40 protein-coding genes and 1 tRNA gene (2 of these 41 cut by a window edge) are annotated in these 57,671 nt (G+C 36.8%); 13 read left to right on the top strand and 28 right to left on the bottom strand.

The features are described 5' to 3' along the window. The 15 genes from frr to ACU8DI_RS12645 form a co-directional block, all read right to left on the bottom strand. Nucleotides 1-199: the 5' portion of a ribosome recycling factor gene (gene frr, locus ACU8DI_RS12715; RefSeq protein WP_447113161.1), read on the bottom strand. It extends 359 nt beyond the left edge of the window; 199 of the gene's 558 nt are visible here — the first part of the coding sequence; the start codon lies at nucleotides 197-199; its stop codon lies off the left edge, out of view. A 49-nt stretch (nucleotides 200-248) separates the two neighbouring features. Beyond that, complete coding sequence (pyrH, locus tag ACU8DI_RS12710) at nucleotides 249-956, bottom strand: UMP kinase (RefSeq protein WP_447113160.1); 708 nt, start codon at nucleotides 954-956, stop codon at nucleotides 249-251. A 119-nt stretch (nucleotides 957-1,075) separates the two neighbouring features. After that, nucleotides 1,076-2,041: a translation elongation factor Ts gene (gene tsf, locus ACU8DI_RS12705; protein ID WP_447113159.1), complete on the bottom strand. Its 966-nt coding sequence runs from the start codon at nucleotides 2,039-2,041 to the stop codon at nucleotides 1,076-1,078. Nucleotides 2,042-2,136: 95 nt separating this feature from the next. Next, nucleotides 2,137-2,928, bottom strand: coding sequence for a 30S ribosomal protein S2 (gene rpsB / locus ACU8DI_RS12700; RefSeq protein ID WP_447113158.1), 792 nt, complete (start codon nucleotides 2,926-2,928; stop codon nucleotides 2,137-2,139). Between the two features lie 216 nt (nucleotides 2,929-3,144). Further along, nucleotides 3,145-3,531, bottom strand: coding sequence for a 30S ribosomal protein S9 (rpsI, locus tag ACU8DI_RS12695; RefSeq protein ID WP_447113157.1), 387 nt, complete (start codon nucleotides 3,529-3,531; stop codon nucleotides 3,145-3,147). Beyond that, nucleotides 3,531-3,986 (bottom strand): 50S ribosomal protein L13, encoded by a 456-nt coding sequence (rplM, locus tag ACU8DI_RS12690; protein WP_447113156.1) that lies wholly within the window; start codon nucleotides 3,984-3,986, stop codon nucleotides 3,531-3,533. Before rplM ends, rpsI begins: the two co-directional genes overlap by 1 nt. Before the next feature lie 239 nt (nucleotides 3,987-4,225). After that, nucleotides 4,226-4,378 carry a hypothetical protein gene (locus tag ACU8DI_RS12685; protein WP_447113155.1) on the bottom strand — a complete coding sequence of 51 codons (153 nt, stop codon included), beginning with the start codon at nucleotides 4,376-4,378 and terminating at the stop codon, nucleotides 4,226-4,228. A gap of 110 nt (nucleotides 4,379-4,488) precedes the next feature. Beyond that, nucleotides 4,489-5,181 carry an FISUMP domain-containing protein gene (locus tag ACU8DI_RS12680; RefSeq protein ID WP_447113154.1) on the bottom strand — a complete coding sequence of 231 codons (693 nt, stop codon included), beginning with the start codon at nucleotides 5,179-5,181 and terminating at the stop codon, nucleotides 4,489-4,491. Between the two features lie 209 nt (nucleotides 5,182-5,390). Continuing rightward, complete coding sequence (gene polA / locus ACU8DI_RS12675) at nucleotides 5,391-8,243, bottom strand: DNA polymerase I (protein ID WP_447113153.1); 2,853 nt, start codon at nucleotides 8,241-8,243, stop codon at nucleotides 5,391-5,393. Between the two features lie 126 nt (nucleotides 8,244-8,369). Next, nucleotides 8,370-10,817, bottom strand: coding sequence for a tail fiber domain-containing protein (locus ACU8DI_RS12670; RefSeq protein WP_447113152.1), 2,448 nt, complete (start codon nucleotides 10,815-10,817; stop codon nucleotides 8,370-8,372). 133 nt (nucleotides 10,818-10,950) lie between these two features. Beyond that, on the bottom strand, nucleotides 10,951-12,738 hold the full coding sequence (locus ACU8DI_RS12665) for a tetratricopeptide repeat protein (RefSeq protein ID WP_447113151.1): 1,788 nt from the start codon (nucleotides 12,736-12,738) through the stop codon (nucleotides 10,951-10,953). A 511-nt stretch (nucleotides 12,739-13,249) separates the two neighbouring features. Next, nucleotides 13,250-13,789, bottom strand: a complete 540-nt coding sequence (locus tag ACU8DI_RS12660; protein WP_447113150.1) for a cupin domain-containing protein — start codon at nucleotides 13,787-13,789, stop codon at nucleotides 13,250-13,252. 12 nt (nucleotides 13,790-13,801) lie between these two features. Further along, nucleotides 13,802-16,924 carry a hypothetical protein gene (locus ACU8DI_RS12655; RefSeq protein WP_447113149.1) on the bottom strand — a complete coding sequence of 1,041 codons (3,123 nt, stop codon included), beginning with the start codon at nucleotides 16,922-16,924 and terminating at the stop codon, nucleotides 13,802-13,804. Nucleotides 16,925-16,952: 28 nt separating this feature from the next. After that, nucleotides 16,953-17,150 (bottom strand): hypothetical protein, encoded by a 198-nt coding sequence (locus ACU8DI_RS12650; RefSeq protein WP_447113148.1) that lies wholly within the window; start codon nucleotides 17,148-17,150, stop codon nucleotides 16,953-16,955. Between the two features lie 155 nt (nucleotides 17,151-17,305). Next, nucleotides 17,306-21,295 carry an ATP-binding protein gene (locus ACU8DI_RS12645; protein ID WP_447113147.1) on the bottom strand — a complete coding sequence of 1,330 codons (3,990 nt, stop codon included), beginning with the start codon at nucleotides 21,293-21,295 and terminating at the stop codon, nucleotides 17,306-17,308. A 101-nt stretch (nucleotides 21,296-21,396) separates the two neighbouring features. Here ACU8DI_RS12645 and ACU8DI_RS12640 point away from each other — a divergent pair, with 101 nt between their 5' ends. Further along, nucleotides 21,397-22,326, top strand: coding sequence for an isoaspartyl peptidase/L-asparaginase family protein (locus ACU8DI_RS12640; protein ID WP_447113146.1), 930 nt, complete (start codon nucleotides 21,397-21,399; stop codon nucleotides 22,324-22,326). On the opposite strand, the gene ACU8DI_RS12635 is transcribed toward ACU8DI_RS12640, so the two are convergent. Genes ACU8DI_RS12635 through ACU8DI_RS12625 form a run of 3 tightly spaced genes read right to left on the bottom strand, consistent with a single transcriptional unit; the run spans nucleotide 22,317 to nucleotide 24,669 of the window. Continuing rightward, entirely contained in the window at nucleotides 22,317-23,432 is a 1,116-nt protein-coding gene (locus ACU8DI_RS12635; RefSeq protein WP_447113145.1) for a hypothetical protein, read from the bottom strand. The genes ACU8DI_RS12640 and ACU8DI_RS12635 overlap by 10 nt on opposite strands. Then, the gene (locus ACU8DI_RS12630; RefSeq protein ID WP_447113144.1) at nucleotides 23,419-23,766 is read right to left on the bottom strand and encodes a hypothetical protein; all 348 of its coding nucleotides are present in this window, start codon (nucleotides 23,764-23,766) and stop codon (nucleotides 23,419-23,421) included. Before ACU8DI_RS12630 ends, ACU8DI_RS12635 begins: the two co-directional genes overlap by 14 nt. Before the next feature lie 42 nt (nucleotides 23,767-23,808). Next, nucleotides 23,809-24,669, bottom strand: coding sequence for a cyanophycinase (locus tag ACU8DI_RS12625; protein WP_447113143.1), 861 nt, complete (start codon nucleotides 24,667-24,669; stop codon nucleotides 23,809-23,811). Nucleotides 24,670-24,764: 95 nt separating this feature from the next. Between ACU8DI_RS12625 and cphA the strand changes: the two genes are divergently transcribed. Next, the gene (gene cphA / locus ACU8DI_RS12620; RefSeq protein WP_447113142.1) at nucleotides 24,765-27,404 is read left to right on the top strand and encodes a cyanophycin synthetase; all 2,640 of its coding nucleotides are present in this window, start codon (nucleotides 24,765-24,767) and stop codon (nucleotides 27,402-27,404) included. 59 nt (nucleotides 27,405-27,463) lie between these two features. On the opposite strand, the gene ACU8DI_RS12615 is transcribed toward cphA, so the two are convergent. Then, a complete protein-coding gene (locus tag ACU8DI_RS12615; RefSeq protein ID WP_447113141.1) occupies nucleotides 27,464-27,733 on the bottom strand; it encodes a hypothetical protein in 270 nt (89 codons plus the stop codon). Nucleotides 27,734-27,907: 174 nt separating this feature from the next. On the opposite strand from ACU8DI_RS12615, the gene ACU8DI_RS12610 reads away from it, so the two are divergent. After that, nucleotides 27,908-29,320, top strand: coding sequence for an aldehyde dehydrogenase family protein (locus ACU8DI_RS12610; protein WP_447113140.1), 1,413 nt, complete (start codon nucleotides 27,908-27,910; stop codon nucleotides 29,318-29,320). Between the two features lie 80 nt (nucleotides 29,321-29,400). Here ACU8DI_RS12610 and ACU8DI_RS12605 read toward each other — a convergent pair whose 3' ends face one another. From ACU8DI_RS12605 to ACU8DI_RS12585, 5 genes are all read right to left on the bottom strand, one after another. After that, nucleotides 29,401-33,420 carry a tail fiber domain-containing protein gene (locus ACU8DI_RS12605; protein WP_447113139.1) on the bottom strand — a complete coding sequence of 1,340 codons (4,020 nt, stop codon included), beginning with the start codon at nucleotides 33,418-33,420 and terminating at the stop codon, nucleotides 29,401-29,403. 179 nt (nucleotides 33,421-33,599) lie between these two features. Next, on the bottom strand, nucleotides 33,600-34,289 hold the full coding sequence (locus ACU8DI_RS12600) for a LytR/AlgR family response regulator transcription factor (RefSeq protein WP_447113138.1): 690 nt from the start codon (nucleotides 34,287-34,289) through the stop codon (nucleotides 33,600-33,602). Between the two features lie 85 nt (nucleotides 34,290-34,374). Further along, nucleotides 34,375-36,327 (bottom strand): histidine kinase dimerization/phosphoacceptor domain -containing protein, encoded by a 1,953-nt coding sequence (locus ACU8DI_RS12595; protein WP_447113137.1) that lies wholly within the window; start codon nucleotides 36,325-36,327, stop codon nucleotides 34,375-34,377. Between the two features lie 43 nt (nucleotides 36,328-36,370). Then, on the bottom strand, nucleotides 36,371-37,384 hold the full coding sequence (locus ACU8DI_RS12590; RefSeq protein ID WP_447113136.1) for an isoaspartyl peptidase/L-asparaginase family protein: 1,014 nt from the start codon (nucleotides 37,382-37,384) through the stop codon (nucleotides 36,371-36,373). A gap of 12 nt (nucleotides 37,385-37,396) precedes the next feature. Beyond that, nucleotides 37,397-40,342 (bottom strand): GH92 family glycosyl hydrolase, encoded by a 2,946-nt coding sequence (locus ACU8DI_RS12585; protein ID WP_447113135.1) that lies wholly within the window; start codon nucleotides 40,340-40,342, stop codon nucleotides 37,397-37,399. Between the two features lie 110 nt (nucleotides 40,343-40,452). Between ACU8DI_RS12585 and ACU8DI_RS12580 the strand changes: the two genes are divergently transcribed. Together ACU8DI_RS12580 and ACU8DI_RS12575 are read left to right on the top strand one after the other, a co-directional pair. Continuing rightward, nucleotides 40,453-41,682 carry a metallophosphoesterase gene (locus ACU8DI_RS12580; RefSeq protein ID WP_447113134.1) on the top strand — a complete coding sequence of 410 codons (1,230 nt, stop codon included), beginning with the start codon at nucleotides 40,453-40,455 and terminating at the stop codon, nucleotides 41,680-41,682. A 53-nt stretch (nucleotides 41,683-41,735) separates the two neighbouring features. After that, nucleotides 41,736-42,032: a thioredoxin family protein gene (locus ACU8DI_RS12575; RefSeq protein WP_047548241.1), complete on the top strand. Its 297-nt coding sequence runs from the start codon at nucleotides 41,736-41,738 to the stop codon at nucleotides 42,030-42,032. Here the strand turns inward: ACU8DI_RS12575 and ACU8DI_RS12570 are convergent. Both ACU8DI_RS12570 and ACU8DI_RS12565 read right to left on the bottom strand, forming a co-directional pair. Next, the gene (locus tag ACU8DI_RS12570; protein ID WP_447113133.1) at nucleotides 42,029-42,688 is read right to left on the bottom strand and encodes a polysaccharide deacetylase family protein; all 660 of its coding nucleotides are present in this window, start codon (nucleotides 42,686-42,688) and stop codon (nucleotides 42,029-42,031) included. The two genes, ACU8DI_RS12575 and ACU8DI_RS12570, sit on opposite strands and share 4 nt — an antisense overlap. An 8-nt stretch (nucleotides 42,689-42,696) precedes the next feature. Further along, nucleotides 42,697-46,041: a glycosyltransferase family 117 protein gene (locus ACU8DI_RS12565; RefSeq protein WP_447113132.1), complete on the bottom strand. Its 3,345-nt coding sequence runs from the start codon at nucleotides 46,039-46,041 to the stop codon at nucleotides 42,697-42,699. Between the two features lie 150 nt (nucleotides 46,042-46,191). Between ACU8DI_RS12565 and ACU8DI_RS12560 the strand changes: the two genes are divergently transcribed. From ACU8DI_RS12560 to ACU8DI_RS12550, 3 genes are all read left to right on the top strand, one after another. Then, nucleotides 46,192-46,264: transfer RNA gene (locus ACU8DI_RS12560), tRNA-Gln, on the top strand. A gap of 194 nt (nucleotides 46,265-46,458) precedes the next feature. Beyond that, on the top strand, nucleotides 46,459-47,244 hold the full coding sequence (locus tag ACU8DI_RS12555) for a GLPGLI family protein (protein WP_447113131.1): 786 nt from the start codon (nucleotides 46,459-46,461) through the stop codon (nucleotides 47,242-47,244). Next, the gene (locus ACU8DI_RS12550; RefSeq protein ID WP_447113130.1) at nucleotides 47,241-49,892 is read left to right on the top strand and encodes a hypothetical protein; all 2,652 of its coding nucleotides are present in this window, start codon (nucleotides 47,241-47,243) and stop codon (nucleotides 49,890-49,892) included. The genes ACU8DI_RS12555 and ACU8DI_RS12550 overlap by 4 nt, the downstream gene beginning before the upstream one ends. Before the next feature lie 25 nt (nucleotides 49,893-49,917). On the opposite strand, the gene ACU8DI_RS12545 is transcribed toward ACU8DI_RS12550, so the two are convergent. Then, nucleotides 49,918-50,742 (bottom strand): universal stress protein, encoded by an 825-nt coding sequence (locus tag ACU8DI_RS12545; RefSeq protein ID WP_447113129.1) that lies wholly within the window; start codon nucleotides 50,740-50,742, stop codon nucleotides 49,918-49,920. 154 nt (nucleotides 50,743-50,896) lie between these two features. Between ACU8DI_RS12545 and rimP the strand changes: the two genes are divergently transcribed. The 3 genes from rimP (at nucleotide 50,897) to infB (ending at nucleotide 55,387) form a co-directional block, all read left to right on the top strand. After that, complete coding sequence (rimP, locus tag ACU8DI_RS12540) at nucleotides 50,897-51,361, top strand: ribosome assembly cofactor RimP (RefSeq protein ID WP_447113128.1); 465 nt, start codon at nucleotides 50,897-50,899, stop codon at nucleotides 51,359-51,361. 9 nt (nucleotides 51,362-51,370) lie between these two features. Continuing rightward, a complete protein-coding gene (gene nusA, locus ACU8DI_RS12535) occupies nucleotides 51,371-52,603 on the top strand; it encodes a transcription termination factor NusA (protein ID WP_447113127.1) in 1,233 nt (410 codons plus the stop codon). A gap of 66 nt (nucleotides 52,604-52,669) precedes the next feature. Next, nucleotides 52,670-55,387: a translation initiation factor IF-2 gene (infB, locus tag ACU8DI_RS12530; RefSeq protein ID WP_447113126.1), complete on the top strand. Its 2,718-nt coding sequence runs from the start codon at nucleotides 52,670-52,672 to the stop codon at nucleotides 55,385-55,387. Nucleotides 55,388-55,464: 77 nt separating this feature from the next. Here infB and ACU8DI_RS12525 read toward each other — a convergent pair whose 3' ends face one another. Next, nucleotides 55,465-55,845, bottom strand: a complete 381-nt coding sequence (locus tag ACU8DI_RS12525; protein ID WP_447113125.1) for an SPOR domain-containing protein — start codon at nucleotides 55,843-55,845, stop codon at nucleotides 55,465-55,467. Between the two features lie 246 nt (nucleotides 55,846-56,091). Here ACU8DI_RS12525 and ACU8DI_RS12520 point away from each other — a divergent pair, with 246 nt between their 5' ends. After that, nucleotides 56,092-57,387, top strand: a complete 1,296-nt coding sequence (locus ACU8DI_RS12520) for a c-type cytochrome (protein WP_447113248.1) — start codon at nucleotides 56,092-56,094, stop codon at nucleotides 57,385-57,387. 35 nt (nucleotides 57,388-57,422) lie between these two features. Continuing rightward, nucleotides 57,423-57,671, top strand: the 5' end (the start) of a protein-coding gene (locus tag ACU8DI_RS12515) for a TAT-variant-translocated molybdopterin oxidoreductase (RefSeq protein ID WP_447113124.1). Its footprint extends 2,892 nt past the window's final position; 249 of the gene's 3,141 nt are visible here — the first part of the coding sequence; it begins with the start codon at nucleotides 57,423-57,425; its stop codon lies off the right edge, out of view.

Raw genomic sequence — 57,671 nt, 5'->3', positions numbered from 1 at the left:
TACGACCGTCGGGTGTATTGACATTAGCTACTTGGTTTAAAGGTGTTTGAGTACCGTAATAATCAACCATGACACTACCTAACATGGCAGGACTTGCTTTTCCAGCTCTGATATTTACAAATTGTTTTTCAAGATGCTTAAGGGCAGCATCCATAGCTTCCTTTGTAGAGTCTAATATAAATTTTATGTCTTCGTTCATTGTTTTAAAACTTTAATTCGTAAAAAGCTTACCAAAAAATAAGCCAAAGTTATAAATTGACTTTAGTCCCGATATTTTCTCCTGATACGACTTTAAGAAGGTTTCCTTTTTTGTTCATATCGAAAACAATTATCGGAAGTTTGTTTTCTTGACTTAATGTAAATGCTGTGGTGTCCATAACCTTGAGTCCTTTTCTTAGGACATCATCAAACGTGATATGATCAAATTTTACAGCGTTTAAATCTTTTTCTGGGTCTGCTGTATATATGCCATCAACTCGCGTTCCTTTTAAAATCACATCCGCTTCAATTTCGATAGCCCTTAGGACTGCAGCAGAATCTGTCGTAAAATAAGGGTTTCCAGTACCACCTCCAAAAATAACGACACGACCTTTACTCAAATGACTCATGGCCTTACGTCTGATAAAAGGTTCAGCGACCTCATTAATCTTGATTGCCGTTTGTAATCGGGTTTTTACACCAGCATCTTCCAAGGCGTTTTGTAATGCCAAACCATTAATAACGGTTGCTAACATGCCCATATGATCACCTTGTACACGATCCATACCATTCATAGCTCCAGCGACACCTCTAAAAATGTTGCCACCTCCAATAACGATGGCTACTTCAACACCTAAATCAGTAATTTCTTTAATGTCTTTGGCATATTCTGAAAGGCGTTCAGGGTCAATTCCATATTGACGAGAACCCATCAGAGCTTCACCAGATAATTTCAGTAGGATTCTTTTGTACTTCATCAGTTCTTTTGAAAGTTTAGCAAATATAATGATTATTGTAATTTACAAAAGTAGAAATTGGATATAAAAAAACCTCTCAAAGTGATGAGAGGTTTTTTTGTAATGATTTCAATAGAGAATTACCCTACTGTCGCACGTTTAAATCCGGTCACTTCAACATCACCAAATGTTTTTACGTATTCTGCAACGGTTTTCTTCTCATCTTTGATAAATTTTTGATCCAATAAACATTGTTCTTGGTCTAAAGAGGTATTATCTGAAATGAAACGCTCCATTTTTCCAGGAAGAATTCTATCCCAAATTTGTTCAGGTTTTCCTTCTGCTTGTAATTCAGCTTTTGCATCAGCTTCCGCTTGAGCCAAAACCTCTGGCGTTAGTTGAGCCATTGAAATGTATTTAGGTACATTTTTCAATGTTTTACCTAAACGTGCCAATTCTTCATTGTCTTTTTCAATGACTGCAATTCTAGCTTCTGTTTCTGAAGCGATATATGCTGGATCAAAATCTTTATAAGATAGCGTAGTTGCTCCCATAGAAGCTACTTGCATCGCCAAGTCTTTTACCAAAGTCTCAGCATTGTCTACTTGAGCAGAAAGTCCAACTAAAGCAGCAATTTTATTGATGTGAACATATTGTCCAACGTAAGGTGCGTCTAATTTTTCAAAGGCAGTGATGTCTAGTTTTTCACCGATAACACCCGTTTGCTCTGTTAATTTTTCAGCAACGGTCATACCTCCAAAATCAGCCTCTAAAAATGCTTCTTTTGTATTACAATTTAAGGCAACTTCTGCCAATTCGTTAGCCAATGCAACGAAGTTTTCGTTTTTTCCAACGAAATCAGTTTCGCAACCTAAAACGATAGCAACACCAGATGTGTTATCATCATTTATTTTAGCAATTGCAGCACCTTCAGAAGAATCTCTGTCGGCTCTTTTTTCTGCAACTTTTTGACCTTTTTTTCGAAGCACTTCGATAGCTTTGTCGAAATCTCCTTCAGCTTCAACTAAAGCTTTCTTGCAGTCCATCATTCCTGCACCTGTGGCTTGTCTTAATTTATTTACTTCTGCGGCTGTTACTTTAACCATGATTTAAATATGTTTTAAAATTTAAAAAAGTCGTTTAATTTATATTTCGCGAAGAAAGCAATTAAACGACTCATCTATATTGTGTAAATGTTAATTTATTCTTCTTCGTTAGCGGCAACTTTTGCTGCTGCTTTTTCTTTTACTTCTTTTTTAGCTGCTGGAGATTTTGCGCTTTTTGCATCCTTATCAGCCTTGTCTGATTTTCTTTCTGCTAATCCATCAGCAACAGCAGATGTTACAACAGATAAGATTTTATCAATAGACTTTGAGGCATCATCATTCGCAGGAATTAAGTAATCAACTTCACGTGGATCAGAATTCGTATCTACCATTGCAAAGATTGGAATGTTTAATTTTTGTGCTTCTTTGATAGCGATGTGCTCTCGCTTGATATCAACAACGAATAAAGCGCCAGGTAAACGTGTCATATCTGAAATAGAACCTAAGTTCTTTTCTAATTTTGCTCTCTGACGATCTACTTGTAAACGTTCTTTCTTAGATAAAGAATTGAATGTTCCATCTTTCTTCATACGATCAATCATCGCCATTTTCTTAACGGCTTTTCTGATAGTTACGAAGTTAGTCAACATGCCACCAGGCCATCTTTCTGTGATGTAAGGCATGTTTACAGCACCTGCTTTTTCAGCAACAATATCTTTTGCTTGTTTCTTGGTAGCTACAAATAAAATTTTCTTTCCAGAGGCTGCAATCTTGTGAAGTGCATCTCCAGTTTCTTGAATTTTTGCTGCTGTTTTGTAAAGGTTGATAATATGGATACCGTTACGTTCCATATAAATGTAAGGAGCCATGTTTGGATCCCATTTTCTAGTCAAGTGACCAAAGTGTACACCTGCTTCAAGTAAGTCTTTTACTTCTACTTTTTCCATTTTGTAATAGTTTACGTTCTGTTGAATTAGCAATGATTAAGTGGTTGCTTTCGCTCGCCTTAACCATTTAGATGCTAAACTAAATCCTGATACGAAGGTATCATGGACAACAATAACTGGTTTTTAATTTGCTGAAATATCAGCGATTTTGATGTTAAAAATTGAATGGGATTCAGGATTCTTAAATAGAGATCCTGAATCACCTTCAGAATAATCTTAACGTTTAGAGAACTGGAATTTCTTACGCGCTTTCTTCTGTCCGAATTTTTTACGCTCAACCATTCTTGGGTCTCTTGTTAATAATCCTTCTGGCTTTAATATTAATCTGTTTTCTGCATCAAGCTCGCACATTGCACGAGATAATGCTAAACGGATCGCTTCGGCTTGGCCTGTAATGCCTCCACCAAAAACGTTTACTGTAATATCAAAGTTGCCATCATTGTTAGTCATGGCTAAAGGTTGGTTTACTTTGTACTGCAATGTTGCAGTAGGAAAATAAACCGCCATGTCTTTTTTGTTCACCGTGATGTTACCTTTTCCTTCGGCAACGTACACACGAGCAACAGCCGTCTTTCTACGGCCGATTTTGTGAATTACTTCCATTAATTGAATTCGTTTAAGTTAATTGCTTTAGGTTTTTGAGCCTCATGTTTGTGCTCAGAACCTGCAACAACGGTTAGATTACGGAATAAATCGGCACCTAATTTGTTTTTAGGTAACATTCCTTTAACTGATTTTTCTACGATTCTTGCTGGATTTTTTCCAAACAATTCATTCGCAGATAAACTTCTTTGACCACCTGGATAACCTGTGTGACGAATGTACGTTTTGTCATTCCACTTGTTTCCTGATAAGTTGATTTTTTCTGCATTGATAACAATAACGTTATCTCCACAGTCAACATGTGGTGTGAAGTTAGGTTTGTGTTTACCTCTTAAAAGTATTGCTACTTTAGAAGCTAAACGACCTAGCGTTTGATTTTCAGCATCAACCAAAACCCACTCCTTATTAACGGTAGCTTTGTTTGCTGAAATCGTTTTGTAGCTTAATGTGTCCACACTTATTGATTTTGTTATTAAACATTCCTCTCTCAAAAAGAGTTTGCAAATTTACGATTATATATTTGATTACCAAATCCTAAATGGGCAATATTTAAGCATCTATTGAAAAAAATGGTTTTTTTACTGAAGAGATTCCTCAAATTCAATATTTGACGTCCGTATTGAAGCTAATCATAAGCTTCTTGCAATAAGAAAAGTCAGTATTGCTACGTATTTAGCTGGAACAAATTTGATTTTTAAGATTGAAGTCGTTTCGGCGCTTTATTTTGAGCTTTTTGTTTGGCAATAGCATAAACTAATACAGCCATTTCTAAACCAAGTATGGCAAGTTTGGCTTTCTTACTTTTTGTTAATGCACTTGTAATTCCTAAAACTTTGGTCGCAATCATGATATGATGGTTTAAAATGAGACCGAAATTTAAGTATCATGAAACGATTGTTTTAGCTGAAACACATAAAAAAGTGTTTCGTTTCAATATGAAGCCTAAACTACAAGTAGTTAATCAAGGACACATCGACAAGGAAGCCCGTCTTTTTTCAAGGCTGTACCAGTGTCTGTGTTAGATTCACTAGTCACTTTTAACCATAGCGCTCTTTCTGGATCATTCGTGTCTTCTGAGGCGGTAAAGAACCATACATTCTCACCTAATCCTAAGAAACCACCAAAATAGTCTCTGTTTCCTGAAGGTAATACCGATAAACCACTGCTATTTGTAGCATTGTCTGGGGAGTTATTCCAACCCATAGTCGTTTTCATTTTTTCGCCTGCAATGGCAGAGCCACCTAATGAACTTACTAATTGATTGTATTCTCCAGCGGTTGGTACATGCCAGCCCTCTGGACATAAGTTACCATTTTCAATGGCATACCAGTTGTAAAGTTTGCCATGTAGTTGTCCTGTTACTACATCATTATCGTAATAAGCCCAAGCACCCGTTTCTAGTTGGGTCCAGTCTGTTTGATCCGTGACATTAGGTATAGCAGTGCCATCATTATAACTTGCCGTATTGAGATTTTGTTGAATCCAACAATCACTTCCAATAGCAACGGTTGTGTACACATGACCATCCACATCTGTTATGGTGTCACCACAGGCCCAACCGGATGAGGTATTATCATCATCGCCATTACAAGACACAAGGCATACTGATAGGGTCGCAAAAAGACTTAAAAATAGGGAATTGAATTTCATGTTGAGCAGATTAAGTATTAGAGTTTTTATTATCTAGTTAGTTCAATACCAACCATGTTTGGGTTTAAATAGACTACAAATTTAATAAATTCCTAGATATAACCGATAAAATTATTCCTAAGAAAAGTTGTGGTGAATATATGGTAATTCATCACCCACAATTAACTTTATCATGGAAAAGATTAACAAAATTGAGAATTCATAACCATTTAATGCGCCTCCAACCAGTTATCACCAATATCTAGATCAACATCTAATGGGACTTCTAATTTGTAAGCATTTTCCATTTCAGATTTGATGAGTGCTTTCATCGTTTCTAATTCTGGCTTGTAGATGTCAAACACCAATTCATCATGAACTTGCAAGAGCATTTTAGATTTGTAGTCTTCTTTTTGAAGCTTCTCGTAAATACGGATCATGGCGATTTTAATAATATCCGCAGCACTTCCTTGAATAGGCGCATTCACAGCATTTCGTTCTGCAGCACCTCTTACCACAGCATTCCTCGAATTGATATCTTTTAAGTAGCGTCTTCTACCAAGTACAGTTTGCACGTATCCATTGTCTCTGGCAAAATCAACTTGCTCGTGGATATAGCTTCGCAGTTTAGGGTACGTGGCGTAATAGGTATCAATGAGTTCTTTAGATTCACTCCTTGATAGATTAGTTTGATTACTCAACCCGAATGCAGATACACCATAAATTATCCCAAAATTGACCGTTTTAGCATTGCTACGTTGTTCTCTCGTTACTTCGGAAATAGGAACATTGAACACCTTAGATGCCGTTGAGGCGTGAATATCTTCACCATTTTTAAAGGCTTCAATCATCGTTTCCTCTTGACTCAATGCGGCTATAATGCGTAATTCAATTTGAGAGTAATCGGCAGCGAGAAGTGTATAGTCCTCATTTTTTGGAACAAAGGCTTTTCGAACTTGTCTTCCGCGTTCTGTCCGAATAGGAATATTTTGTAAGTTAGGATTATTACTACTTAATCTTCCAGTGGCTGCGACCGTTTGCATATAATCGGTATGCACACGTCCTGTGGTTTCGTCTACTTGAAGTGGTAGAGCATCGACGTAAGTGCTTTTTAATTTTGCAAGTCCACGATAGTCTAAAATATCTTGAATAATGGCATGGTCTTTTGCTAAATAACTCAAGACATCCTCTGCCGTAGAGTATTGACCGGTTTTCGTCTTTTTGGGTTTATCGACCAATTTCATTTTATCAAACAAAACCTCTCCTAATTGCTTTGGCGATGCAATGTTGAATTCTTCACCAGCCGCATCATAAATATTTTTTTCTAGTGTCGCAATGTCATTATTTAATTGTTCTGATAAAGAATTCAGAAAATTCTTGTCCAAGTTGATGCCTTCTAATTCCATGGCGGCAAGCACACGAAGCAAAGGAATTTCAATATCATCAAACAATTGTTGCGTATTCGCTTCACCTAATTCTTTTTCAAAATGTTCTTTTAATTGAAGCGTAATATCGGCATCCTCAACAGCATATTCTGTTTGCTTATCAAGAGGAACTTCACGCATCGATAATTGATTTTTACCTTTTTTGCCAATCAATTCAGTGATAGAAATGGGCGTGTAGTTAAGATAAGTTTCTGCCAACACATCCATATTGTGACGCATATCTGGATTGATCAAATAATGCGCTAACATCGTATCAAATAGTTTGCCTTTTACGTCAAGATGGTATTTCGCTAGGACTTTGATGTCATATTTGAGATTTTGTCCGATTTTTTCAATGGCCTCATTTTCAAAAAATGGTCTAAGTACTTCAATAAGCTCATGTGCTTTCTCTTTTTCCTCTGGAAATGGCACATAAAACCCTTTACCAGCTTCCCACGAAAATGATATCCCTACCAATTCTGCTGTTAACGGATTAAGTCCAGTGGTTTCCGTATCAAAGCATACCGAAGTTTGATTCATCAAATTCTTTACGAAAAGTGTTGTCGCCATACCAGGAGCAACACTTTGATAAAAATGTGAGGTCGTCTTTATAGTGTTTCTCGTATATTCTGAAGTGGTTTCCGAAGCCTCTTGCGTATTCCCTCCAAACAATGAAAACTGGCCATAACCTGCTGATTTTTGAGGTTTTGATGTGGCTTTAGGTGAATTGTTTGATGGTTTTGTATCTGTGGTAACTTTCGCATCTGAGGTTGACTCTGCTGCAAATGTTTTAACAAAGTTATCTGTAAGTCTTCTAAATTCTAGTTCTTGAAAAATAGCCTTCACTTTTTCTATATCTGGATGCGACATCTCGAAGTCTTCCGCATGAAAGGTGACAGGTACATCCAACATGATAGTCGCTAACTTTTTGGATAATAGCCCAAGTTCTCCATTGGCTTCCACTTTTTCTTTCATTTTACCTTTCAACTGATCTGTATTCGCTAAAAGACCTTCCATGCTGCCAAATTGTTTAATGAATTTTTTAGCAGTTTTTTCTCCAACGCCTGGTAAACCAGGAATGTTATCACTGGAATCACCCATCATTCCTAAAAAGTCAATCACCTGCATCGGATTCTCAACTTCAAACTTTTTTTGCACCTCAGGAATGCCCCAAGTTTCATATCCACCTCCAAAAACTGGACGGTACATAAAGATGTTTTCTGTGACCAGTTGCGCAAAATCTTTATCTGGAGTGACCATATAGGTTTTGTAGCCTTCCTTTTCAGCTTGACGTGACAAAGTGCCAATCACATCATCCGCTTCAAACCCTTCCTTAACCATAATTGGAATATGCATCGCTTCCAAGATATTACAAATATGAGGTATAGCGGTTCTGATCCCTTCAGGTGTTTCATCACGGTTAGCCTTGTATTCTTCATACATTTCGATGCGATCGGTACTGCCACCTTTATCAAAACAAACCGCTAAATGGTCAGGGCGTTCGCGTTTTATAACATCTAGTAACGAGTTCATAAAACCCATGATGGCTGAAGTATCTTCACCTTTGGAGTTGATTCTCGGATTTTTAATGAAGGCGTAATACCCTCTAAAAATTAGCGCATAGGCATCGACTAAAAAAAGTCGTTTTTGATCTGACATTCCTTTACATTTTAAGAAGTCTATAAAACTACGAAAGTTAAAAAGGATTCTAAAATCTTAGGGTATTAAAAAACACCCAAACATATAATGTCAAGATGTTTTCATGAGAAAAGTTATTGCTAGCAATTAATTATTGGTTTTTGCGTTAGCTTCCACGGCTGAAAGTCTTGCTTCTAACTCTTTGTATTTTTCTAATTGAGATTTGAGTGTTTTGTTTTCTTCTTCTAATTGTTCAACTTTTTTATTTAACTCTTTTAAACCCGCTGTTAATAAAGGGGTTAATTTTGAATAATCTACCATCATCGGATCCGTTTCTAAATCTGAATCTGGAGAACCACTCACTGCCTGTGGATAAACGTTTTGTAGTTCTTGTGCGATAAATCCATACTCTTTTACCTGTTTTTTGGAAAGGTAATTGTATTCTCTTGGTTTAATGGTTTTAATAATTGTCAAGGCATTGGAAATGTCAACAATATTTTCCTTGAGTCTGCCATCAGAGGTAGTGTAAAAATTTGTTCCTGTAGAGGTAGTATTACCCGATATTCTTCCTCTGAGAGAACCATTCCCGTAAAAGCCTATGAAATAATTATTCACACCTGGTGTAGCATAGGCTAATTCAATCCTTAAACCATCTGCCGATGCATTGGTTGATTGGTTGTTCACATAGGCAATATAATCTGAAGCTTGCGTATCTCTTACTTCAAGTTTATAAGCAGATGTACCTGTGCCTGCACCAATACCCACTTTATCTACAAACAAGTTGCTTGCACCTCCAAATCCCCAACTAAAAATACTACCATTATACCATAAAGCTTCACTGCCATTTACTTTTAATGCAATGCCAGAAGCAATACCTTCGTTTAGGTTAGCCAAGCCATTAACTGATAATTTTTCTGATGGTGTTGTAGTGCCAATACCAACGTTAGTTCCTGAGTCATAAATTTGGGAGTTACCCAAAGCAGTTGTTCCTGTGAATTTTGGAATATAATTGGTGGTTCCTGTAATAGTTGGCGACGATAAAGTACTCCAAGACAATGCACCATTACCATCGGTTTGTAGAACTTGATTGGCTGAGCCATCAGTCGAAGGAAATATATATCCATTGCTACTATCGGTTCCAACGTATACATCTCCTAAAAAATAGCCTGAGTAACTGTTTGTTCCCAAAGCCTCTGACCTCACACCATAATGAACACCTCCAGAAGTAGGTGAGATATAGCTGCTCAAACCATATTTTGCTGAAGTTCCTGAACCACTTATTAATGCTCTAAAACCATAAACATTTGCATTGCTTACGTTATAAGTTATATCTGAAAGAGATCCAATCACTTGGTGAAAAGTAGCAAATCCAGTATTAAAATTATTCAATTCAGCTAAAAAGCCAATATCGTTAGAGTTAATATTATTTGATAATATATGTACACCTGTTTTTAGTCCTGAGACGTTATTAAATTTATTTACATCTACAGAAAAGTTGGTTAAAGCATTGGAGGAAGATATGGCTGAATGAGTTCGGAGGTTATAAGTTGATAAGCTTTCTGCTAAAATAGCTGAGCCATCTTCGTAATCTGAATCGTTTTGTACAATTAAGGTATAATCACCAGAGGTATTTATTATTTCACCTTGACCACTTATATCAAGAGAAACATCTGGGTTATTAACTCCTATACCTACATTTCCTTCAGTAAAGATATCATCACTATTATTTATTGGCACATTTGTGGTTCCGGCTTGATACCAATCTGCATCATTGTTTGAAGCTGCATCCTGAAAGCTTACATTCCCAGCACCATCTGTTGTCATAACTTGACCTGACGCGCCATCTGTTAATGGAAAAGCATAACCTGTAGTTGTAGGACTTCCTATTTGGAATTCACCATTAATTCGCAAAATGTCATTATCAAATTCACCATAAACCAAAGGACTTATATTTGATGAATTTTCAATGTATAATTTGTTTTGTAAGTTTCCAATGTTGTATCCAGCCCTATAACCTATAAGTATATTTCCAGTAGAGTAATGTCCAATAGGATACCAACCAGCTTCAGTACCTATAAATACATTATTTGGTCCTGTCATAGATGATGCGCTATTATAACCTATTATTGTGTTGTTTTCACTTATGGAGTTTAAAGCAAGAGCATTGTAGCCAATACCTATATTTTTATTGTCTGTACTATCATCATTCGCACCAGCATTAACACCTAAAAAAATAGAAGAACCATCTTGAGTACCATCACTATCACTTTTGCCATCCAATAGATCATCTATTTTTTCTATGCCTTTTATGTTAACCCAAGATGTAGAAGCGTTGTCCCAATAATAAAACCCTTTGTTTGGCGTACTGTTACCTGTTATAAAAATAAGCATACCATCTTGTGCGGCAGTTGGGTTTGCTGCTGGGAAAACATCCATTCTTGGGATTAAGATACCATCGGTGTTACTTGGTGTTGTAACATTGGAAGCAGAAATATCTAACTGTGCTTGCGGATTAGTATTTCCTATACCTACTTGGGCATTAAGGCTAAAGCTTAATAAGATGCCTATTGAGGCTAAAATGAATTTTTGTTTCATGGCTCATAGATTTATGGAATATAAATCTAATACATGTGAGACCTTTTAGAAAAAATACCACAGGACAAAAACGGGACAAAAAAGACATGACTGCCTATTTAAAAAGGATTTTAAAAACTCAAATGCGGGACAATTATAGTTTAAGTAATAATTTTTTTAGGATTTTATTGCTGTTTAATTTTAGTTTGGAACGCAGTCTGTAAATGTTTTTTCTAACACTTTCACTAGAAATTCCAAGTACAGAAGCAATTTCGGTATTGGATAAATTAAGTTTTAGCAGTGTTGCTATTCTTAAATCACCAGAAGATAGATTAGAATATTGAGTTTCTAATTTATTTATGAAGTCTGGGTATGCCTGTTCAAAAAGATTTTTAAACGTGTCCCAATCATCTTGTGTTAGAATCGTGCTACTGTAAAGCTTACTCAGATTATCATTATTTGAAGGCGTTGTTTTTGAAGCTTGTTCAAGGTTACTTTGTAGTTGAGAGATTTTAGCATTTTTTGTAATAAGCAATTGGGTGTACTCTTTTAATTCTTCTTCAAAATGTTGTAGTTTTATTTCTTTGTTTTTAAGATCAAGAGCCGTTATTTGGTTTTCTTTCTCTTTTAATTTCAGTTTTTGCTTTAGTGCTAATCGCCGTCTCTTATAAATTATAGTAAGCAAAGAAATTAGCAATAAAGCTCCAAAGACAATAGCGTATATAAGTAGTGTTTTAAACCGTTCCTGCTGCAAGATGATTTCTTGCTCTTGTTTTAAGCTTTGTATTTCCTGCTCTTTTTTTTGGGTGTTGTAAATACCCTCCAATTCAGCAATAGATGTTAAGGTTTCTTGGTTAATAATACTGTCTTTAAGAGCTGTATATTTTTGGAAGTAGGCAAAGGCATCACTAAAATTATCCTTTTGTGAGGCCAAATCAGATAGTATTTTATAACTATCTCGTTGTAAATCCCTGTGAGCACTTTGTGTTGAGTACTCCAGTGCTTGTAATGCATAAGTGGTTGCCTCATTATTGTTGTTTTTTTTCTGACTTATTATTGCCAAGTTGTTTAGAGCATTGGCTTTGTGATAATACCTTTTGATAGAATCGGCATGTTTTACAGCTTTAAAGAGTAGCTTTTCGGCTTTATCTAAACTATCCATCACTATATAATTTTGTGCAATGCCGTTGTAACAATCAGACAAGTGATGGTGTAACACCTCTTGATTTAATCTAATTTTTAATGCTTTATCATAATACTCAAGTGATTTGCCGTATTGCTTTAGTTTATAGTAAACTGAAGCAATATTTTGGTAAGAATGTCCAATATCTCCATATTTTTTTTCCTTTTCTCTTTCGTTTAGAGCTTTAAAATGAAATTCTAAACTTTTTTCTAATTGTCCTTGTAACTCAAGTGTTTTACCAATTAGATTGTAAGTAAACCCTAATCTCATCGGATTGTTTAATGGTATTTTATAATCTAGTGATTTAAAATAATTGTCCAATGCAGTGCGGTAATACCCTTTACGTTGGTTCATGAAACCTAAAAACGTATATGCTGAACCAATTCTAACTGTGTCTTTTAAGATTAATCCTAATTTTAGAGCTGTTTCCAAATAAGGTTTGGCACTATTTGGCTCTTCTTTTTCCTCAATGTAACACCAACCAATTTGAGAATTGGTCAGACATATTTTTGCGCTGTCTTTTAGTTTGATATTTATTTTTAAATTTTCGAAAAGATGGTATAGTGAAGAGTCTGGATTGTGACGTCTATTCAAGCCATAAAGCTTGAAGTGAATAGCAGCTTTGAGAGGTAAAGAATCTGTTCGTTCTAACACGTTTAGTAAGCTATCCTTTGTTTTATGCCTTTCAAGACTTTGACTGCTACTTAGAAGGGGCAATTGTAATAGTAAAATAAAAAGAAGAAAATTTAATTTTTTCACGTAAATCAAATAATCATAAAACTACAAAAGTTAATTGGAGCATTAAAATGCAAGTTGTAATTTTCCAAAGTAAAGTAAAAACAAATGAAAAATTATTCAAATACCATTCATGGTGGCGTAGAGACTTTAGTTAAACGAATGATGTCTCCTGACTTCAAAAGCGATACAAACAAGACTTGATTTTAGCTTTAGAGGCTGGTTATAGGGTCAAAAAAAATATCGGAGCCACTATTGAAGCTGTTGAACAAGCTTGAATTAATTAAGAAGATTCCCCTTTGTAGTTGATTCTCAGATTTTTAATGAAGGCGTATACCCTCTAAAAATTAGCGCATAGGCATCGACCAAAAAAAGGGGTTTTTGATCTGACATTGGATTGAATTTGTAAGAAACTCAAAGCTACGGAACTTAAGCTTTGAAAAGAAACAAAGCAATTTTAAAAATTCAATAAAAAAGAAAAGCCGCTCCCTACAAACGACTTTTCTACTCAAAACATAGCGATTACTAAATCTAACTATACGATAAATGAGATGCCATAGCGACCGCAGATTTCGGACACTTGTTTTAGGTCTGGCGGACCTTGTGGTAATTTGTCTAATTCGGTAAACATATGTTCCAGTCCGGAAGGAAAAATACTCAAGACCGTTTTGGCATTGGTTTGACCAGTGACCTCAAAGCAATGTGGAATTTCTCTTGGTAAAAAAATGGTATCACCTTCGGTTAAATCATGGGTTTTTTCACCTACTGTAAATCGAATACTGCCTTCCAAGACCTTAAAGACTTCGTCTTCATTGGTGTGCATATGCAATGGAATTTTAGTGCCTGGTGGGTTATTTTGTTCAATCATGGTATATTGATTATTCGTATCCTCACCCGTGAGCTTCACAGTTTGCTGATCACCTAAAACATTTAATTGTTTCCCTTCCTGCTGCTTGATAATCTTCGATTTTTTAAAGGTAGAAAGTTTCGATTGCAGACTTGCAAAAGACAAGCTCGGTAACATGGTGAATAATCCTAGTCCTCCAAGGGATTTTAAAAACTGGTGTCGTTTCATGGTTATTGATTTTTAATTTAATTGTTCTATTTCGAAAAAAGTGGCTCTTGCATTTTGATCAATAGTTGCACCAATAGCAGGTCTTAAAAAAGAAACATCTAAGGTCTGACCAGCCGTAAGGTTTAATATTGAAGTCACTTGTCTTACAAGTTCGCCATTGCCGTGATGATTATACTCAGAACGTCGTTCTTGTGAACCATTAACTCGAACGCGCACACCAAAAACACCGGTTCCTGTATTTGATGCTAATGTAATTTGTGCGGTAACACGATATAACCCTGTTACAGGTACTTCAAACACATCAGTTGTAGTGTTAAAATCATTATTAACGTCAAAATCTACGGTATCAAAGTTCACTTTAGCAACACCACCACCTGTTTCAGTCTGGGCAACACTCATATAAATTCTCGCAATTGATTTTGAAGGGTTGAGACTTGACAAATCTACAGTTTGAGGTGCTTGACCATCAGCTTCCATTTCAAGAGTTAAAATGTTTGTTGAGCTATTAAAACTGAAATTATCTATTTGTTGGTCGTCAGTGTTTGCTGTTGGATTTTGAAAGGTCACATTCCCAGCACCATCTGTGGTCATTACTTGGCCTGAAGTACCATCTACTGTTGGAAGTATATATCTGTTTGCGGTTGGGTCGTTTCCAATAGAAACCCTCCCAATAAACATACCAGAAAAACTGTTTGCTTTTTGAACATCGGACACCAGACCAAAATGAACCCCAGGAATACTTGAATCAATAAAAGCTCTATGCCCATATTTATATCCTGTATTAGTTACTCCAGAAAAAAAGTTCACATTAGTTCCAAATAAATTCCCTGTTCCAGAAGTGTTAAAATAATTGCCATTGTAATGGACGTTAAAAGTATTTACACTGCCATCGTTTAATGCTGCATAATTATAACTAAAAGGACCCATAGTACCAGCAAGTTGACTGTAGTATCCTACTAAATAATCATTATTAGAGGCAGCACTTTCTAAAAAACTAGTCAAACCACGACGGGTAATTGAAGTATTATTTGAGAACGTTCTATAGGAACGAATTCCAGCTGTATAAGGGCCATCAGTATCCAGAACATTTAATGTGGCTGTTGGAGCGGCATTTCCTCCAATAGTAATAGTACCTAAGGTTGCTTTGTCATCATTAATATTATTAGGTGGTGTTGAGGTTCCTAATTCATAAAAATCAACATCTGAGTTAGCATTTTGAAACGTTACATTTCCAGCACCATCGGTTGTCATCACTTGCCCTGCAGTGCCATCGCTAGGCGGCATGTTGTATCTGTTCGTTGTGCTTGTGCCCAACTGAACTGTTCCTCTGAAGTATCCAGCATAGTTTGATGGTGATATAGCATGAACGGCATAATTGGCACCTGAAGTATTATATGCTAATCGAACTTCATTACTACCAATATTGTTATGAGCATAAACAGCTGAATGACTAAAACCGGAATTTCCTGATAACACCTCAAATTCGGCTATATCATCGTTAGCATCATTTTGAATAAAACCATAAAGGAGTGGAGAATTGGAGTTGGATGTTCCCATTAAAACACCAGCATTTTCATAGACGTTATAACTACTGAAATCATATAAGCTAGGACTACTTCCTCTAAAAGTGATTTCACCATCTGAAAAAATATTAAATGTTAATGTACCATTCCCCGAATGTGCTATTTCCCCTGGTGATATAGAATAGAATCCGGTATTATTATCACCAATGGTCAAAGCTGGAAGTGAGGAAATACCAGAATCAAGTTCTAAACGTGCCAGATTACTTGTGGCATTTAAATCTATATTATAGATAGTATTATCCCAGTCTATAATACTTCCACTTACATACAGTGAATTATTAGTGGTGTTGGTATCTCCAATGTAAACATCGCCACTTTGTCTTTCAATATTGGCTCCTACAGTTACCCAGTCGTTATCGTCGGTTAAACTCGCTAAATTTACTGAAGTTCCTGTACCATTTTGAATGCCTAAGTTTAGGGTTGTGCCTGTTAATGTCGCAGTGGTTAAGTTTTGGTTATCTGTATCTGTAAAAACACTTGAAGCATCTACAAAGTTGAGATGGCCGAAACCATCTGTAGTGATTAGCTGATTTGTTGTTCCGTCTTGCGTTGGCATGAAATATCGATTAATACCATTGCTTCCAAAAGACACTCGACCTCTGAAATAAGCGGCATATCCTGATGTGTTTCTTACATCACTGTATATCCCGTAATGAGTTCCTCCAGCAGTACTGCTTATATCGACAAAATATCCAAATTTACTGCCTGATCCTAAACCTGCAAGTTCTGTTTTTACACCATAGTGTTGACCATTTCCACCAGATCTTATATTGTTATTTATGCCATAAATATTACCAACAACAGTCCAAGCACCAGGCATACTATTATCTATACCAAAGATCTCATTATTACCACCTTCAAACCTATTAAAAACTCCTTTTTTATTACCGTTAGGTGCGCTTAAATCAAACTCATTGTATAAACCTACTTTTTCTCCTGAACCATTATTAATGAAGAAATTTTCAAAACCGTAATGTGTGCTATTATGAGTGCCACTATTAGCATTATAAAAGTTTGTAAAACGAATAGCATCTGTTATAGTAGATTGGTTATAAATTCCATAGCCTATTTCTCCAGAATCACTTCCTGAATGTAAAAGCTGAAGACCTGAAAAGTTAGAAGTTAAATCACTTGTTATTTTAAGATTGGAGGTATTAACAACATTAGCACTTCCAATTTGAACTTGACCAAGAGTATAAATATTATCGGTAATATTATTTGCAGGTCCAGAGGTTCCAGTTTTCAGCCAGTCTCTATCTTCATTTCCTTGTACGCTTACCCATGATGATGTTACATTATCCCAATAATAAAACCCTTTTGATGGAGCGCCATTGCCTGTGGCAAATACCAACATACCATCTTGGTCTGCTCCAGGATTTGAAACAGGGAAATTGTCAACTCTTGGGATGAGGATACCATCTTCATTAGTTGGTGTTGTTGTATTGGAAGCCGAAATATCTAAACTTGCTTTTGGGTCTGTATTGCCAACACCAACTTGTGCATAAGCATAACATGACAAAAACATTAAAATTATCGTAGCAATTGTTTTCATAATAGTAGGGTATTATAGTTGTGCTATGTTAGAGTTTAACGTCTACATCAAAAGCGTTTCTAACATCTCTAATTATTTTATTAGCATAGTACAAGAGGCCAAGACAGATTTCACTACCACCAAGTATAAATGGGTTGATATTTCCAAAAAGTTGAATAGACACATGACCTGCCAGAAAACTCGAATTGATGATTAAAAGCGATACCAAAAGCGTAGAGGTTTTCATCTTGATAAGGTTTACAATTAATAGCGTCTCAAAACTATCATCTTACCCTAAAAATCGTCTTGATTATTTTTTCAAAAGCAAGGAGTATTTCGTCAAATTGAAGCAAATTGACAAGGATTATGTATTCAAAACAATTGCAATATGTTGAAAATAAGTTAATTACGAAATTCTGATGGACTCTGCTTAAATGCCTCTTTAAAAGTTTTGGAAAACCAATTTGGATCATTGAATCCTGTGGCATAAGCAATTTCAGAAATCGATAAATCTGTAGTATTGAGCATATCCTTAGCTTTTTCCAGTCTCACTTTCCGGATAAATAGAGCTGTACTGGTATTTGAAATGGCTTTAAGTTTTCTGTAGAGTTGCGAATCACTCATAGTCAATGATTTTGCTAATTCTGTTGGGCCAAAGTTTGAATCTTCAATATGGTTATTTATGGTATCTACAACAGCGTTTAAAAAGACAATATTTTTATCATCAGACGTTGCTTTATGCTTTGTTTGCTCAAGAATTGAATGTGCCGAGTAACGTGCTTGCAATTGTTTTCTTTTGGCTATCAGCATCTTCATACGAAGCAGTAGTTCTTCCTTCTGGAATGGCTTTGTTACATAGGCATCTGCACCACTGGAAATGCCTTCTAACTTATCTTCTTGCACGGCTTTTGACGTGAGCATCACAATTGGAATATGGTTAGTGACCATGTGGGATTGCAGTTCTTTTGTAAGCTCATAACCATCCATAATTGGCATCATCACATCTGTAATGATGATATCTGGTATATCACTTTGCGCTTTGTTAAAACCCTCTTGTCCGTTTCTGGCATAGGTAATTTTATAATGCGTTTGTAGACAGGAAGCGATATATCTTGCCATATCATGATTGTCTTCTACAATAAGAACCGTATTCATATCATCTGTAGCTATGACATCTTCAATAAGTGGGACATAAGTGTCTCCAATAGATGGTGAGGTCGTTTGAAAACTGAGTGCTCCTTTCTCAGCGGTATTTTGTATGGGTAAAATAACGGTAAAATTGGCGCCTTTATTAATTTCGGAGGTCACCTGGATGTCACCATCCATGAGTTGGATCAATTCCTTGGTCAAGGACAACCCGATTCCCGTTCCTTGTGAAATTTTATGTTCGTGATTTTCTACTTGGTAAAATCGGTCAAAAATATGAGGTAATTGATCTGGAGCAATACCTAAGCCTTTATCAATAACAGAAATATTTATATACCTGTCTTGTTGTCTAACAGATACAGTGATTGTTGTGTTTTGAGGGGAGAATTTTAAGGCATTTGATATCAGATTTGTCAATATTTGACGCATTTTTTCGGTGTCAAAATCCATCATAAGGGATTCCAATTCAGACTCAAACTTCAGCGTAATTACTTTTTCTTCCGCGATACTAGAAAAGCTATTGGTGATGTATTTCACATAAGTAATAATATCACTTTGAGTGTAGTTTAAAGTTAATTTTCCTTGCTCCAATTTGGCTAGATCTAACATCTGGTTGACCAATTGAAGTAAATTGTTACTATTTTGTTCAATAGTGACCAAGGATTTCTTAACATCGTCACTTTTTGAAAATTGCGATTTAAGATTGGCAATGTAACCAAGAATAACCGTTAGAGGTGTTCTGAATTCGTGCGTGATATTTGTAATAAATCGTGATTTTAAATCATCTAAATCTTTCAATCGTTTGGACTCTTGCCCTGCAATTTGGCGTTGTAAACTCATTTGATAAAAGGCAACTACAATTCCTAGGAAAGTGGCTAGGTAGAGAATATAAGCCAAAGTACTTCGATACCAAGGTGGAGACACATGTATTTTAATTTCCAAAGGAGGCTTTGTCCATAAGCTGTTTCTTGATTTTCCTTGAATCTGTAAGGTATAGGTTTTTGGAGATAGATTTAACAATTGGAGGCTGTTTTTGTCCTCTAGTGCGTTCCAATCTTGATCGTCGGGTAACAATTTATAAACGTATTGGATGTTCCGATTGGGTCTGAAGGCTAATGAAGAGAAATTTAAACTCGTTGGAAAATCGTCATGATCTAAATGAATCCTATTTGAATTGACAATGCTTTGTTCTATGGAACTGGATGCACTCGGTATTACATGTTGATCCTTTATTTTAAGATCGGTAAACGTTAATTGCCCTTCTTGGTCTAACTCACTAATGCGCGAAGGATCAAATATGTTTAAACCTTCTATGCCACCCGCGTAAAGCTTACCATTGGCTTTATTTTTAAAGATGGCACCTAAATTAAATTCGGTACTTTGGATGCCATCTTTGATATTGTAATTTGTAAATTCTTCATTTGAAACGTCAAATCTGAAAAGACCACCATTTGTAGTGAGCCATAAATAACCCAAATCATCTTCATTAATGTTATAAACAAAAGTGTTACTCAATCCGTCGCGCTTCCCGTAGCTTTTGAAACTGTCTGTCTCTGGAAGGTATTTGTTTATTCCCTTTCGTGAGGCCACCCATAATTGTTCTGAACTATCAATAAATGCACTCAACACCCCTTTTGTAGATAAGCCATCGGCTTCACTGTAGTTTTTGATGAGTTCAAATTGATTATTTTTTATTTTGAATTGACTCAATCCTTTTTGAGTGGTCATCCAATAATTTTTGTTTTCGTCTTGAACCATTGATAATGTGAATAGCGACGGAAACACCTCTGAACTATAATTTTCAAACTTCAGATCTAAGGAAGGCAAATCTCCAACAAATTTTGAAAAGCCTGAATTAAAGCTAACAATCCAGATCTGGTTGTCACGATCTTGATAAACACTTCTCAAATTGTCGTCTGGTAAAGCCCACTTGTTTTTGTTAGAGACAGTTATTTCTATGAAATTTGGTTGCAAAAGATTGAGATCTTTCAACGGAATAACATAGGCGCCTTTATTTGATACGAACCAAATATTGTGATCAGCATCTTTTGCAAAACCTCGTATGCGGTTATGCTCAGGAAATAGTTTGTAGCTATTTGGGTTTTGGTTATCTGAAATAATAAGTCCGCTTGATGTGCCGATAAATAAATAATCCTCAGTATCTATAACGGCAAAAACAGAGGGATTATCTAAATTGTATTTGTCCGTTGGTTGTTCAAATACGTCCTTGATATTTAGGCTGGTAATATCAAGATTGATATTGCCAATAAATAGTAGGTTGTCATCTTGGAATAAATCATTGATGCCATTAGAGTTGACCGTATTGGTGTCATATTTTTTGTCAGCTACGAATTGCTCCTTAATTTTGAATTGATTGTCCTCGTACGCTGCGACAATCAATCCAGAATTAGCCGTCCCTAAATAAAAAAGACCGTGATATGCTACAATATCGTTGATATCATAAACTACGGCACCTTGATTATTGACAATCTCAACAGCATTGAAGTTGGCGTCTCCCGCTTCTCGAGTAAAAAGACCGGTCGACGTACAAACCCACAAGGTGTTGCCAATGGTAGTCAAGTTATTTATAGGAGCATCAAATTCGGCAATGCGTTGATAGTTCAAGGTCATTTCAGAATCGATAGTCTGTTCGAGGTTGGCCGAGTAGACGAAGCCATCTTCTGTGCCAACAACGAGCTCATCGTTTAACGCAGTAATTCCGGTAATTTTGAGAGGGTAATCAGAAAGATAATCATCATACGAATAATTGAACTCATCTTTAATGAAAATCCCTTTATTGTAATAAGAGGCGATCAGTAAGTTTTTATAACTCAGAAGCCTGTTACAATTGGCATCACTTATACCCATTTCAGAAATGGTCTCATAAGTAGTATTGTAAACAAGGAGTCCGTTTTGACCTGTGCCAATATAAATATTGTCGTCTTTTGCTTGAATGGCTCCAATCCGATAACCTGAAATGTCAATATCACTCTCAGGATCTATCAAAGGTACCGAAAAGTCGTGACCGTCATATCTCACCACACCATCAGAAGTTCCCAACCAAATAAAACCGTTCTTATCTTTTGTAATACAATGAATAGTTTCTTGTGGTAGTCCTTCATTTAATCCATAATGGTCAAAAATAAGATTTTGGCCGTGCATCAAACCACTCCATAACATTGCGAGAAAAATAACTGCCAAAATCCGAATTCTCATAAGTTTGGCGATAGATTTAGTTGTGGACATACCTAGTTAAGATGAATCTAAAATACTAAATTTTAAAAACTTGAGGTATCTAATGAACATTTTGATTTGCAATTTGTAAATTTCCGAAGAAAATATTTCGAATGAAAACATATGCCATTGCAATTCATGGAGGTGCTGGAACCTTGGTTAAAGGAATGATGACTCCTGAACTTGAAACACGTTACAAAAAAGACTTAAAACTAGCTTTAGAGGCTGGTTATAGGGTGCTAGAAAAAAACGGAACTGCTATTGACGCTGTTGAAACTGCCGTTAAGATTTTGGAAGACTCACCGTTGTTTAATGCAGGTAAAGGTGCCGTGTTTACCGCAAACGGATCTCATGAAATGGATGCGAGTATTATGGACGGCAACACTTTGAATGCAGGCGGTGTTAGTTTAGTGTTTGGGATTAAAAATCCCATTAGCTTAGCTCGTGATGTCATGGAAAAGAGTGAGCATGTTTTTCTAGCTGGAGAAGGCGCCATGACATTTGCGCAAGAGTTAAACTACACCATAGAAGATGCTGACTATTTTTATGACGAGTTTCGACATCAGCAATGGTTGGAAATAAAGGATACAGATGCTTTTCAGTTGGACCATTCAACAAAAAAAGATGCCAAGTTTGGAACTGTAGGTGCTGTGGCTTGTGATCAAAATGGCGATATAGCTGCAGCCACTTCTACTGGTGGAATGACCAATAAAAAATGGGGAAGGGTTGGTGATTCACCAATGATTGGTGCTGGTAATTATGCCAATAACAAGACTTGTGCGGTCTCCTGTACAGGAAGCGGTGAGTTTTTTATTAGAGGTGTTGTAGCCTATGATGTTGCCTGCCTGATGGAACACAAAGGATGGTCGGTTAAAAAAGCTTCGGAAGAAGTCATACATCATCGTATAATGGAATTAGGAGGTGATGGTGGTTTGATCGCCGTAGATCGAGAAGGACGAGTTGCCATGCCTTTTAATACGGAAGGCATGTATAGAGCGAGTAAAACTTCCGATGGTGAGGAAATCGTTGCCATTTATAAATGATGTTTTCTGAATTTGTAAATCTGATGAAATGGGAAGAGATATAAAATAAATATCCAAGCAAAAATCACATTGACTTGAAACAATAAGGCTCGTTCATTATACAGGATACAATAGATAAGAATATCACTAAATAGTAGTAAGGTGTAAAAATTTGGGGTGTAAAGGATTAAATTTTTTAAAGCCTCGTGATTGGTATAGGTATTTTGATTGGTTTCCAGGGTTAGCCAATGGGTGTTTTCGGTGGTATTTGGAAGCCATTGTTGCTTTTTGTCCACATCCAATAAGGTCATGAATTTTTTCAATCCGCTCATGGTTTTTGAATTGAAATGAACAATCATTTGTCCTTTAGGAAAATTTAAAAAAGCCAGTAATATGATGATCAAGGATTCTATAAAATGTCCGAACCGAAATGATGTCAAGGTAAATAATCCGACGTGAAAAATGATGATGAACCAAACCGCAAAATTCCTTGTTTTTTTAATTAATAGCAATAGGCCAATCAGAAACTCTGTCGAAATGGCTACGGCAGACAGAAATTTGGCTGTTGACATTTCGGCGAAATGTTGTGAGGTTTTTAGATATAAATGATTTTGTCGTGCCACACCTAACCAATTGTCCATAAACGCGCCAGACCACCAATCTGGGTCTAAAGATTTATTTAATGCGGCTCCCAGATAAACGATACTCAATTGATAGATTAATAAATATGGTGGCTGCTTATGATTCGTCAGTCCAGCCAAAAATAGTGCACAACCGCAAATAACGACATGGTTATAGAACATTGGTTTTGAAGCTAAGGTTGTCATAAGCACAATCAAACCAATGACAATGGCAGATGTTCGCACTTTTATATTAAACATTAAGGTCATTGTAAATAGTACAAATAGCGTCCTAGAAATAAACTTGAAAACATTAGGATACGCATGAAATTTATCTAATTCTTGGATGAATGGGATGAAAGGATCTTCTATCTTAAAGAAGAAATGATGAATACACAGAAGAATCACCAAGAGCTTGCACATCAGCAATACATTGGGATGCATTTGGGTACCTTCAAATTGAAATGGCCTAGCGAAGTATTTTCTTAATTTATTAGTTCGATTCATTGTAGATCCAAGTTTGTTCTGGATGACCGTTGGTTGCATATATCAGGGTGACTTCAGCATGATCATTCTTGCCGTAGCTGCGCTCATATTGACGAATAAGTGAAATGATGTTATGAATCGAGCGTTGTTCCCAACCTTTCATTTTATAATGGTAACGGTCTGATGCTTCTTCACTTGATAAAGTTCGTCCGTTAATAGTAACGAGTACCTCAAATTTTGTGTGGCTATCATAAGGTGCCCAACAAAAAAAACGTTCAGGAACAAATCGCGCATAAACGATGCCTCCTATTTGCAATAGCAGAAAACAAACACCTATAAAAAATCGAATTTTCATAAGATGCTAATGTATTGTATCTCAATACTTAATTCAAAAAAATTAGATGAACGGTGCTTCTATTGGAAGAACGTCTACTTTCTTTTTCTTGATATTAAAACGGTCACCATTGGAAAGGATATGCATCTTTAAATTGGTCAAGGACATAGGAGTTCCCTTTTGAAGAATTTCATGATTATTATGTTTGATTTTGCGGCCATCAAACACAATGACCATGCCCGAACCTATCACTTCAAAAGAATTGTTTTTGATGATCAGACCTGTGTCTTCAGCTAGACCAAGCCCTATGCGTTTTGGGAATTGAGCAACGGCTTCAGAGATGCGACCAAACCGTCCGCGTTTAATAAAATGGGTATCTATGATTAAACTCGGAATTAAACCTAAGCCTTTATACATTTTTACAGCCCCTTTAATAAAAGATTCACTGGCACTTCCACCAGCGATCATATGCTTGGCCATCGCCATGGCTCCTGCACTTGTTCCAGCAATGACGAAACCTTCCTCTTTCTGATAGCGTTCTTGTAAAATTTTGTGGATTTTAGTGTCACCAATTTTATTGGTTATTTTTGATTGGTCTCCTCCTGAGAACATGACACAGTTGGCAGACTTGATCAATTCTATAGTCTCAGGTTCTTCAGCGTCAGACTTACTTCTAATATCTAATACAGTCACATCATTGCAGCCAAGAGTGGAAAAAGCTTCTAAATAATTAGCACCAACTTCTTTTGGGATACTAGAGGCCGTAGGGATAACAACAATCTTGGCGTCATTGCCACCAGATTCCTTTACAACATGAAAAAGAATGCCTTCTTCAATAAACTCTAAAGTGTATTGTTCATTATCTTCAATGCCCTTATCTTCATTTCCACCTATGGGTATAAGTGTGCCTTTTGCCTTCTGCATAAATTCAATCTAATTTTGATATTGGACAAAAATAAGCTAATTTTTTTATTGAAAATGTCTATATTTATAATCTTTCACCCATAAAAACCAACCCTATGGAAATACGCAGTATCAATGCAATGAGAGGCCCAAATTACTGGTCTGTACGTCGACATAAATTAATTGTAATGGTTTTAGACCTTCAAGAAATGGAGGAATTACCATCTAACAAAGTCGATGGTTTTTATGATCGGTTAAAGGCTATGTTTCCTGGGATGTATGAACACCGATGTTCTGTAGGAACACCAGGTGGTTTTTTTCAGCGCGTTGAGGAAGGAACTTGGATGGGACACATTATCGAGCATATTGCATTGGAGATTCAAACACTTGCTGGAATGGATGTTGGCTTTGGTAGAACACGAGGCTATGGTGAAGAAGGGGTATACAATGTGGTGTTTGCTTACATGGAAGAATCCGTCGGACGATATGCGGCTAAAGCATCAGTTAAAATATGTGAAGCTTTGATTAGTGGTGAAGATTATGATTTAAGCGACGATATTCAAGAAATGCGAGAGTTACGTGAAGCCGATCGATTGGGTCCAAGCACTGGATCAATTGTTCAAGAAGCTGAGGCAAGAGGCATCCCTTGGATCCGATTGAATAAATATTCACTTTGTCAATTGGGCTATGGAGCCAATCAGAAAAGAATACAGGCCACAGTTACAAGTGAAACCAGTAGTATTGGTGTTGAACTGGCCTGTGATAAAGAAGACACCAAATATTTATTGGAACAGGCTGAAATTGATGTGCCAAGAGGTGATATTATCAGACGTGAACGCAGTCTAGAAGAGGCTTGTCGTTATGTGGGATATCCTTTAGTGATTAAGCCTATAGATGGAAATCACGGCAGAGGAATTACGGTAAATATTCAGAATTATGATGATGCCTTAATCGCTTTTAGACAAGCCAAGGAAAGTTCTAAAAGTGGCGCTATCATCGTCGAGAAGTTTATCGTTGGTGCAGATTACAGACTATTGGTAATTAATCACAAATTGGTAGCTGCAGCTTTGCGTTCACCTGCGCATGTGATTGGTGATGGGAAGTCCACAGTTCAAGAACTCATAGATAAAGTAAATGAAGATCCGAGACGTGGCTACGGCCATGAAAATGTTTTGACGCAAATCTCTGTGAATGAACTGACAAAAACCATCATCAAAGATGCTGGTTATACCTTGGATTCGGTGATAGATGAGGGGGAACGATTAATTCTAAAAGACACGGCAAACCTAAGTACTGGAGGGACGGCAGAAGATGTCACTGATATTGTCCATCCGGCCAATGTATCGATGGCAGAGCGCATTTCAAAAATCATCGACTTGGATATTTGTGGTATCGACATAATGACCACAGATATTTCCCAACCGCTCTCCGAAACTGGAGGCGCAGTACTAGAGGTTAACGCTGGTCCTGGTTTTAGAATGCATCTCGCGCCAACAACTGGGTTGCCTAGAAATGTCGCGGCACCTGTTATAGATAAACTCTTTCCACAAAAAGGAGATACGGGACGTATTCCAATTGTGGCCATTACAGGAACCAATGGTAAAACGACCACCTCAAGATTAGTGTCACATATCGCTAAAATGAAGGGCTATCGCGTAGGATATACCACGAGTGACGGTGTGTACATCCAGAATAGATTATTGATGACAGGCGATTGTACAGGTCCTGCAAGTGCAGAGTTCGTATTGAAGGATCCAACGGTCAATTTTGCCGTATTAGAATGTGCTAGAGGTGGCTTGTTAAGAGCTGGATTGGGCTTTAAAAAATGTGATGTCGCTATTGTGACCAATGTGGCAGCTGATCATTTAGGGTTGAAAGGGATTCATACAGTCGAACAATTAGCCAAAGTAAAAGGTGTAGTTCCAGAGACGGTTCTACCAGATGGCTATGCGATTTTAAATGCTGATGATGATTTAGTTTATGATATGCGTAGAAGTGTTAATTGTAATGTAGCGTTGTTTTCAATGGATGAGCATAATCCAAGGATCAAAGCACTTCAGCGCCTACACGGTATTACTGCTGTTTACGAAAATGGCTATGTGACTATTTGTAGAGGTGAATGGAAAATGCGTATCATGAGAGTTGAGGATATTCCATTAACCTACGGAGGGAAAGCAAAATTTATGATTCAAAATGTCTTGGCAGCTGTTTTGGCGGCTCATGTTCAAGGAATTAGTATTGAAGACATGAAAGCTGGATTAGAAACCTTTATTCCGTCTGCATCGCAAACGCCTGGTCGACTTAATTTATTTGAGTTTAATGATTTTACCATTCTCTTAGATTATGCGCATAATCCTGCAGGCATGCGAGCACTACAGAATTTTACTAATGAGCTTGAAGCGACTGTTAAAGTGGGAATTATAGCTGGAATTGGTGATAGACGTGTGGAAGATAATAATGAAATGGGAAGTATTGCTGCGGAAATGTTTGACGAAATTATTATTAGACAAGACAAACGATTGAGAGGTAAAACTGAAGAGGAGCTCATAAAAATGCTTGATGATGGTATAAAACAACATGATCCAAATAAAAAAACCACGATCATTCCATCAGAAAAGGAAGCCATAATTTACGCGGTCAAAAATGCCGTTAAAGGATCTTTAATCATCTTATGCAGTGATGTCATTCCGGATGCCTTAGATTTAGTTAAGCAACTGAAGGAACAAGAATCACAAGGTAGTTTGAGTTTTAGTTAAGAAAATGACAAAAAAAATCCGAAATTTATATTTCGGATCTTAATGATATGATTTAAAGTTTAGCACAATCTCACAGTTTTTACTTTGATTTGTAAACTCTTTCTGTAAGCTTTAACACTTATAATATCAGTGCTTTTCTTTCTGTTAATTTTTAATACTTGAGCTCTTGCAGCCGAATTAGATGTTGTTTTTGTCTCCACCTTTTCAGTTGCAACTGCATTTTCGATTAGGATATCATTTGTTTGAGTTTTGATATCAGCATTTGAGTTCTGTCCTATAGCAAGGATAGGTAATAATGTAAACGCTAAAATTGTAAATACTTTTTTCATAATCGATGAGGGTTTTTAGTTTTAAACTCATGTCAAAGAAACACAACAATTGGAGCGAAAATGAATTTTTTAGACAAAACCGATTGAATTCTAGTTAATATGAATTCGTTCGTAAAAAACATCGATGAAATACACAAAATGGGCTCGTAGCCCAATAAAATCGTTACAGATTAAATGACAGATTATTCAGATAATAAGTTCGCAAACGTTTTTGATAAACAAAAAGCTCATCAATATGAGGTAGGTAATACGAGTTATAAAACACGTATTAAAAAGTTGAAAGCCTTAAAATATGCGCTTGAAAAAACATATTGGCAAGCCTTACGCGATGCCATGTACAAAGATTTTAAAAAACCTCAAGTTGAAGTCGATCTCACAGAAATCTATTTGGTGGTTAAGGAAATCAAATATGTGTGTTCAAATTTAAAAACTTGGTTAAAAAAAGAAAAGGTTGAAACACCATTAACATTGTTAGGCACGACATCTTATATTACATATGAACCTAAAGGTGTTTGCTTGATCATCTCTCCTTGGAATTATCCCATAACATTAACATTTGGGCCACTAGTGTCTGCAATAGCTTCAGGGAATACTGTGATTCTCAAGCCTTCTGAAATGACACCAAACACGTCGGCAGTTATGGCTGAAATGGTAAGCGAGTTATTCAAAGAAGATGAGGTTGCGCTCATAGAAGGAGAAGTGGAAGTATCTGAAGAGTTATTAAAACTACCATTTAATCATATATTTTTTACAGGCTCTCCCCGAGTAGGAAAAATAGTGATGTCTGCAGCAGCAAAACACTTGACTTCCGTAACCTTGGAGTTAGGAGGCAAGTCGCCAACCATTATCCACGAGTCAGCAGCCATTGAAAATGCCGTCAAGAATATTGTTTGGGGAAAATACTTGAATGGAGGGCAAACCTGTATCGCACCAGATTATGTCTTGGTACACGAAAGTATTAAAGCTGAATTTATTCAAGCCTTTAAAAAGCAAGTCGCTCATAATTACACAGACAATATAAAAACATCCACATCATTCTGTAGAGTAGTCAACAAGAATCACTTCGACCGATTAACAGCGAGTATTGAGGATGCTAAAGAAAAGCTAGCAACCATTGAATTTGGTGGTCACTATGATGCGTCTGATAATTATATCGCGCCAACATTGATATCTGATGTACCTGAATCTGCCACATTAATGCAGGAGGAAATATTCGGTCCTATTCTTCCAGTAAAAACGTATCAAACAATTGATGAAGTCATTCAGTATGTCAATTCTAAAGAAAAACCCTTAGCCTTATATATCTACGCTAAACAAAAGAATGTGGTGCGTGCAATTATAAATCAAACGCGTGCTGGCACGACTTGTATTAATAGTAATGCTATTCAGTTTTCAAATCATTATTTGCCGTTTGGTGGTTCCAACAATAGTGGCATTGGAAAAGCCCATGGGTATTTTGGATTTAAGGAGTTTTCTAATGCACGATCTGTATTAAAAAAGTATGCACCAGGTCCTTTAAATTTGCTGTTTCCTCCTTATACCAATTTCAAAGAGACACTTGCAAAGCTTTCAATTAAGTGGTTCTAATAAAAAAAAGCCGCTCCCTACAAACGACTTTTTTCTCAAAAACATAATTGACTTTAACTATTAATCGCCAATTAATTTTATTATTTCTTAATGGCAACGGTTGTTGCTGTTGTTGCGTCGTTTTTGTTTTCCAAAGCAGAAAGTCGCGCATCCATATCTTTAAATTGTTGTAATTGAAGTTTCAATTGATCATTTTCATTTTCGAGAAGTTGCACCTTTTGTTTTAATTCTTTGATAGCTTGTACGAACAACGCATCATAATCACCATAGGCAGTTTGATAGTAGCCGTTATTGTCCATCGTTACCTTATTAGGAAAAACCTCCATCAGTTCTTGGGCGATAAAACCATATTGGATGTCTTCAGGGCGATCTATACCTGTTTGAGTGTCATTCCATTCATAGGTTACACCACGCATCTGACTTATTTTATCTAAGGCGGTTATGCCCTCAATGGTCTGGATATTTTTCTTCAATCTGCGATCACTATTGGCCAACCAGTTGCCTGCTGTAGTTTTGGAGGCATTCCCATTAACTTCCAAGGTGTTTGTACCAGGTGTTCTCATGATCCCGACTCTTCCATCTCCTGTGGCGACAACAACATTTCCAGCTGAGCTATGAAATAGGTTGAAGCGATTATCGGTGAGTGTATTATCCGCACGACCATATAATGTCCAGTAATTAGTAGTTTCTACTGAATTATTGAAATTTAATCTAGCGCCATCGTTCGCTGCTGTTTCAGTAAGTTCTAGTTGGGCGACCGTTCCGGTACTATTCGATTCAATATCTACGGAACCATCAGGCGCATTGGTGTTAATACCCATTCTGTTTAAACCTGCATCTAAGAAAAACATATTGGCTGACCCATTAGATTCAATTCTAAAATTTCGATCCAAACCCTGCTCGTTAAAAATGAATTGAGTATTCGTGTCAAGATCTACTGAAACATTTCCATTTTCCCTCAGTAAAAATCGAGCATCATTACCATCATCTATCATTTGTGCGAGAATCATACCACCTGTGTTTTCATCACGCCAATAGAGATCGCCTCCCAATACGGTATCACCATTATCCAATACCGTTAGTTTATTGACGCCTGCATCTTGAATGTTCAAATCACCGTTACCATTTAAGTTAAAGTTGAGTGCATTATTGGCTTGATTGACAGTAGTATTTTGAGTTAACGTACCACCCAATCGAACATCGTTTCCAACTTCGTTGAGACCATTACTTGCCGTTGTGCTTTCTCCAGTAATGGTATTAAAAGAGAGGGTTCCTGCACCATTCGTGACCATCACTTGTCCGTTCGCACCATCCGTTGTTGGTAAATTATAGCCATTGGCTGCTGTTGTACCCACATAAACGCGACCTAGAAAATAGCCTGCCCAGCCATTACTGACATTCACATTGTTGTAAGTACCATAATGCGTACCTCCTGCGGCATTGGCAAAGTCGTTAAATGTGCCATATTTGTTCCCAGTTCCTGTGGCACCAGCTAAAAAGATGTTTCTTGAACCGTAATAATTACCATTAGCACTATTATTAAAGGAAGTATAAGTCCCATTCATACCATCCGATCCAGGTGTACCATTAGTAAATGCATTTCGCGTTCCTGTAGTTTCGTTCGCCGTAGTTGGTTCCTGAAATTCGTTATAAACGCCATATACATTGTTTGCACTAGGCGTTCTCATACCGTTGTAAACACCATATTCATTTGCAGTACCGTTATTATCCAAATTGTTAAAAACCCCAAATTGAAAGCTGGAAGTGGCACCATTGATAAAGTTTCTGGTTCCATATTGATTCCCGTCTGCAGAGCTTGTGATACGATTGAATATTCCGTACTTCTGACCTGTTCCAGCACCATTAATATCTGTGAATACACCGTGACTTCTTCCTGTACCTGATCCTGTTTTTTCAATAAATATACCTGAAGTTTCGCCTGCTGAATTATCTGATTTATCTATGGAAATACCATACAACGTACCGTTGGCATTTTCTAATATATCTAAAGGGTAATCTGCTGTGCTCTTGCCAATAGCTACATGGCCTTGCGTATAAATATCGTCGGTAATGGCATCTGGTTTATTGGTGGTATTTTCTTCGTACCAATCGATTTCATCAGTAACAGTAATTAAGGAAGATACATCTACAAAATTTAATTGTCCAGCGCCATCTGTGGTTATGATTTGATTTGTAGTACCATCAGTCTCTGGCATTAAATAGCGGTTGGTTAATCCCATCCCCAATGATAAGCGTCCTATAAAATACCCAGCATAACCAGAGGTGTTTCTAACATCGACATACGAACCGTAATGGGTACCCGAAAGTGTGGAAGGTATTTGGGTATACGTCCCGTATTTATCGTTAGACGATGTTATGGAGTTACCAAAATCGTTATAGGTGCCGTATAAGGTACCGCCTGTGTTAACGGCACCAATACCAAATCGATTAAATGTTCCGTATTTACTATTATTTGAGGTGCCACGCACATCATTGTAAACGCCATAATGATCTCCTGTACCATTATCTATTAGATTGTACATTCCATATTTTATACCTGTAGCATTAGCGCCACTAGCATCTAGGACATTGAAAATCCCATAACTAATTTGACTACTAGGTTGGGAGATATCTAAGCCTAACCCTGTTTGTATATAGCTACTAGCTGATCCACTATTAAGAATACTTCCTAATATTGAAGTGTTTTCACCAGAATTACCACGAACTGTTGAGCGAAGCCCAACTTGATTGCCGCCACCATTTTCTACTGAAGTTACTATACCTGTATGAAGCCCAGAGCCTGTGTTATCGATATAAGACGCTAGAGCATTAACAAACTCATTGTGCGTACCTCCCATAATTTGTTGTAAGCCGATATGATCGCCGGTTCCATTAGTGTTATCCACCATTCTAGCAATAATCGAGTTGGTAGTATTTGTGGTAACTTCAATGTCCAAAGGGTAATCTGCTGTGTTTTTACCAATGGCTACGTTACCTTGTGTATAAATATCATCTGTTATGGCATCAGGTTTATTGGTGGTGTTTTCTTCGTACCAGTCGATTTCATCAGTTACAGTAATTAGAGAGGAAGCATCGACAAAGCTAATTTGTCCGACACCATCAGTAGCCATGATTTGATTTGCACTGCCATCGATGAGAGGTAGTGCATAGCCAGTTCCTCCGGGATTATTGACTTGTAATTCGCCATTAATTCTTAAGATATCATTATCAAATTCACCATAAATCAAAGGTGTTAGCGAGTTTGAATTTTCTATGTATAATAAATCATTCCCTGTTGCCAATGTACTTGCGGAGTTGTATCCAATAAAAACATTTCTTGATCCGTCAATAGTATTTCCTGAGCTACGCCCTAAAAACACATTGTAAGACCCGTCAGAACTATTACCAGCACTATAACCTAAAACGGTATTCTCTGTACCACTTGCGAGGTTTCGAAGTGCATAGGTTCCAACAGCTACGTTACTATTGGTATTAAAATTGATGTTTTCCATAGCGCCTTGCCCCACAGCCGTATTTAATGCACCTGTGGTCATGTTGGTCATGGTATTATTACCTATAGCAACATTATTTCCTGGCACTGTATTTCCTACGTAGTTTTGTAGAGTGGCACTACCTATAGCTATGTTATTATCGTTGTTTACAATAGCATTAAGGGCATTTCTACCAATTCCAATATTTGTATTATTTGAACCATTATCGTCCGTTCCAGCACCTAGACCCAAGTAAATGGAAAATGTTCCTGGATCTGTTTTTCCATCGATAAGGTCGTTGATACGTTCTACACCTTTTACAGGAATCCAATTTGAAGTAGGATTATCCCAATAATACAATCCTTTACCGGAAAAACCTGTACCCGTATAGAAGACGAGCATGCCATCTTGAGCAGCCGTCGGGTTTGCAGCTGGAAAGTTGCCAACTCTAGGGATAAGGATTCCATCGTCGTTTGCAGGATTGGTGACATTACTTGCAGAAATATCCAATGTCGCCTGTGGTGTGGTGTTGCCGACACCTACCTGAGCTTGAATGCTATAGCATGTGAAAAAAATTAGGAAGCCAAATAAAAGTCGATGCGCTTTCATAACGGTATGTTTTTGAGAGGAATTTTAAGCGCAATAACGTTGTGGGAATGTAGAGTTGTTATTGGTAAATGCGTTTAAAATTCTGATTAATAGTTAGTTAAAACTATTCAAAAGCGAAGACTTCTAATTATTTTTTTAGTGAACTCCTCATTTTTTTTAGCGAGTGCAGATGGTCTGTTTTATTGACGCTTTAATTTACTCAAGACCAAGCTTTTTTGAGTAGCACTTAAAGGAATTGGTTCCGTTTTTAAGAATAACTTATTGTTTTGAACCGCATCAACTTGATTGATATTGACCACGTAGGAGCGATGTGTTTTTACAAACTGATCACCCTTTAGCTCTTCTAACATATGTTTTAACGTATGCGGTACCAGGTGAGTACGGGTAGTGGTATGGACATAGCAGTAATTGTCAAAGGCTTTAAGGTATAGAATATCGTTTAAATTCACCCGATACATGCGTCCGTCAGATTTTAAGGTGATAAACTCTGGATTTTTTGAGATATGATGGTGCCAAGCTAAATCTAACTGACTTCTTAAGCTGTGCTCTGTAAAAGGTTTAACAATATATCCCAATGGATTGGTCAATTTCATGCGATTAACAGTCTGTGGATCTGTTTGTGATGTTAAATACACGTAGGGTATTTGTTTATCATCTAATATTTCGGCTAAATCAACACCATCTTGCTGTCCATTGAGCTGAATGTCTAACAAAATTAAGTCTGGATGAATTGCTTCTATGTCTTTTATTGCCGAGCCATAATCGTCGGCATCACCCGCAATCTCATAACCATTCTTTCTCAGAGCAGTTTCGATGGTAGACACAATTAATGGTTCATCCTCTACTATGTATATCCTTGGTGTTTTCAATAGGTGTTTTTCAGTTTAAAAGGTAGCGGTTATCAGGTTGAATCGCTTAAAAATTTAGTGAGTTGCATCTTTTTTTTAGCGAAATTTAAGACAAAACTTTAAAGTTAGATATGCTTAGAATAGCTTCAGTACCTTCCGAAGGAACTGAGTTATATTTGAGATCCGCTTTTAATTGCTTAGAAAGCGCTTTCATTAGTGTAATTCCAAATGATGTTTGTTTAATGTCTCCTTCAAACCCTTTTCCGTTGTCAATGACCTTAAGAACGAGCTGTTGGTTTTCTTTTGAAAAATGAATGTGAATAGTTTTGTCGTGTTCAATTCCTTGGAACGCATGTTTGATCGTATTCACTATCAATTCATTTAATATAAGACCTAATGGCGTGATTGTCTCAATATCCAAAACCAAAGATTCAATATTTAGATGATAGGTAATAGGCTCGCCTTCAAATTGGTGGCTTTCGAAAATATCTTTCACGAGATCACTGATGTATTCTCTGGCGTCAATACCAACCAATTCGTCTTTGTTGTAAAGCTTTTGGTGCACAAGGACCATGGACCTTACTCTATTTTCGGCTTCTTTTATGGCAATTTTAGCCTCTTTATCTTCGACATTTTCAGATTGAAGATACAACAGACTAGAAACGATTTGAAAGCTGTTTTTAACACGATGGTGCGTTTCTTTTAAAAGCACATTTTTCTCATCAATTGTGGCTTCTAAAAGTGATTTTTGTTTGGCTAACTGCGTGTTCTTTTTTCTGTTTTTATAAAAGAAGAATCCCAACACCAGTGCTAAGAGGAGTCCAGATGCTGCTAAATAAGAATAGAGTTTACTTTCATTCTCTTTTGCTTTTAGTTCCAATGCATTTAGTTCTTGCGTTTTGTTGAACTCATACTGCATCTCTTGTTGCGTCTGTTTTTTAATGGTGTTTTCATTAAAAATGGAATCATTAGTCTTCGTTAACAATTGATAGTTTTCTAAGGCTTTATCAAAAGTTCCTGTGGCTTCATATGCTTTTGTTAGGCACTCACAAGCATCAGAAATTAATTCTAAGTCGCCATTTTCTAGAGCTAAGGTTTTTCCGTTTTCACAATCTTCTATAGCAAGATTAAATTGTTCAGTTTTTAGATATAAATTCCCTCGATAGTTTTTTGCAATGATCAGGTTCTCTTTGATATCATTAGTCTCATAGTAATCATGTGCTAGATTTAGTTGTTGAAGTGCGTTATCATATTGTCCCATTTTGGACAGTGCATTGCCAATGTTTAAAACAGAACTCATGACGAATCGCATAGGTGCCTTACCTTTTTCTTTAAGCACTTTCCCATCTTGAAATAACGTTAAGGCCTCTTGAAATTGTCCTCTATTTAAGAGTAACTCTCCTTTATTGGAAATTATAATGCCTGCGTTTACGTAAGACTTCAATGCCATAGCCGATTCATAGGCATTGTTATAGTAGTCTAGTGCTTTGTCGAACTCTTCCATTTGGTTGTAGTAGTTCGCTAAAGAATTATTTAAAACTAAACTTTCCCCTTTGAACTTGTAGCGTTGCTCTTCATCAAGCTTTAGCGTGTCAATATTGTCTAATGCACGTTTGGAATTAAGCATGGTAGCTAGTGCCAACGCAATGTTTCCTCGTTTGCGATACACACCACTTTTTGTCATAAGATTGGAAGCTCTTAGAAAGGGCATTGTTTGATCATTCACGTATGATAACGATCTGTCTAAATAAATTTCAGCGGAGTCCAACTCACTATTATAAAAGAAATAATTACCTAAGGAATAATAAGAATTGGCAAATAATTTAGGGTCTTGATAGGTTTCCGAAATGGCTATAGCCTTGTCAATTAAAACGCGCGACTCTTTTGAGTACCGAAACCTGCCAGCATTACTCGTTAATGTTCTAATTTTTTCGAAGTTATCCTCCATAGAATCAACGGAGGCGAGCAAAGAATCAATAACAACTATTTGAGAATTAGCCGACGTTTGCGCCTGAAGTGAAAGTGAAAAAATGACTAAGCCAAAGTAAAGGTATTTCAAATTTCAAGTATTTAGAAAAATTAGATGTACTAAAGTAATCATTTTAAGATTTATTAAAATAATCGGATTGTATCTGTTCATTTTTGCCATCCTGATATTTGGTCATACTAAACCATTGATGAATAGAATAACTGCCAGTTTCACCTTTTTTGTTGACCGCGATGTACCCTACTTGAAAATCCTTGTAATTGCTATTAGGTTTATTCACAATGCGTCCTATCGCTTCTTCACAAGCTGCTTGAGGAGATTTACCTTGTCGCATAAGTTCAACAACTAAAAAACTACCAACTGTTTTAACCACTTCTTCGCCCAATCCAGTAGCAACGGCTGCGCCAATTTCGTTATCTACGAATAATCCAGAACCTATAATCGGAGAGTCTCCCACACGGCCTCCCATTTTATAAGCAAGACCACTTGTAGTGCATGCTCCTGAAATATCACCATTTTTATCTATGGCTAACATGCCTATGGTGTCATGATTTTCAATATTTATTATAGGTTTGTATTTAGCTTCCACTTTCCATTTTTCCCAAGCTTCTTTGGAAGCTTCAGTTAATAAGTCCTCAGCTTCAAACCCTTGAGATAGCGCAAATTGTTTCGCACCTTCTCCAGCCAGCATCACGTGAGGTGTGTCTTCCATGACTTTTCGTGCAACGGAAACGGCATGTGTGATGTTCTGCAGATAAACTACAGATCCGCAATTACCGTGTTTATCCATAATACAAGCGTCTAGAGTAACGTTTCCATCACGATCTGGTAGGCCTCCTTTGCCAACAGACTGTCCTTTTTCGTTTGCCTCCTCCACGCGGCAACCTTGCTCAACAGCGTCCAGTGCGTTACCACCAGATTGAAGAACTTCCATCGCTTTAGCTGTCGCTGCTTCCACATGCCAGGTCGCAATGACTAATGGTAAAGTAGCTTCGGAATTGTCAGCCATAGCTACAGATTCAGCCTTCGCTTCTTCAGATGTCGCTTCTACACAATTTGTGAGTGATGAGCCAACGGCTAAAACAACTCCAGTTAATGAGGCATTTTTAATAAAGTGTCTGCGTTTCATGTGCGTTTTAATTTATTTGATTGAAATTTCATCCACAAAAATCCAGCTTCTTCCATCATCAGGAAATCCTAGATGCCATTCTGGAAGTTCTCCCATTTTTTTAGCTTTTATTTTTATATAGCGAAAGTTTTCAGACGGAATGTCGAAGGTCATTGTTTTAATATTGGGCTCATCAATTTTACTGGCAGCATCTATTTCCATATGATCAATAAGCTGAAATTCCTTACCATCTTTGGATGCTAAGCATTCTACAGCTGTTGGATAAAAGATCCAAGCACCTTGGTCTTGTAAGAAATTCAAACTCACTTGTGTTATGGGTTTTAGGCTTCCTAAATCGACGGTGGCCACCACATCCTCATTCCAGTATCCTTGCCATGTCCCTGTTCTGAAATCTTGGGTTCCTATGATACCATCAATGAGTGCATCATTCCCTCCAGCGTTATATTGGTTGGCATATTCGGTATCTAACTTGATAGATAAATTTGGATCTATTTTGTAAAAGTGTGTTTCTACAGTGGCACTTTTAATTTGGTGCTTTTCAGCATACACTCGTAATGTCGCAGGCTCTGAAATAGTTATCGGTTTTTCATAGGCTGAAAATTCAGCATCATCCAAACTGTAATAAATAGAGGCTTCGCGGTCTACATTTTCTAAATGAACTTCTGTCTGACCTTTAAAAGCCACATCACCTTTTGCTATAAATGGCACCGGAGTAATCAGATGCTCTTCAATGTTAGTCATTGGTTCCTCGTTGTGACGGCTTCCCCAAATAGCGGGTGTATTGGTCATCACAAACTCAAGAGTGCCGCCATTGATGATGTCCTTATGCTGAATAACTGTTTTTCGAAGTGGTTCTCCATTGAGAAGAACAGATTCCACATATTTATAAGATTGACTCAATTGATGCGCTATAATTTTAAATTGCTTACCATTTTCTAATTGAATTGTCGCTTCGTCAAAAAGAGGAGTCCCAATAACATAATCGTTAGATCCTGGTGTCACTGGATAAAATCCTAAAGATGAAAACACATACCAAGCACTCATTTGGCCACAATCTTCATTGCCAGAAATGCCATCCGGCGAATCTTTGTAAAGCTCGGTTAGAATTTGATGAACCTTTTCTTGTGTTTTATGAGGTTTATTGACAAAGTTATAGAGGTAGGCCATATGATGACTAGGCTCATTACCATGTGCATATTGACCAATAAGACCTGTGATATCGGCCTGATTTCTACCCGAGGTTTCAGTTTCAGCCGTAAATAACTTATCTAGCTGTGCTTCTAGTTGTGCTTTACCTCCTAAAAGCGTCATAAAGCCCGAAATGTCTTGTGGCACATAAAAACTATACTGCCAAGAATTGGCTTCCGTGTAATTAAAATTTACCTCATAAGGATCGAAAGGTGCAAACCACGTATTCCGAAAACGCCCACGCATAAATTGAGTTTCAGGGTCGAAGACATTTTTATAGTACTGTGCTCTTTTGCTAAATGTTTCATAAACATCCATTTTTCCCATCGCCTTTGCCATTTGGGCAATGCTCCAATCATCATAGGCATATTCTAAGGTTTTAGATACCGATTCACTTTCTTCTTCTACTGGGATGAAACCAAACTTTTTATAAGATTTCAGGCCTAACTTATCTCTTGTGGCAGAATGCACCATAGCTTCCAGTGCTTTATCAACATCGTAAGCTCTAAGTCCTTTCATATAGGCGTCAGAAATCACGGGAACCGCATGGTAACCTATCATACAGCCTGTGTAATTACCACTTAAATCCCATATGGGCATGATTCCACCTTCATCATATTTAGCTAAAAACGTATTGATAAAGTCATTGGTTCGTTCCTGTTCGATAATGGTATATAATGGATGTGCAGCACGATAGGTATCCCAGAGGGAAAAAACAGTGTAATAATCAAACGCGTCTGTTTGATGAATATTCAAGTCCATTCCTCGATAGCGACCGTCTACATCTTGATATAAGTTTGGTGCCAACATGGTATGGTATAATGCCGTGTAGAAATTGGTTTTATATGCTGTATTTTCAGAACTGACCTTAATTTTTTGAAGTTGGCTTTCCCAGATGTTTTGAGCTTCGGTTTTTATAGCCTCAAAAGAAGCGTTACCTATTTCCTGTTGCAGATTATTCTTCGCTCCAGTTTCATCAACAGCTGAAATACCAACTTTCACAATCAGTGGTTCGTTATTAGGATTTTCAAATTCAATCGCTGCTTTCTTGCTTTGATATTTATAATTTTTTGACACAATTTCATCGTGATCTTCATAAACGATTGACTTGATAGGTTGTGAAAATTGGATGGTGTAAAAGAGCCTTTGATCTGTAGCCCAAGCCTTGGAATGTCTGTAACCAGAAATAGTAGAATCGTTATCTTTCTTGATTTTATACTCTAATAATTGATCTCTATGGTCTAAATCTAAAATAACAAATTGCGACGTAGAAGAAGGATACTGATATTTATGTATACCACTCCTCTGGGAAACCGTTAATTCTACATCAATATTCGTACTATCTAAATGCACTTTGTAAAAACCTGGTTCGGCGATTTCATTATCATGAGAAAAATGATCACGGTATCCTGGCTGTTCATCACTGCCATTATTGAAATTGACCTTGTTGGTTGGCATCAACAAAATATCACCATAATCACTAACTCCAGTACCACTAAGGTGTGTATGCGAAAACCCATAAATATATTCATCACTATAATGATAGCCAGAACAACCATCCCAGCCATCTAATCGTGTATCAGGACTAAGTTGCATCATTCCAAATGGCATTGTAGCACCAGGATAGGTATGGCCATGTCCTCCAGTGCCAATAAACGGGTTGACATAGGAAGTTAGGGCTTTGTCGTGATGATATGTTTCTGGGTTTGATGTAGAATTACAGTTGAGCAGAAGAAGTGATATAAAACTTACAAATGACAGATATTTCATGTACGATTTTTAATTTGATGGAAAAGATAGTAAATCTTAAGGTATCGTTAAATATATTTTATGGAATGAGTTCCTTTTTAAAATGAGTTATCTTTGAAAAAAGATTTTTTATGTACAGAGGAGTTATCCTTATTTTGATTTACATTGTTACTTCCGTTTACGCTTTTCAAGCCATTAAAACAATAAGCAAATCAAATGTCATTCAGTATATTTTTATTGGTGTAGCCGTACTCATTGCAGGGAATTTTATCTATCAATTTTTGGTGGGTTCTGAAGGTCGTGTCCTTAGTCCGTCCAAAAGTTATGCCTTCGGATTTTTATTGGCATTCATGTCTTTTAATCTTGTCGTTATACCCATATTAATTGGTGAAGATATCATAAGAGCCGTTTTAGGTTTGTATGACCGATTGGTGACCACGAAAGAAACGTTTTATTTACCCTCTAGACGAAAGTTTATTAGTCAGATAGCCGTTGGGTTGGCAGCGATTCCTTTTGCATCATTGTTATATGGTATGTATAGAGGTAAGTACCGTTTTAGGGTCTTAGAATATGCACTGCATTTTGAGGATTTACCTGAAGCTTTTGATGGGTATCGAATTACGCAAATTAGTGATATCCATTCTGGAAGTTTTGACAATAGAAAGAAAATAGCCTATGGCATAGATTTGATTAATCAACAAGCATCAGATGTGATTATGTTTACAGGAGATATGGTCAATAATAAAGCAGACGAGATGTTGCCTTGGGCCGATTTATTTAGCCAATTAAAAGCAAAGGATGGTGTGTATTCCATTCTAGGGAATCATGACTATGGCGATTATATTGATTGGCCGTCACCTGATGCTAAGGCTCAAAATTTAGCCGATTTAGCTCATATACAAAAAACAATGGGTTATGATTTATTACTCAACGAAAGTCGCTATATCGAAAGAGATGGCCAACGTATTGCTATTGTTGGTGTTGAGAATTGGGGTAAAGGTGGGTTTAAAAAAGCAGGTGATTTAAAGAAAGCAGCTGAAGCCATAAGTCCCGACGATTTTAAGATTTTGCTCAGTCATGATCCAAGCCATTGGGATGAATGTGTGTTGCACGACGATTACCATTACCATTTGACATTAAGCGGACATACACATGGGATGCAATTCGGGATTGAAATTCCAGGTTGGGTAAAATGGAGTCCTGTGAAATGGCGATACAAGCATTGGGCTGGTATGTATGAGCAATTCAATAAATACTTAAATGTGAATAGAGGGTTTGGTTATCTTGGTTATCCAGGTCGCGTGGGTATTTGGCCAGAGGTAACAGTCATCACTTTAAAAAAGGGCTCAAATAATGCTTAATTGCAAGGAAATGTTATATTTGTAGTAACACATTTGACTTAAAACTTTAATGTATGTCAAAATTTGGGGAACTTATAGATGTCGATATTCCTGTTCTGTTAGATTTTTTTACTGAATGGAACGAACAATCTACAGCAATGCATCCTGTGATGAGAGATGTTGCCGCTGCTCTTGGTGACAAGGCGAAAGTCATTAAAATCGATGTTGATAAAAACAAGGAATTGGCCGAAGCATTGCGCGTAAAAGGCTTACCAACATTGATTATTTACAAAAATGGTGAAATGAAATGGCGTCATAGTGGCGAACAAGATGCCAACACTTTAATTGGTATTGTACAAGAGTATCTCTAAGCCATAGAGCTTTGTAAGGTTTTAAATTCAAAGCCTTTAGAAGTAAAGTGTTCCAAAACTTTTGGAAGGGTGTACGCCATATTTTTTTTCGCCTTAATACTGTCATGAAAAACGACAATACTTCCTTCTTTACTTTTTAAAATAACATTGTCTAAACAAGTCTTTTCTGAAACATCATTGTTCCAGTCAAATGATAGTACATCCCACATCACGATTTGATATCCTAAAGCCAATAGTTGTTTGGCTTGTTTTGGTTTGATTCGGCCGTACGGTGGGCGAAAGAGTTTGCTTTGGGTAGGATGGTTCTTGTGCAGTTTATTTATAATAATCTGAGTAGTTTCAACGTCCTGAATATAATCTTTGGTTGTTGTTCGCCAACCTTTTAAATGGTGCTGAGTATGATTGCCAATGGCATGCCCTTCGTTTAGGATGTTTTGGAATATATCAGGATACTTCAGGATGTTTTCTCCGATACAAAAAAAGGTCGCCTTAGCATGAAAATCTTTTAATGTGTTTAAGGTCCAGTTGGTTATTTCAGGTGTTGGACCATCATCAAAAGTTAAAAATATTTCTTTGCGATTCGTTGCTATATCCCAAGTGTAATTGGGAAACATTTTTTTAGCCACTGAAGGCGTTTTAACTAGCGCAATTTTCACATTTTTAATTATTCAACACCAATAATAGTGTCTATTGTATCTCTCGGAATATCTCTTTCTTCACGCGGTGGAGTGGCTTCAGCGTCATCTTCATCTGTGAAATGTTTAAAGAGTTTCAGGTAATTATTGAATTTCTCTGTTTCTTGCATGGCAAATTCTTTGTCATTATAGATGACCAAGATATCCACTAAATTACGATACCATTCAATATCAGTGACAATTTCATCCAAATAATGTGTTTGGTTTTCAATAGAAAGCCCACTCCAATATTTTAATTTCTCTTGATATTTTCTAGCAACGTCGGTGTAGAGTTTTCTAGCTTTTTCCTTATTTCCAATTTCGTAATAGCCGCTAATATATGGGTCTAAAAGGGTATAGAACCCAAACTTATCAACGGGCATTTTTTCCATAGCTAAATCGGCAATATTTTCAGCTTTATCTAATTGATCCTCTTGGATCAGTTGTTCTAATAATCGTGCTAAGTTACCACGGTAGGTGATGCCGTTCTTACGCGTTTCAACATCGTGATAAATCTCATCACTACCACTGTTACCCCAATCCCAAGACATGACTTTTTCATACATCAAATCTGAGTCCACACGTCCCATATCAAACGGATTTGCTCTATCCACAGGTGTTTTTATAGGTACTAATTTATAGCAAAGACCATCCAATTGTAAATAATCCTTCATCCATATATAATCTTCATCACTAAAAGCACCACCCGTAAAATAAATAGGACGTTCCCAATCATTATTGGCGATGATATCTAACATTAATAAACGGTTTTTATAAAGACCGTTGTTCTTAATGGTAATATCTAAATAAGGTTCAATTTTATCTGCATCCTTAGGTTGTACAATACCATTTTCCAAGACGTTTTCTACATTAACAGGAACTCTGATATGGCTTGTTGGCATATAGTTAGAATTGAGTAATTGCTTAGGGTAAAGAGAGGTGTCTTCTCCCATCGCTTTCAGCGCATAACGCAGTTTGTATTTAGGGTCTTCACTCGAAACAAAATCGACAAAATCTTTAATTAAAAAGGTATCTCTTGTAATTTCATTTTTCATGATGTAATCCCGAGTTCCAAATTTATATTGATCATGCGTTAATTGAGAAGGAATGGGGTCACTTTCATAAGCCTTCCGTTTCATTTGATCGATATACCAATCGGTTTGAAAAAGACTGGTATTAACGACTCTTACGTCGGTTCTAACGCCTTCAATTTCTTGTAGATACCACAATGGGAAACTATCGTTGTCACCAATGGTAAATAAAATAGAATTTGGCGCGCAAGATTCGAGATATTTTCGAGCCATAGCTTGAGCGGTGTATTTTTCAGAACGGTCATGATCATCCCAGTTTTCAGCAGCTAAAATACCAGGTACCAAGACGAGACAAACTAAGGTAATGGCTGGAGCCAAAAACTTAGAACTGACAAATCGTTTTAGAAAATCAAAGATGGCATAGACGCCAAAACCAATCCAAATAGCGAACACATAGAAAGAGCCTACGACGGAATAGTCGCGCTCTCTTGGTTCAAAAGGTCTTACATTGGTATAGAACTGGATGGCTAATCCTGTAAAAAGGAAAAATACCAACAGTACCCAAAATCGTTTTGGGTCTTTCGCCAACACGAATAAAAACCCAATGATACCCAAAATTAAGGGCAACATATAATACGTATTTCGTGCTTTATTATTGACCACGTCACTCGGTAAATTATCCTGAGACATTCCTAAATGCCATTCATCAATAAAGTCGATACCACTAATCCAATTTCCGTGAAGGTCATCATATTTACCCTGAATATCATCTTGTCTTCCAGAAAAGTTCCACATAAAATAACGCCAATACATATAGCCAAATTGGTAATCAATCATGTAGTATAGGTTGTCACCAAAAGAAGGTTTTTCTACATCAAAATAAGTGCTTCCGAACTGTTTCAAGAAGCTATTATAATCTTCGTAGTCTACTTTACCTTGTGCGACTTCTTTACGGAATTTGTTGACCAAGCCTCGAACGTCATTATCCATTTGATATTCAGGTTTGATCTTAAAATCAAGCAAGCCTGTGAACATCATGTAATTTTCGGCATGTTCTGTACTCCACATTCTCGGAAGTACAGCGGCATGCTTGGAATTGTAATTTTGTTTGGCGTTTTTCCATTCATTGACAATCACATACTCGCCCTTTTCTTCATCCTTTTCATACTTAGGTTTGTCATCCAAGTACGGATTGTTTTTATCTAATCCAGAATATTGATCTGTAAATAATGGTCCATAAAACAAATGTGTTTCTGGATATTGCTCCAGGTTGTAATATGCTAAAAGTTCACGAGCACTCGATGGATTGTTTTCATTGATGATCACGTTAGCATTGGCACGAATGGGAAGCATGATCCAAGACGAGAAACCAATAAATATAAAAATCAAACAAAGGGTCAGTGTGTTAGCATATTTATAACCTTTATCTCTTGTGTATTTTAAACCGAAATAGAAAAGCGCGATGACCACAATTCCGGCAATAATCGATCCTGAATTAAACGGTAACCCAATGGTGTTTACAAAGAAAATTTCCGACGCACTAAAAAGTCTTAAGGCATTTGGCAATAAGAGTTTAAAGATAAAAAGCAGTATCGCAGCCGCTATCACATTCGCCAAAATAAAGGTTTTAACGGTTACGGTTTTATAGTTCTTAAAATAATAGATCAATCCCAAGGCAGGAATCGTTAAAAGTCCCATAAAATGCACACCAAATGATAATCCAATGACAAAGGCAATGAGTATGAGCCATCGATGACCTCTTGGTTTGTCCATGTCTTGTTCCCAACGCAAGCCGAGATAGAACAAGATGGACATGATTAAGGTGGCCATGGCATAGACTTCTGTTTCTACAGCATTAAACCAAAACGAATCTGTAAATGTAAAAGCCAAGCTCCCTACAAAAGCACTGCCCAGAATGGCGATGTACTGATTATTCGATAAAACGTTTGAAGTTTCAGTCTCTTTTCTAGGATCAGAGATGGCAACAATTTTTCTCAATAATAGGCTAATCGACCAAAACATGAACAAGATAGTAAAGGCACTTGATACGGCACTCATCATATTCAGCATGGCTCCAATTTGGGATGGTTCCAAAGCAAACATGGAGAAAAATGCACCTATCATTTGAAATAATGGCGCTCCAGGTGGATGACCAACTTGTAACTTAGAAGAGGTTAAAATATATTCACCTGCATCCCAAAAACTTACTGTAGGTTCAATGGTTAAAGCATAGGTGATAAAAGCGATGGCAAAGGCGATCCATCCGATGATGTTATTCCATTTCTTGAAATTGAAATGTGTCATAAAATTAGTCTATTAAATGCGAGCGAATTTAGTAATAAATATGATAAACAGGATATATTTTAAGTAAACGTTACCATTTTTTGATTATTTTGTATGAAATTATTTGTGCAAATAAAACTTTGTACTAAATTTGCATCCTCATTTAGAGAATGGCCTATGGTGTAACTGGCAACACGTCTGGTTTTGGTCCAGAAGAGTCTAGGTTCGAGCCCTAGTAGGCCAACAAAAGCAAATCCTGATTATGAAAATAGTCAGGATTTTTTGTTTTATTATTTCTGTCTTATTGAAAGTCAAAATCGCATTAATAGGGTTAAGAGGAAAATAAAGATGTTATTTACGCCGTTTTTAGTTTAACTTTTGTTTTCTTTGAAACAACGTGACGCTTGTTTTCAGCATAATCCTGAATAATGTTTAAGAATGATTAAAACAATTTTTATAACCTGCATGTTACTGACATCCGCAGTGTCTGCTCAAAAGATGGGATTGGTGCACTATGGACAAATTGATAGTAATGGACTAAAGGGGCCATTAGGACCTGATTTTAATGCCTATATGACCTTTAATGCAAATGAATCTTACTATGTGGTCGCGAAAGATTCGCTCGAAAAAGGAAAAACCTTTAAAACACGTTACTACAGTGCTGATAGGTCTCGAGGGATTTCATTAAGAGGTGAAATGACGACGAGATACGGACGACAAGTTTATCGTAATTTGAGTAAAGATAGTACGTATTGGAATCAATGGGATGGTTTGTACGTGGCTGAAAAGCTCCCTGAAATACACTGGGAATTAATAAATGAAACGAAGGATTTCGGCAATATTACCGCTAACAAGGCTGTAGGAACTTACAGAGGAAGGGTTTATACGGCTTGGTATACCATGGCTATTCCGTTGCCATTTGGGCCGTGGAAGTTGCATGGCTTACCAGGTTTAATTTTAGAGGCTTACGATCAAGATAAAGAAATTTACATTTATTTTAAAAGCATTACGTATCCGCTTGAGTCTCCCATTGAAATATCGAAAGTTCAAAGGCCAGGTTACCATCCCCAAACATGGAAAACACTAGAAGATTTCAAAAAGCGGTTGGATAGAATGTATGAACATAGGAAGAACAGTTCAATACTGATTGCTGAAAGAATGGGTACGAATGTTCCTGAAAGACAAATTAAGAGTGAAGTTTTCATTGAGTCTTTTGATGAATGAAGTTTCAGAATAGGTCGCATACTGTTTTTTTAGTAGTGCTGTTGTTGTCTTTTCAGGTCTCAATTGCTCAGATAAAAATAGTAGGTAATGTCAAGTCTGCAAATCAAATACCTATAGAAAATGCTAGTATCGTCGTATCTGATTCTTCAAATGCGATCTTAGACTATACTTACACGAATCCAGAAGGATTATATGCTATTGAATTACATACCTTGAATGGAAATTTTTTTAAGTTGTCAGCACAGAGTTTAGGTTTTGATAAGAAAACGGCTACCATAAGCATTGAAAAAAATACTAAAACTTATACAGTTTCATTTGAGTTAAATGAAAAAGTAGAGCGTCTTAATGAGGTGCTTTTGAGGCCCACAGAAAAAATAGCGAGGCAAGGTGATACTATTACTTATAAGGTTAATGCTTTTAAGGATGGTACAGAGCAAACTGTTGAAGATATCCTTAAAAGGCTTCCAGGAATTGAAGTCATGGAGGATGGGAGTATAAAGGCAAAAGGTAGGTTAATCGATAAGCTGTTGGTGGAAGGTGAAGATCTGTTTGACAAAAATTATAAAGTATTGTCTAAAAATTTAGACGCAAATACATTGGATGCTGTTGAAATATTGGATGCTTTTGAGGAAAACCCCATAATTGCTAAAGTGATAAAGTCTGAGAAAATAGCTTTGAACTTAGTCCTGAAGGACGACTATAAAAATATTTGGTTTGGAAACGCAAGTTTGGGTGTTGGCACGGAAGAACGATTAAAACTTGCTTCCAATATTGGGTTAATACGCAAAAAAATCAAGTTTTTTAATTTTAACGATTATAACAACCTTGGTCGCTTAGCTAAAGATCAGGTTGAGCAAGTCCAATCTGTCAATACCGGGTTTTTTAGACAAGGTAAAATTGAGACAAGCATAAGTCCAATTTATAATATTTCGGACAATAACAACACCCTATTCAAAAATGGTGAAAGTACATTTAATAAAGCCTTTATAAATTCACTAGGTTTTGTAACTTCTTTAAGCCCAAAACTAAAACTAAGAGGAACGGGTTATGTTACGAGTGATGTTGAAGAGCAGTTATTTTCATCAGAAACGGTTTTCAATTTGGGAACCGATCCGATAGTTTTCAATGAACAAAATGATTTCGTTAGAAATACCACCTTGGGTGGAGGCGAAATGGAGTTAAAGTATGCGAAGAATAGTAAAACCTATATCAAAAATGTGCTTGTTTATGAAAACAGGCCAGAAAGAACAAGACGCCATGCAATTTTTAATGATCAAATTATTTCGGAAAACCTAAGGCAAAAAGAATTTTCCTTAGCCAATCATTTAGAGCATAGTTATTTAATTGGTGATAAGACACTGCTTCACAGTTATCTGCACTTCGGTCAAAATAACATCAAGCAAGACTCAGACATTGATTCACCTGTTTTAAATGATTTTTTAAGTCAGTCAAATGTGTCACGTATCAAGCATAAAGCTAGTGATGAGGTGACTAATTTTGGTGGAAGGTCATCATTAATTCTTAATCTAGGACGTCTAAAAACCAATTTGGAAATTGGCTACGAAAGCATAAATGAAGCTCGGAATAATGCTTTTTTGATCACAGATCAAAATGTTAATACTGAAGTTGACAGCTTGTCGAATGCTGTGAATTACAAACAGCAAACGGTAGGTTTCAAGGGCGAATTTGAATATAGTCTGTCAAAGCATATCGAATTGTCTGGTCGATTAAAATTAGACCATGTAAATTTAGAGTTTGGAAGATTACATCGTAAAAGATGGTTATTCAATCCGAAAATACGCCTAGCGTTCAAAAATTTAAATATTGGTTATTTAAGCTTGAGTTTTGGGCAGAGTTTTAATGTGCCCAAATCACATATGTTTCTAGAATCGTATCAATTGAGGTCATTTCAGTCATTTGTTCTTGGAGCTGATGACCTGTTAATTCCTAAGAGAAACAGGTTTGCTCTGTACTATCAAATAGCCAATGACCTACAGACAAAATCACTAACAGTCAGTGCACAATATGATGATGCGAATGGCAGATATTCAACGAATAATCAAATAGGTAATAATATAACGCTAACGAATTACAGGTTTGTCGAAAGTGGTCAATCGTTTTCCTCCAAAATTGATTTTACTAATTACTTCAGAAAACTCAACATCTCTACTAATTTAGGGATTGTTCAAAATATATCAAGCATCCCAATTAACGCTAATAATAGTGGGTTTCAGGATTTAAAAACGTTTCGGTCTTCTTATTTTTTAACGGCTACTACTTATTTCGATTTTCCTGTAAATCTTAAGTTCAAGACAAGTTTTAACTATGCAAAATCAAATTTTAATAGTGTAAAAGCCAAAAGAAAGTGGCAAACACTAGATGCTAAAGCAAGCTATAAACTTTCAAAAGTTTGGATTGCATCGTTAAATAACAACTCTTATTTTATAGAGAAAGGGACTTATACATTCACCGACCTTCAATTAGAAATCACACCAATGAGTTCCAGATTCTCATACCGTGTCATAGTCAATAACATTTTAAACCAAGACACTTATTCGGTTATCGATATTAATGGTTTTTCAGCTTATCGGTCGGAAATTATGTTACTGCCGCGATATCTTTTCGCCTCGATAAAATATCGGTTCTAATAACTGCTAAACCTCATATATCCACTTATATCTTAAACGTCATAACTGGTCGTTTCGCATGGTTGACTAGGTCTTCGCTAATACTGCCATTAAAGAAATGAGCAATTCCTTGTCTGCCATGCGTACTAATGCCTATAAGGTCTGCATCGATGAGTTTCGAGAAATTCAAAATTCCTTTTTCAACGGATTCATCGTTATAAATATTGACGGTAAAATTCTTAAAGCTATAATCGGCGATAAAGTCATTAATGCGGTCGTTGGCTTTTTTTGTGGTCGTAAAATTACTAGCCGTATTCACCATTAATAAATGGATTTGCGCACCAAATGCGGTTGCAAACTCCGTTGCTTGACGGTACGTCTCTTTATTGTCATTTTTAAAATCGGAAGCAAAAACAATATCATCCACACTAAAGTCGTCGTGATCATTTTTAATAACCAATACAGGTACGTCAGAATTTCGAACGGCCTTTTCAGCATTAGAACCAACGAACATTTCTTTGAATCCACTCGCGCCATGAGAGCCCATAGTAATCATTGTAATACCGTGCTCCTTACAGATGTCTGAGATGCCATTGAAAGAACCATCAGGTTTGACCATTTCATGAACGGTCAAGCCTTTCAGATAGTCGCTATCCATGATTTCTTCAAATCGCTGGTGTGCCATTTTCATAAAAAACATCACTTCTGGCACTTCGGCTTGGGTGCTCACAGCATCCACTTCCTGAAGGGGAATCTCGAGCATGTGCAGCAAATAAATTTCACTACCATATTTGCGAGCGATTTGTGAAGCGACTTTGAGGGCATTTTCAGCTTCTTCTGAAAAATCCGTTGGAACAAGTATTTTTTTCATATTGATTAATTTGATTAGAGTCTTATAAATTTAATAATAAAAATCGAAACTATCACACTTGTGAAAGTCAATAAAAATGTTGTATATTTGCAGCGTTGTTTGAAGAAAAAAGAATAATGAGCGGACGGAAAGTCCGCTCTTTTTATACTAGTACATGTTCAAGGAGACCGTAAAAAACTTATTGGATGAAGGCTTGAAAGAGCGTGAAGACCTCTTTTTAATTGATTTTCAAGTGTTACCAGATCATACAATTAAGATTGTGATTGATGGTGACAATGGTGTTTTGGTCGAAGATTGTATGTTCATTAGTCGTGCCATTGAGCACAACCTAGATCGAGAAGAACAAGATTTCTCTTTGGAGGTATTATCGGCAGGTGCAACATCACCCTTGACCAACAAACGCCAGTATAAGAAAAACTTAGGGAGAACCTTAAGTGTGAAAACAACAGATGATAAAACTGTGGAAGGCAAGCTCACTGAAGTTAAAGACGATAGCATTCTTCTGGAATGGAAAGCCAGAGAGCCTAAACCAGTAGGTAAAGGAAAAGTAACTGTAAAAAAGCAAGCTGATATTTCGTTCGATACGATTTCGAAAGCCCAAGTTGTAATAAAATTTTAATTCTTAATTATGGAAAATATTGCGTTAATTGATTCTTTTTCAGAATTTAAAGACGATAAGTTAATCGATCGAGTGACGTTAATGGCGATTTTAGAAGATGTACTCAGAAATGCCTTAAAGAAGAAGTATGGTGATGATGATAATTTTGACATTATTATAAATCCTGATAAAGGGGATTTGGAGATTTGGAGAAATCGTGTGGTTGTAGCCGATGATGAAGTTGAAGAGCCTAACCAAGAGATTGCCTTATCTGAAGCTCAAAAAATAGAGCCAGATTTTGAAGTAGGAGAAGATGTTGCTGAAGAAGTGAAATTAGTAGATTTAGGACGTCGTTCTATTTTGGCTTTGCGTCAAAATTTGATCTCTAAGATTCATGAGCACGATAACACAAACATTTACAAGCAGTTTAAAGAGCTTGAAGGAGAAATATATTCTGCTGAAGTACATCACATTCGCCATAGAGCTATCATCCTTTTAGATGATGAAGGGAATGAAATCATCCTTCCGAAGGATAAACAAATTCCATCAGATTTTTTCCGTAAAGGAGAAAACGTAAGAGGAATTATTGAAAGTGTTGAATTAAAAGGGAACAAGCCTGCAATCATCATGTCCAGAACGGCACCTGCATTTTTGGAAAAATTATTCGAGCAAGAAATCCCTGAAGTATTTGATGGATTAATTACGATAAAGAATGTCGTGAGAATTCCTGGTGAAAAAGCTAAAGTGGCCGTAGATTCTTATGACGATAGAATTGATCCTGTTGGCGCTTGTGTTGGTATGAAAGGTTCGAGAATTCATGGTATTGTAAGAGAATTAGGTAATGAGAACATTGATGTGATCAATTACACGAATAACTTGCAACTGTTTATTACAAGAGCATTGAGTCCTGCAAGAGTCACCTCAATTAAAATTGATGAGGAAACGAAACGTGCAGAAGTACTGTTAAAACCGGAGGAAGTTTCAAAAGCCATTGGTAGAGGTGGTCACAATATCCGTTTGGCTGGAAAGTTAACAGGTTACGAAATTGACGTATTTAGAGAAGGTGCAGAGGAAGATGTTGAGTTAAGAGAGTTTTCAGATGAAATAGAAGGCTGGATTATAGATGAATTCAGTAAGGTTGGTTTGGATACCGCGAAAAGTGTACTAGAACAAGATGTTGATGACCTTGTGAAACGTACCGATTTAGAAGAAGAAACAATATTAGATGTTATTAGAATTCTAAAAGAAGAATTCGAAGATTAATACCAACGTAACAATTAAAAGGTTAATTTGGTAAAATAGATTTTTAAGTTATATTACAAGCAATTTATGGCTCAAACTAGGTTAAATAAAGTACTACGGGAATTAAATATCTCTATAGATCGCGCTGTTGATTTTTTAGAATCAAAAGGTGTTGAAATAGAGAAGAGCCCTAATACGAAAATTTCAGAAGACGTTTATAAAGTTCTTTCCGATGAGTTTCAAACAGATGCCAACAAAAAGGCAGAATCCCAAGAGGTAAGTGAAGCGAAACTCAAGGAAAAGGAAGAACTTCGTGAACAACGTGAGCGTGAATTGGAAGAAAAAGCGCAAAAGGAAGCCGCCAAGAGCCGCGAAGTGGTGAAGGCAAAAGCTGAATTAAGTGGTCCGAAACAGGTTGGTAAAATTGACTTGAATAAAGATAAACCAACAGTAGAGAAAAAAGCGCCTGAAACAAAGGAAACGCCAAAAGAAGAGGTGAAGCCTGCTGCGGAAGCACCGAAAGAGAAGGAAGCGCCTAAAGCAAAAGCAGACAAAGTTGAAGAAAAGGCTAAGCCCGAAGTGAAGGCTAAAGAAACACCTGCAAAAAAGGAAGAGGCAGCAATTTCAGATGAACCAGCTGAAGAAACCCTAAAAACGCAGTACAAAAAGCTCTCTGGACCTAAAATTGCTGGTGATAAAATTGACTTATCTCAGTTCAATAAGCCGAAAAAGAAAAAAGAAGAGAAAAAATCGAGTTCCGATTCTGATAATAAGAAGAAGCGACGTCGTATTAGTAAAGGACCTTCAGGAGGTGATAACCGATCGAACAATCGAGGCAACCAAAGAGGTGGATACAAGGGAAAAAATCAAGGGAAGCGTTCTACAGTTAAAGAAGAGCCAAGTGCAGAGGAAGTCCAAAAACAAGTGCGTGAGACCTTAGAAAAACTTCAAGGTAAATCAAATAAAGGTAAAGGGGCTAAGTATCGTAGAGAGAAAAGAGAACAACATAGAGAGCAAACAGAGAAAGACCTTCAAGCGGAAGCAGCTGAAAGTAAAATCCTTAAAGTAACAGAGTTTGTTACGGCGAGTGAGGTAGCAACCATGATGAATGTGTCTGTAACTGAAATTATCTCAGCTTGTATGTCGCTTGGAATGATGGTAACCATGAACCAAAGATTAGATGCTGAAACCTTATCAGTGGTCGCAGATGAATTTGGTTATGAGGTTGATTTTGTCACGGCAGATATCGAGGAATCAATTGAAGAAATTGAAGATAAGCCAGAAGATTTGGTCACGCGTGCTCCAATCGTCACAGTGATGGGTCACGTAGATCACGGTAAAACCTCTTTACTAGATTACATTCGTAAGGAGAACGTTATTGCAGGAGAGTCAGGTGGAATTACACAGCACATTGGTGCCTATGGCGTACAACTAGATAACGGACAAAAAATAGCATTCTTAGATACACCTGGTCACGAAGCCTTTACAGCGATGCGTGCTCGTGGTGCTCAAGTTACCGATTTGGCCATTATCGTAATTGCTGCTGATGATGCCATCATGCCGCAAACAAAAGAGGCGATTGCTCACGCACAAGCTGCAGAAGTGCCAATTGTTTTTGCTATTAATAAAATTGATAAGCCTGGTGCTAATCCTGAAAAAGTAAAAGAAGGTTTAGCGAATATGAATTTATTAGTTGAAGATTGGGGAGGAAAAATCCAGTCTCATGATATTTCAGCTAAAAATGGAACAGGTATTAAGGAATTATTAGAAAAGGTATTACTAGAAGCAGAATTATTAGAATTAAAAGCGAACCCAAATAAAATTGCCAGTGGTACTGTTGTTGAAGCATTCTTAGATAAAGGTCGAGGATATGTGTCAACCATATTGGTACAAGCCGGAACTTTACGTGTAGGAGACTATGTATTAGCTGGTAAAAACAGTGGTAAGGTGAAAGCGATGCACGATGAACGAGGGAATGAAGTAGAAGCTGCAGGTCCATCAACACCAGTATCAATCTTAGGATTGGATGGTGCGCCACAGGCAGGTGATAAGTTTAGTGTGTTTGAAGATGAACGTGAAGCGAAGCAAATTGCTGCTAAGCGTACGCAATTACAGAGAGAACAATCGGTGCGTACACAACGTCATATCACCTTGGATGAAATCGGACGACGAATTGCGCTTGGTGATTTCCAAGAGTTGAATATTATTCTTAAGGGTGATGTGGATGGTTCTGTGGAAGCATTAACAGATTCATTCCAGAAATTATCCACTGAAGAAATACAAGTGAATATCATTCATAAAGGTGTTGGAGCGATTACAGAAAGTGATGTGTTGTTAGCAACCGCTTCAGACGCTATTATTATCGGATTTAACGTAAGACCAATGGGTAATGCACGTCAAATCGCTGATAATGAGGAAATCGATATCAGAACATATTCCATCATCTATGATGCTATTAATGACCTGAAGGACGCGATGGAAGGCATGTTGTCACCAGAATTGAAAGAGGAAGTAACAGGTACTGCTGAAATCAGAGAAACTTTTAAGATTTCTAAAATTGGTACGATTGCAGGATGTATGGTTACCAGTGGAAAGATTTACAGAAACTCTGGCATCCGTTTAATTAGAGATGGTGTGGTCATTCATACTGGAGAACTCGTGTCGTTGAAACGTTTCAAAGATGATGCTAAAGAAGTGTCTAAAGGCTACGATTGTGGTATGCAGTTAAAAGGCTATAACGATATCCAAGTGGATGATGTGATTGAAGCTTTCCAAGAAGTTGAGGTTAAGAAAAAGTTGAAATAATCATAAACATTGAAATTAAAAAAAGCGACTCGTAATGAGTCGCTTTTTTTAGTTCTAACGTTGAATCATTTCTGGAATTAATCATCTTTTTTTGGTTCAAAAACCATTGCTTTCGAGAATTTCTTTTTGATCTCTAAAAGGGCGATATCTGCTTCTAATCGCGTGCTAAAATTTCCGACCCAAACCTTATAGTTAGGAGTTTCATAAACCAATTCTGATGGCCACTGTGAAAAGGTATTCTCAAATTTTTGTCTTAACGCCATAGCTTCGGAACGCGATCCAAAATCCAATTGTATTTTATACAAGTTGGTGGTTTTAACGTCTTTTTTATACTCCAAAAGTTTCGTGATGTCATCATCTTGGTCAATAACGACCGTACCTTGTTGCCCAAACCCCTGATTTACAACCATAAAAAAGCTAAGTGAGATAAGGGCTGTTTTTATATTTATGAGTTTCATATTTTTTGAAATTTAATACAAAGAAAACATTTTTTTTTCAGTGTGGTTTTGATAGTTGACATTATTAACTAAATTGCACTGTTTTTTATTATTTAGAATCCTTATAAATTATCAATTAACAGTTCTGTAACATTTCCAAAATCGACTTTAAGTGTTATTTTTGCATGAGATTTTACAAACGTTTTTTTCATGCCTATGATAATGAAAAAATCATACCAAAGTTTAGAAGATAATTCAACTAACAATATGATACAGGTGATTTACCGTCAACTAGCCTCAAAAATTCCTTATCTGGGATTGGTTATTTTACTTACGTTTACTACTTCACTTACTGCTCAAGAAGGTGATCCTGCAAAAGGAAAAACTTTATTTAATACCAACTGTGCCGCATGTCATGCTCTAGATAGAAAAATGACAGGTCCTGCTTTGCGTAATGTTGAAGCGCGTTTAGATGAGGAGCAAGGATTAGGTAGAGATTGGCTTAATTCATGGATTCGAAATAGTGCTGGTATGGTGAAGTCTGGTGATGCTTATGCTAATCAGATTTTTAACGAGTACAACGGAACGGCAATGACAGCGTTTCCGCAATTAACAGACCAGGATATTTCTGATATTCTTGCATATACTGCTGAGCCAGCTCCAACGCCTGATGAAGACGATGATACGGCATCCACTACCACTGTTGTGGAGCCAGGTATTTCAAACAAATTGATTCTTGGTGCACTCGCTATTTTATTTGCTTTGTTAGCGATAGCTTTAGTGTTAGTAAAAAACACCTTAAATCGATTTGCTGAGCAAAAAGGAATTTCGGTGGCGGAAAACGATAAGACGGTTCCTATCTGGAAAGCTTTCGCTCAAAATCAATTCCTGGTTTTGGTAACGGCTATTTTCTTCTTGTTAGCTGGTGCGTATTTTATCTATGGTTATTTAATGCAAGTAGGCGTGGATCAGGGCTATGAACCAGTACAACCAATTCATTATTCTCACAGAATACATGCTGGTGATAACGGTATTGACTGTAAATATTGTCATTCCTCTGCAAGAGTCAGTAAGCATTCAGGAATTCCATCTCTGAATATTTGTATGAATTGTCACAAGTCTATTTATCAGGTGGCTGATGAAACTCAGAAAGAAGGATTGAATGAATATGGCATTGATTATAATGCTGAAATTCAAAAATTGTATAAAGCTGTGGGTTGGGATGAGGCCGAACAAAAGTATACTGGAGAAACACAACCTGTAAGATGGGTACGTATTCACAATTTACCTGATTTTGCTTATTTCAACCACTCGCAACACGTCGAGGTGGCAGGTGTGCAATGTCAAACATGTCATGGTCCAGTAGAAACGATGGAAGTGATGTATCAGCATGCGCCATTAACTATGGGATGGTGTATCAACTGTCACAGGGAAACAAATGTGAAAGTAGAAGACAATGCGTATTATGAAAAAATACATGAGCAATTGTCTAAGAAATATGGTGTTGACAAACTAACGGCTGCTCAAATGGGCGGACTCGAATGTGGAAAATGTCACTACTAATAAACGATTAATAAGAAGTAATTCAATTATATAATATGTCATCAAACAAGAAATACTGGAAAAGTGTTGAAGAGCTGAAAGAAGATAGCTCTATTGTTGAGACGCTAAAACAAAATGAATTTGTTCAAGAGATTCCAACTGATGAGTTCCTAGGGAACAAGGAATCACTAGAAGCATCTTCAACAACGCGTCGTGACTTTTTGAAATATGTTGGTTTTAGTACAGCTGCGGCATCTTTAGCAGCGTGTGAGGGACCAGTGATCAAATCTATTCCTTACGTTGTT

The organism is Psychroserpens sp. BH13MA-6 (genome assembly GCF_052983595.1).
This window is presented reverse-complemented; position numbering and strand designations above follow the sequence as displayed.

Excerpts from the sequence above, each read along its gene's own strand:
- pyrH (WP_447113160.1), bottom strand. The coding sequence starts at position 956 with ATGAAGTACAAAAGAATCCTACTGAAATTATCTGGTGAAGCTCTGATG.
- tsf (WP_447113159.1), bottom strand. The coding sequence starts at position 2,041 with ATGGTTAAAGTAACAGCCGCAGAAGTAAATAAATTAAGACAAGCCACA.
- rpsB (WP_447113158.1), bottom strand. The coding sequence starts at position 2,928 with ATGGAAAAAGTAGAAGTAAAAGACTTACTTGAAGCAGGTGTACACTTT.
- rpsI (WP_447113157.1), bottom strand. The coding sequence starts at position 3,531 with ATGGAAGTAATTCACAAAATCGGCCGTAGAAAGACGGCTGTTGCTCGT.
- ACU8DI_RS12685 (WP_447113155.1), bottom strand. The coding sequence starts at position 4,378 with ATGATTGCGACCAAAGTTTTAGGAATTACAAGTGCATTAACAAAAAGT.
- ACU8DI_RS12680 (WP_447113154.1), bottom strand. The coding sequence starts at position 5,181 with ATGAAATTCAATTCCCTATTTTTAAGTCTTTTTGCGACCCTATCAGTA.
- polA (WP_447113153.1), bottom strand. The coding sequence starts at position 8,243 with ATGTCAGATCAAAAACGACTTTTTTTAGTCGATGCCTATGCGCTAATT.
- ACU8DI_RS12670 (WP_447113152.1), bottom strand. The coding sequence starts at position 10,817 with ATGAAACAAAAATTCATTTTAGCCTCAATAGGCATCTTATTAAGCTTT.
- ACU8DI_RS12660 (WP_447113150.1), bottom strand. The coding sequence starts at position 13,789 with ATGAAACGACACCAGTTTTTAAAATCCCTTGGAGGACTAGGATTATTC.
- ACU8DI_RS12655 (WP_447113149.1), bottom strand. The coding sequence starts at position 16,924 with ATGAAAACAATTGCTACGATAATTTTAATGTTTTTGTCATGTTATGCT.
- ACU8DI_RS12650 (WP_447113148.1), bottom strand. The coding sequence starts at position 17,150 with ATGAAAACCTCTACGCTTTTGGTATCGCTTTTAATCATCAATTCGAGT.
- ACU8DI_RS12645 (WP_447113147.1), bottom strand. The coding sequence starts at position 21,295 with ATGTCCACAACTAAATCTATCGCCAAACTTATGAGAATTCGGATTTTG.
- ACU8DI_RS12640 (WP_447113146.1), top strand. The coding sequence starts at position 21,397 with ATGAAAACATATGCCATTGCAATTCATGGAGGTGCTGGAACCTTGGTT.
- ACU8DI_RS12635 (WP_447113145.1), bottom strand. The coding sequence starts at position 23,432 with ATGAATCGAACTAATAAATTAAGAAAATACTTCGCTAGGCCATTTCAA.
- ACU8DI_RS12630 (WP_447113144.1), bottom strand. The coding sequence starts at position 23,766 with ATGAAAATTCGATTTTTTATAGGTGTTTGTTTTCTGCTATTGCAAATA.
- ACU8DI_RS12625 (WP_447113143.1), bottom strand. The coding sequence starts at position 24,669 with ATGCAGAAGGCAAAAGGCACACTTATACCCATAGGTGGAAATGAAGAT.
- cphA (WP_447113142.1), top strand. The coding sequence starts at position 24,765 with ATGGAAATACGCAGTATCAATGCAATGAGAGGCCCAAATTACTGGTCT.
- ACU8DI_RS12615 (WP_447113141.1), bottom strand. The coding sequence starts at position 27,733 with ATGAAAAAAGTATTTACAATTTTAGCGTTTACATTATTACCTATCCTT.
- ACU8DI_RS12610 (WP_447113140.1), top strand. The coding sequence starts at position 27,908 with ATGACAGATTATTCAGATAATAAGTTCGCAAACGTTTTTGATAAACAA.
- ACU8DI_RS12605 (WP_447113139.1), bottom strand. The coding sequence starts at position 33,420 with ATGAAAGCGCATCGACTTTTATTTGGCTTCCTAATTTTTTTCACATGC.
- ACU8DI_RS12590 (WP_447113136.1), bottom strand. The coding sequence starts at position 37,384 with ATGAAACGCAGACACTTTATTAAAAATGCCTCATTAACTGGAGTTGTT.
- ACU8DI_RS12585 (WP_447113135.1), bottom strand. The coding sequence starts at position 40,342 with ATGAAATATCTGTCATTTGTAAGTTTTATATCACTTCTTCTGCTCAAC.
- ACU8DI_RS12580 (WP_447113134.1), top strand. The coding sequence starts at position 40,453 with ATGTACAGAGGAGTTATCCTTATTTTGATTTACATTGTTACTTCCGTT.
- ACU8DI_RS12575 (WP_047548241.1), top strand. The coding sequence starts at position 41,736 with ATGTCAAAATTTGGGGAACTTATAGATGTCGATATTCCTGTTCTGTTA.
- ACU8DI_RS12565 (WP_447113132.1), bottom strand. The coding sequence starts at position 46,041 with ATGACACATTTCAATTTCAAGAAATGGAATAACATCATCGGATGGATC.
- ACU8DI_RS12555 (WP_447113131.1), top strand. The coding sequence starts at position 46,459 with ATGATTAAAACAATTTTTATAACCTGCATGTTACTGACATCCGCAGTG.
- ACU8DI_RS12550 (WP_447113130.1), top strand. The coding sequence starts at position 47,241 with ATGAAGTTTCAGAATAGGTCGCATACTGTTTTTTTAGTAGTGCTGTTG.
- ACU8DI_RS12545 (WP_447113129.1), bottom strand. The coding sequence starts at position 50,742 with ATGAAAAAAATACTTGTTCCAACGGATTTTTCAGAAGAAGCTGAAAAT.
- rimP (WP_447113128.1), top strand. The coding sequence starts at position 50,897 with ATGTTCAAGGAGACCGTAAAAAACTTATTGGATGAAGGCTTGAAAGAG.
- nusA (WP_447113127.1), top strand. The coding sequence starts at position 51,371 with ATGGAAAATATTGCGTTAATTGATTCTTTTTCAGAATTTAAAGACGAT.
- infB (WP_447113126.1), top strand. The coding sequence starts at position 52,670 with ATGGCTCAAACTAGGTTAAATAAAGTACTACGGGAATTAAATATCTCT.
- ACU8DI_RS12525 (WP_447113125.1), bottom strand. The coding sequence starts at position 55,845 with ATGAAACTCATAAATATAAAAACAGCCCTTATCTCACTTAGCTTTTTT.
- ACU8DI_RS12520 (WP_447113248.1), top strand. The coding sequence starts at position 56,092 with ATGATACAGGTGATTTACCGTCAACTAGCCTCAAAAATTCCTTATCTG.